This window comes from Eikenella glucosivorans (assembly GCF_016025525.2).
GTDB classification, from domain to species: domain Bacteria; phylum Pseudomonadota; class Gammaproteobacteria; order Burkholderiales; family Neisseriaceae; genus Eikenella; species Eikenella glucosivorans.
In genome coordinates this window covers 294780-351416 of the sequence record NZ_JACSGR010000002.1, presented here as the reverse complement: position 1 = coordinate 351416, position 56637 = coordinate 294780, and the positions used below count along the sequence as shown (strand labels likewise).

Annotated in this window: 53 protein-coding genes (1 of these 53 cut by a window edge); 34 read left to right on the top strand and 19 right to left on the bottom strand. The window is 60.0% G+C overall.

Annotated features, from left to right (window positions below):
- Both H9Q10_RS03725 and pncB read right to left on the bottom strand, forming a co-directional pair.
- Window positions 1-109, bottom strand: partial view of a hypothetical protein gene (locus tag H9Q10_RS03725; protein WP_197902681.1) — the start only. It extends 443 nt beyond the left edge of the window; only the first 109 of its 552 coding nucleotides appear in the window; the start codon lies at window positions 107-109; its stop codon lies off the left edge, out of view.
- An 87-nt stretch (window positions 110-196) separates the two neighbouring features.
- Complete coding sequence (pncB, locus tag H9Q10_RS03720; protein ID WP_197902680.1) at window positions 197-1405, bottom strand: nicotinate phosphoribosyltransferase; 1209 nt, start codon at window positions 1403-1405, stop codon at window positions 197-199.
- A 278-nt stretch (window positions 1406-1683) separates the two neighbouring features.
- Here pncB and H9Q10_RS03715 point away from each other — a divergent pair, with 278 nt between their 5' ends.
- From H9Q10_RS03715 to H9Q10_RS03690, 6 genes are all read left to right on the top strand, one after another.
- Entirely contained in the window at window positions 1684-2694 is a 1011-nt protein-coding gene (locus tag H9Q10_RS03715; RefSeq protein ID WP_197902679.1) for a L,D-transpeptidase, read from the top strand.
- A gap of 262 nt (window positions 2695-2956) precedes the next feature.
- Entirely contained in the window at window positions 2957-4408 is a 1452-nt protein-coding gene (gene der, locus H9Q10_RS03710; RefSeq protein ID WP_197902678.1) for a ribosome biogenesis GTPase Der, read from the top strand.
- A 138-nt stretch (window positions 4409-4546) separates the two neighbouring features.
- Window positions 4547-5656: a tRNA 2-thiouridine(34) synthase MnmA gene (mnmA, locus tag H9Q10_RS03705; RefSeq protein ID WP_197902677.1), complete on the top strand. Its 1110-nt coding sequence runs from the start codon at window positions 4547-4549 to the stop codon at window positions 5654-5656.
- Between the two features lie 112 nt (window positions 5657-5768).
- Window positions 5769-7433, top strand: coding sequence for an AMP-binding protein (locus tag H9Q10_RS03700; RefSeq protein ID WP_197902676.1), 1665 nt, complete (start codon window positions 5769-5771; stop codon window positions 7431-7433).
- A 288-nt stretch (window positions 7434-7721) separates the two neighbouring features.
- A complete protein-coding gene (gene hutW / locus H9Q10_RS03695) occupies window positions 7722-9554 on the top strand; it encodes a heme anaerobic degradation radical SAM methyltransferase ChuW/HutW (protein WP_197902675.1) in 1833 nt (610 codons plus the stop codon).
- A gap of 266 nt (window positions 9555-9820) precedes the next feature.
- Window positions 9821-10453: an NAD(P)-dependent oxidoreductase gene (locus H9Q10_RS03690; protein WP_197902674.1), complete on the top strand. Its 633-nt coding sequence runs from the start codon at window positions 9821-9823 to the stop codon at window positions 10451-10453.
- A gap of 218 nt (window positions 10454-10671) precedes the next feature.
- On the opposite strand, the gene H9Q10_RS03685 is transcribed toward H9Q10_RS03690, so the two are convergent.
- A complete protein-coding gene (locus H9Q10_RS03685; protein WP_197902673.1) occupies window positions 10672-11631 on the bottom strand; it encodes a beta-ketoacyl-ACP synthase III in 960 nt (319 codons plus the stop codon).
- 234 nt (window positions 11632-11865) lie between these two features.
- Between H9Q10_RS03685 and cysK the strand changes: the two genes are divergently transcribed.
- The 5 genes from cysK to efp all read left to right on the top strand — a co-directional run bounded on the left by cysK (window position 11866) and on the right by efp (window position 16278).
- Complete coding sequence (cysK, locus tag H9Q10_RS03680; RefSeq protein WP_197902672.1) at window positions 11866-12801, top strand: cysteine synthase A; 936 nt, start codon at window positions 11866-11868, stop codon at window positions 12799-12801.
- 159 nt (window positions 12802-12960) lie between these two features.
- Window positions 12961-13425: a prokaryotic membrane lipolipid attachment site family protein gene (locus H9Q10_RS03675; protein WP_197902671.1), complete on the top strand. Its 465-nt coding sequence runs from the start codon at window positions 12961-12963 to the stop codon at window positions 13423-13425.
- A 696-nt stretch (window positions 13426-14121) separates the two neighbouring features.
- Window positions 14122-14679 (top strand): ribosome recycling factor, encoded by a 558-nt coding sequence (frr, locus tag H9Q10_RS03670; RefSeq protein WP_197902670.1) that lies wholly within the window; start codon window positions 14122-14124, stop codon window positions 14677-14679.
- Between the two features lie 211 nt (window positions 14680-14890).
- Window positions 14891-15415, top strand: coding sequence for a CNP1-like family protein (locus H9Q10_RS03665; RefSeq protein WP_197902669.1), 525 nt, complete (start codon window positions 14891-14893; stop codon window positions 15413-15415).
- A 302-nt stretch (window positions 15416-15717) separates the two neighbouring features.
- Window positions 15718-16278, top strand: coding sequence for an elongation factor P (efp, locus tag H9Q10_RS03660; RefSeq protein WP_197902668.1), 561 nt, complete (start codon window positions 15718-15720; stop codon window positions 16276-16278).
- Window positions 16279-16552: 274 nt separating this feature from the next.
- On the opposite strand, the gene H9Q10_RS03655 is transcribed toward efp, so the two are convergent.
- Window positions 16553-17242: an SIMPL domain-containing protein gene (locus H9Q10_RS03655; RefSeq protein WP_197902667.1), complete on the bottom strand. Its 690-nt coding sequence runs from the start codon at window positions 17240-17242 to the stop codon at window positions 16553-16555.
- Between the two features lie 169 nt (window positions 17243-17411).
- Between H9Q10_RS03655 and panB the strand changes: the two genes are divergently transcribed.
- Window positions 17412-18206: a 3-methyl-2-oxobutanoate hydroxymethyltransferase gene (gene panB, locus H9Q10_RS03650; protein WP_197902666.1), complete on the top strand. Its 795-nt coding sequence runs from the start codon at window positions 17412-17414 to the stop codon at window positions 18204-18206.
- A gap of 147 nt (window positions 18207-18353) precedes the next feature.
- Entirely contained in the window at window positions 18354-19142 is a 789-nt protein-coding gene (locus tag H9Q10_RS03645; protein WP_197902665.1) for a DeoR/GlpR family DNA-binding transcription regulator, read from the top strand.
- A 31-nt stretch (window positions 19143-19173) separates the two neighbouring features.
- On the opposite strand, the gene H9Q10_RS03640 is transcribed toward H9Q10_RS03645, so the two are convergent.
- Window positions 19174-19320, bottom strand: coding sequence for a hypothetical protein (locus H9Q10_RS03640; protein WP_197902664.1), 147 nt, complete (start codon window positions 19318-19320; stop codon window positions 19174-19176).
- 3 nt (window positions 19321-19323) lie between these two features.
- On the opposite strand from H9Q10_RS03640, the gene H9Q10_RS03635 reads away from it, so the two are divergent.
- The 5 genes from H9Q10_RS03635 to H9Q10_RS03615 all read left to right on the top strand — a co-directional run bounded on the left by H9Q10_RS03635 (window position 19324) and on the right by H9Q10_RS03615 (window position 22519).
- Window positions 19324-19740: a hypothetical protein gene (locus H9Q10_RS03635; RefSeq protein WP_420841831.1), complete on the top strand. Its 417-nt coding sequence runs from the start codon at window positions 19324-19326 to the stop codon at window positions 19738-19740.
- 4 nt (window positions 19741-19744) lie between these two features.
- Window positions 19745-19999, top strand: coding sequence for a hypothetical protein (locus H9Q10_RS03630; RefSeq protein WP_197902663.1), 255 nt, complete (start codon window positions 19745-19747; stop codon window positions 19997-19999).
- A gap of 150 nt (window positions 20000-20149) precedes the next feature.
- A complete protein-coding gene (locus tag H9Q10_RS03625) occupies window positions 20150-20629 on the top strand; it encodes an RICIN domain-containing protein (RefSeq protein WP_197902662.1) in 480 nt (159 codons plus the stop codon).
- Between the two features lie 356 nt (window positions 20630-20985).
- On the top strand, window positions 20986-21771 hold the full coding sequence (rsmA, locus tag H9Q10_RS03620; RefSeq protein WP_197902661.1) for a 16S rRNA (adenine(1518)-N(6)/adenine(1519)-N(6))-dimethyltransferase RsmA: 786 nt from the start codon (window positions 20986-20988) through the stop codon (window positions 21769-21771).
- Between the two features lie 19 nt (window positions 21772-21790).
- On the top strand, window positions 21791-22519 hold the full coding sequence (locus H9Q10_RS03615; RefSeq protein ID WP_197902660.1) for an amino acid ABC transporter ATP-binding protein: 729 nt from the start codon (window positions 21791-21793) through the stop codon (window positions 22517-22519).
- 106 nt (window positions 22520-22625) lie between these two features.
- Here H9Q10_RS03615 and H9Q10_RS03610 read toward each other — a convergent pair whose 3' ends face one another.
- From H9Q10_RS03610 to H9Q10_RS03580, 7 genes are all read right to left on the bottom strand, one after another.
- Window positions 22626-22901, bottom strand: coding sequence for a hypothetical protein (locus H9Q10_RS03610; RefSeq protein WP_197902659.1), 276 nt, complete (start codon window positions 22899-22901; stop codon window positions 22626-22628).
- Window positions 22902-22991: 90 nt separating this feature from the next.
- Window positions 22992-24377 carry an FAD-binding oxidoreductase gene (locus H9Q10_RS03605; protein WP_197902658.1) on the bottom strand — a complete coding sequence of 462 codons (1386 nt, stop codon included), beginning with the start codon at window positions 24375-24377 and terminating at the stop codon, window positions 22992-22994.
- Window positions 24378-24530: 153 nt separating this feature from the next.
- Window positions 24531-25943 (bottom strand): threonine synthase, encoded by a 1413-nt coding sequence (thrC, locus tag H9Q10_RS03600; RefSeq protein ID WP_197902657.1) that lies wholly within the window; start codon window positions 25941-25943, stop codon window positions 24531-24533.
- A 139-nt stretch (window positions 25944-26082) separates the two neighbouring features.
- Window positions 26083-26832 carry a Nif3-like dinuclear metal center hexameric protein gene (locus H9Q10_RS03595; protein ID WP_197902656.1) on the bottom strand — a complete coding sequence of 250 codons (750 nt, stop codon included), beginning with the start codon at window positions 26830-26832 and terminating at the stop codon, window positions 26083-26085.
- Between the two features lie 110 nt (window positions 26833-26942).
- Window positions 26943-28124, bottom strand: coding sequence for an SGNH/GDSL hydrolase family protein (locus H9Q10_RS03590; RefSeq protein ID WP_197902655.1), 1182 nt, complete (start codon window positions 28122-28124; stop codon window positions 26943-26945).
- Between the two features lie 97 nt (window positions 28125-28221).
- A complete protein-coding gene (locus H9Q10_RS03585) occupies window positions 28222-29262 on the bottom strand; it encodes an SGNH/GDSL hydrolase family protein (RefSeq protein ID WP_238480127.1) in 1041 nt (346 codons plus the stop codon).
- Between the two features lie 416 nt (window positions 29263-29678).
- On the bottom strand, window positions 29679-31115 hold the full coding sequence (locus tag H9Q10_RS03580) for an MBOAT family O-acyltransferase (protein ID WP_197902653.1): 1437 nt from the start codon (window positions 31113-31115) through the stop codon (window positions 29679-29681).
- A 335-nt stretch (window positions 31116-31450) separates the two neighbouring features.
- Between H9Q10_RS03580 and brnQ the strand changes: the two genes are divergently transcribed.
- The 4 genes from brnQ (at window position 31451) to mutL (ending at window position 37434) form a co-directional block, all read left to right on the top strand.
- Window positions 31451-32779, top strand: coding sequence for a branched-chain amino acid transport system II carrier protein (brnQ, locus tag H9Q10_RS03575; protein WP_197902652.1), 1329 nt, complete (start codon window positions 31451-31453; stop codon window positions 32777-32779).
- A 567-nt stretch (window positions 32780-33346) separates the two neighbouring features.
- Window positions 33347-34441: a chorismate synthase gene (gene aroC, locus H9Q10_RS03570; RefSeq protein ID WP_197902651.1), complete on the top strand. Its 1095-nt coding sequence runs from the start codon at window positions 33347-33349 to the stop codon at window positions 34439-34441.
- Window positions 34442-34452: 11 nt separating this feature from the next.
- Window positions 34453-35193, top strand: coding sequence for a hypothetical protein (locus H9Q10_RS03565; protein ID WP_197902650.1), 741 nt, complete (start codon window positions 34453-34455; stop codon window positions 35191-35193).
- A gap of 252 nt (window positions 35194-35445) precedes the next feature.
- Window positions 35446-37434 (top strand): DNA mismatch repair endonuclease MutL, encoded by a 1989-nt coding sequence (gene mutL / locus H9Q10_RS03560; protein ID WP_197902649.1) that lies wholly within the window; start codon window positions 35446-35448, stop codon window positions 37432-37434.
- A 224-nt stretch (window positions 37435-37658) separates the two neighbouring features.
- Here mutL and H9Q10_RS03555 read toward each other — a convergent pair whose 3' ends face one another.
- The 3 genes from H9Q10_RS03555 to clpS form a co-directional block, all read right to left on the bottom strand.
- Window positions 37659-38303, bottom strand: a complete 645-nt coding sequence (locus tag H9Q10_RS03555; RefSeq protein ID WP_197902648.1) for a hypothetical protein — start codon at window positions 38301-38303, stop codon at window positions 37659-37661.
- 102 nt (window positions 38304-38405) lie between these two features.
- The gene (gene clpA, locus H9Q10_RS03550; protein WP_197902647.1) at window positions 38406-40706 is read right to left on the bottom strand and encodes an ATP-dependent Clp protease ATP-binding subunit ClpA; all 2301 of its coding nucleotides are present in this window, start codon (window positions 40704-40706) and stop codon (window positions 38406-38408) included.
- A 2-nt stretch (window positions 40707-40708) separates the two neighbouring features.
- Entirely contained in the window at window positions 40709-41014 is a 306-nt protein-coding gene (clpS, locus tag H9Q10_RS03545) for an ATP-dependent Clp protease adapter ClpS (RefSeq protein ID WP_197902646.1), read from the bottom strand.
- Between the two features lie 361 nt (window positions 41015-41375).
- On the opposite strand from clpS, the gene H9Q10_RS03540 reads away from it, so the two are divergent.
- From H9Q10_RS03540 to rfaE1, 6 genes are all read left to right on the top strand, one after another.
- Window positions 41376-41579: a cold-shock protein gene (locus H9Q10_RS03540; RefSeq protein ID WP_197902645.1), complete on the top strand. Its 204-nt coding sequence runs from the start codon at window positions 41376-41378 to the stop codon at window positions 41577-41579.
- A gap of 289 nt (window positions 41580-41868) precedes the next feature.
- On the top strand, window positions 41869-43338 hold the full coding sequence (locus H9Q10_RS03535; RefSeq protein WP_197902644.1) for a DegQ family serine endoprotease: 1470 nt from the start codon (window positions 41869-41871) through the stop codon (window positions 43336-43338).
- 96 nt (window positions 43339-43434) lie between these two features.
- The gene (locus tag H9Q10_RS03530; RefSeq protein ID WP_197902643.1) at window positions 43435-45375 is read left to right on the top strand and encodes an ATP-binding cassette domain-containing protein; all 1941 of its coding nucleotides are present in this window, start codon (window positions 43435-43437) and stop codon (window positions 45373-45375) included.
- A gap of 1 nt (window position 45376) precedes the next feature.
- On the top strand, window positions 45377-45889 hold the full coding sequence (locus H9Q10_RS03525) for a hypothetical protein (protein ID WP_197902642.1): 513 nt from the start codon (window positions 45377-45379) through the stop codon (window positions 45887-45889).
- Between the two features lie 94 nt (window positions 45890-45983).
- Window positions 45984-47060, top strand: a complete 1077-nt coding sequence (gene prfA, locus H9Q10_RS03520) for a peptide chain release factor 1 (protein ID WP_197902641.1) — start codon at window positions 45984-45986, stop codon at window positions 47058-47060.
- Between the two features lie 146 nt (window positions 47061-47206).
- Complete coding sequence (gene rfaE1, locus H9Q10_RS03515; RefSeq protein WP_197902640.1) at window positions 47207-48178, top strand: D-glycero-beta-D-manno-heptose-7-phosphate kinase; 972 nt, start codon at window positions 47207-47209, stop codon at window positions 48176-48178.
- A gap of 202 nt (window positions 48179-48380) precedes the next feature.
- On the opposite strand, the gene H9Q10_RS03510 is transcribed toward rfaE1, so the two are convergent.
- The 4 genes from H9Q10_RS03510 to H9Q10_RS03495 all read right to left on the bottom strand — a co-directional run bounded on the left by H9Q10_RS03510 (window position 48381) and on the right by H9Q10_RS03495 (window position 51534).
- The gene (locus H9Q10_RS03510) at window positions 48381-49157 is read right to left on the bottom strand and encodes a ferredoxin--NADP reductase (protein ID WP_197902639.1); all 777 of its coding nucleotides are present in this window, start codon (window positions 49155-49157) and stop codon (window positions 48381-48383) included.
- Between the two features lie 8 nt (window positions 49158-49165).
- Window positions 49166-49960, bottom strand: coding sequence for a J domain-containing protein (locus H9Q10_RS03505; RefSeq protein ID WP_197902638.1), 795 nt, complete (start codon window positions 49958-49960; stop codon window positions 49166-49168).
- A gap of 210 nt (window positions 49961-50170) precedes the next feature.
- Window positions 50171-50617 (bottom strand): DUF4124 domain-containing protein, encoded by a 447-nt coding sequence (locus tag H9Q10_RS03500; protein WP_197902637.1) that lies wholly within the window; start codon window positions 50615-50617, stop codon window positions 50171-50173.
- 107 nt (window positions 50618-50724) lie between these two features.
- Window positions 50725-51534 carry an outer membrane protein assembly factor BamD gene (locus H9Q10_RS03495; RefSeq protein ID WP_197902636.1) on the bottom strand — a complete coding sequence of 270 codons (810 nt, stop codon included), beginning with the start codon at window positions 51532-51534 and terminating at the stop codon, window positions 50725-50727.
- Here H9Q10_RS03495 and rluD point away from each other — a divergent pair.
- The 6 genes from rluD to menA all read left to right on the top strand — a co-directional run bounded on the left by rluD (window position 51533) and on the right by menA (window position 56529).
- On the top strand, window positions 51533-52651 hold the full coding sequence (gene rluD, locus H9Q10_RS03490; RefSeq protein ID WP_197902635.1) for a 23S rRNA pseudouridine(1911/1915/1917) synthase RluD: 1119 nt from the start codon (window positions 51533-51535) through the stop codon (window positions 52649-52651). The genes H9Q10_RS03495 and rluD overlap by 2 nt on opposite strands.
- Window positions 52652-52759: 108 nt before the next feature.
- Window positions 52760-53314 (top strand): hypothetical protein, encoded by a 555-nt coding sequence (locus tag H9Q10_RS03485; RefSeq protein ID WP_197902634.1) that lies wholly within the window; start codon window positions 52760-52762, stop codon window positions 53312-53314.
- 232 nt (window positions 53315-53546) lie between these two features.
- Window positions 53547-54533 carry a thiamine-phosphate kinase gene (gene thiL / locus H9Q10_RS03480; RefSeq protein WP_197902633.1) on the top strand — a complete coding sequence of 329 codons (987 nt, stop codon included), beginning with the start codon at window positions 53547-53549 and terminating at the stop codon, window positions 54531-54533.
- Entirely contained in the window at window positions 54526-55029 is a 504-nt protein-coding gene (locus tag H9Q10_RS03475; RefSeq protein ID WP_197902632.1) for a phosphatidylglycerophosphatase A family protein, read from the top strand. Before thiL ends, H9Q10_RS03475 begins: the two co-directional genes overlap by 8 nt.
- A gap of 9 nt (window positions 55030-55038) precedes the next feature.
- Window positions 55039-55518: a DUF4279 domain-containing protein gene (locus H9Q10_RS03470; protein ID WP_197902631.1), complete on the top strand. Its 480-nt coding sequence runs from the start codon at window positions 55039-55041 to the stop codon at window positions 55516-55518.
- Between the two features lie 96 nt (window positions 55519-55614).
- Entirely contained in the window at window positions 55615-56529 is a 915-nt protein-coding gene (gene menA / locus H9Q10_RS03465; RefSeq protein ID WP_197902630.1) for a 1,4-dihydroxy-2-naphthoate octaprenyltransferase, read from the top strand.
- Window positions 56530-56637 lie beyond the last annotated feature (108 nt).

Here is a 56637-nt window from a genome sequence, read left to right as displayed (position 1 = left end):
CTATCTCTGCCAATTCGGCTACGTTGTAGCCGGATATGCGGTCATGCCGATAAGGGATGGCGGTGTCGGGTTCGCGGCAGGTTTCCAGCAAGCGAATGAAGTCGGTCATATTGATAATGCTCGGCGCGGTTAGGCGGTATCTTTTTTCAGGTAGCCTCTTCGCGCCGAAAGGCTACCTGAAAAATCATCCCGCGCACTATTCGGTGTCGGCAATCTCGAACACTTGGCGCAGGTAGGCGAGGAAGGTGTCGTTGCTGCTCATGGTTTTGCCGGGGCTGTCGGAGAGTTTGGCCACGGATTGGCCATTGCACTCCACCAGTTTGAGCACGATGTTGAGCGGGGTGTGGCCCATGTCGTTGGTGAGGTTGGTGCCGATGCCGAAGCTGGTTTTGAAGCGGTCTTTGAAATATTGGTGCAGTGCCCAGGCTTTTTCCAGATCGAGGCCGTCGGAAAAGGTGAGCATTTTGGTGCGGCTGTCGATTTTAAGCTTCTGGTAGTGGGCGTAGGCTTTTTCGCCCCAGAGGTAGGGATCGCCGCTGTCGTGGCGCAGGCCGTCGAAGAGTTTGGCGAAATAGAGGTCGAAATCGCGCAGGAAGGCGTCCATGCCGACCACGTCGGTGAGCGCGATGCCGAGGTCGCCGCGGTATTCGCGCACCCAGCTTTCGAGGGCGGCTTTTTGGAAGTCGCGCAGGCGCACGTCAAGCGCTTGGAAGGCCTGCATGAATTCGTGCGCCACGGTGCCGATGGGGATAAGGCCGAGTTTTTTGGCGATGAATACGTTGCTGGTGCCGCGCAGGCAGCTTGGGGCGGCTTGGTTCAATGTGCGCACTACGTGTTCCTGCCAGGCGAGGTTGTAGCGGCGGCGGGTACCGAAGTCGGACACGAGGAAGGGCGGGTCTTCGGGATCTTCGGCCTTGGCATAGTGGCGCAGTAAATCGGCTTTGGCTTGCAGGCGGCGCTCGCCTTCGGCCAGCACTTCGGGGGTTTCCAGGCGTCGGAAGTAGAGCTCGTTTACAATCGAGAGCACGAATATTTCGAAGAACATGGCTTGGATGATCGGCCCTTCCACGCGGATGCAGAGCCGGTTTTCGGCATCTGTGGACACTTTAATGAAGCGGCGTTTGAGCTGGAACAGCTCGAGATAATCGACAAAATCGCTTTTGATGAAGCGCAGGCTGCGCAGGTAGGCCAGCTCGCTTGGCGTGAAGCGCAGGGTGCACAGGTCGTCTAATTCTTCTTCCAGCTCGCTGCGGATCTCCACCAGCGGATAAACCAAATCTTCCAGGTTGCGGCAGCGGAATTCGTATACGCCGTGCGCCTGCGGGAATTGGTGCAGCACCACTTGCAGCATGGTGAACTTGTAGAGGTCGGTGTCCAGCAGGGAGTGGATGATGCGCTGTTTCATGGCTGCTCCGTGAGTGTGGATGTGTGGAGGGGTTTGATGGTTTAAATTCGGGCTTTGCTTTAGTTTCGTTGAAGCTTTGCTTCAGTTTCGCAGAAATTCAGCTTGGGTTTTCAGGTAGCCTTTCGGCTTATTCTGCTTTGGCGGCCGTCAATGGTGTGGCATTAAAGCACATTTTGCCGTTTTCAGGTAGCCTGCCGCATCGGGTGCGGCCGTTTTCGGGTATTATGCTGCCAACGCGGTTTCCGCACCAATAAACCCCATTTTCCAAACAGATACCCATGAAAAAACTCGCCCTGCTCGGCCTCGTTGCCGTTTCCGGCCTCGCCGCCGCCAACACGCCCCTGCCCGATTTTTCACCCGTTGCCCAAGGGCAGCACGTGGTCATCAACATTCCGCAGATGCGGCTGTTCCTGTATGAAAACGGCCGGCTGAAAAACGCCTATCCCGTGGCAGTGGGCAAAAACCGCACCCGCACCCCGCTGGGCAACTATCAAATCGGTTCCAAAGCCTACAACCCCACCTGGACCATTCCCGCCAGCATCCGCCGCGAGCGCGCCGCGAGCGGCCTGCCCGACATCGCCAGCATCCCGCCCGGCCCCAGCAACCCGCTCGGCCCGGTATTCGTGCGCCTCGGTCCGCCGCGCCTCGGCCTCGGCATCCACGGCACCAACGCCCCCGCCAGCGTGCCCGGCATCCGCAGCCACGGCTGCGTGCGCATGCACAGCAACAACGCCCTGCAATTCGCCCGCAGCGTGCACACCGGTGCCAATGCCGCTGTGATCTACCAGCTGGCCAGCCTCAACGCCGATGCCAACAACAACCTTTGGCTCGCCGCCTACTCCGACCCCTACCAGCAGCGCAACCTGAACACCGCCGCCCTGCGCCAAAGCATCACCGCTTGGGCGCAGGCCAAAGGCCTTACTGCCAACGAATCACGCATCAACGCCGCCCTGCGCAGCCGCAACGGCCGCCCCGTGTGCATCACCTGCCGCCCCGGCCAAACCAAAGTGCAAGGCCAGCTGCAATCCTTGGCCTGGCAAGACGGCTCGGGCGAATTGAGTCGCCCGCAGGCCGTGGAAATCCAGGCGCCGCAGCAGCCGGACGAAATCCTGCCCGAAGGCAGCGCCGTGGAAGCCCTCACTGACGGCGCCGGCAGCACCGAAACCCCGATTCCGGCCAGCAATCCCGCACCGCGCCGCCGCAGCACCGCCGCCGAACCGCGCGAACGCCCGCTGCCCGCCACACCCGTGCAGCCGCAGGATATACCGTTATCGGATACCTTGCTGTAAACCGAGAAACCTGCCGCTATGCTGATAACGGCAGGTTTGATTTTTCAGGTAGCCTCCAAGTGCACACAGGCTACCTGAAAACCCCTCCCCCAAGCCAAACCGTTCACAACACGCTATAATCTCGCCTGCACTTTTCAGGTAGCCTCATCCCGCCAACCCAGGCTACCTGAAAACCCAGTAAACAATACCCCCGTGCCCCACGCACCTGCTCGCCGCCTGCCGTTTCCCGCGCAGGCCGCCTGACACAGAAAGACCAAAACCCATGAAACCCACCATCGCCCTGGTCGGCCGCCCCAATGTGGGCAAATCCACCCTGTTCAACCGCCTCACGCGCACCAAAGACGCGCTGGTGCACGACCTGCCCGGCCTCACCCGCGACCGCCACTACGGCCACGGCAAAGTCGGCAGCAAGCCTTATCTCGTGGTGGATACCGGCGGTTTCGAGCCGGTGGTGGACAGCGGCATCCTGCACGAAATGGCCAAGCAGACCCTGCAAGCCGTGGACGAAGCCGACGCGGTGATTTTCCTGGTGGACGCGCGCACCGGCCTCACCCCGCAAGACAAAATCATCGCCGACCGCCTGCGCCAAAGCCCGCGCCCCGTGTATCTGGCCGTAAACAAAGGCGAAGGCGGCCGCCGCGACGTGCTGGCCGCCGAATTTTATGAGCTCGCGCTGGGCGAACCGCACGTGATTTCCGGCGCGCACGGCGACGGCGTGTATTATCTGATTGAAGACGTGCTGGAAAACTTTCCCGAAGCGGAAGAAGAAACCGAGCAGGCCAAACACCCCGTGTTTGCCGTCATCGGCCGGCCGAACGTAGGCAAATCCACGCTGGTGAACGCCATTCTCGGCGAAGAGCGCGTGATTGCCTTCGACATGGCCGGCACCACGCGCGACAGCATCCACATCGACTTTGAGCGCGAAGGCAAGCCCTTCACCATCATCGACACCGCCGGTGTACGCCGCCGTGGTAAAGTGGATGAAGCAGTGGAGAAATTTTCCGTGATTAAAGCCATGCAGGCGATTGAAGCCTCCAACGTGGCCGTGCTGGTGTTGGACGCGCAGCAGGACATCGCCGACCAAGACGCCACCATCGCCGGTTTCGCATTGGAAGCTGGCCGTGCGCTGGTAGTGGCCGTGAACAAATGGGACGGCATTTCTGAAGAGCGCCGCAACAGCATCAAAAAAGACATCGAGCGCAAGCTGCACTTCCTCGATTTTGCCAAATTCCACTTCATTTCCGCGCTGAAGGAGCGCGGTATCGACGGCCTGTTTGCCAGCATCCAAGCCGCCTACGATGCAGCGTTTATCAAAATGCCCACGCCCAAAATCACCCGCGTGCTGCAAAGCGCGATAGAACGCCAAGCCCCGCCGCGCGCCGGGCTGGTGCGCCCCAAAATGCGCTACGCCCACCAAGGCGGCATGAACCCGCCCGTGATCGTGATTCACGGCAATTCGCTGCAACATGTGGCCGACAGCTACACCCGCTACCTCACGCAAACCTTCCGCAAAGCCTTCAACCTGCAAGGCACCCCGCTGCGCATCCAATATAATATTGCCGACAATCCCTACGAAGACACCGCGGAAAAAACCAAAAACAAACCCCTGCGCCGCACCACCCTGAGCAACCGTATCGCCAAACGCGATGAGAAAGCCCGCAGCAAAGCCAAAACCAAAAAACGCCAAGTGAGCATAAAGAAACGGCACAGCTAGTTTTGCATAAAGGCTACCTGAAAACTTAGGCCAGGCATTCATGTCCGGCCCACCCGACATAACACCATTAAATTAAAGGCTACCTGAAAACAGCCCCATACTCCTTTTCAGGTAGCCTCCAAGCAAACACCAAACACCATGCCCACCACCCCGCAAAACATCATCGTCGGCCTCTCCGGCGGCGTCGATTCCTCCGTTACCGCCCACCTGCTCAAGCAGCAGGGTCACCACGTGCGCGGCGTTTTCATGCAAAACTGGGAAGACGACGACAACGACGAATATTGCAGCATCAAGCAAGATTCTTTCGACGCCATCGCCGTGGCCGACATCATCGGCATCGATATCGACATCGTCAATTTCGCCGCCCAATACAAAGACAAAGTCTTCGCCTACTTCCTGCAGGAATACCAAGCCGGCCGCACCCCCAACCCCGACGTACTCTGCAACGCCGAAATCAAGTTCAAATGCTTTTTGGACTACGCCATCGAGCAAGGCGCCGAAGCCATCGCCACCGGCCACTACGCCCGCAAAGAAGTGCGCAACGGCAAGCACTACCTGCTCAAAGGCTTGGACGCCAACAAAGACCAAAGCTACTTCCTCTACCGCCTCCAGCCCTACCAGCTCGAGCGCTCCCTCTTCCCGCTCGGTCACTTGGAAAAACCCGAAGTGCGCCGCATCGCCGCCGAAGCCGGCCTGCCCACCGCCGCCAAAAAAGACAGCACCGGCATCTGCTTCATCGGCGAACGCCCCTTCCGCGAATTCCTGCAAAAATACCTGCCCACGGCCGAAGGCGATATGGTTACGCCCGAAGGCAAAGTCGTGGGCAAACACGTTGGCCTGATGTTCTACACCCTCGGCCAGCGCAAAGGCTTAGGCATCGGCGGCGCCGGCGAGCCGTGGTTTGTGGCCGGCAAAGATTTGGCCGCCAACCGCCTCATCGTGGTGCAAGGCCACCAACACCCGCTATTGTTTTCAGGTAGCCTCAGCATGAGCCAGCTCAGCTGGACGCTGCCTGAAAACCCCGGCGAAACACACGGCAGCCGCCCGCCCGAAGGCCGCTACACCTGCAAAACCCGCTACCGCATGGCCGACGCCCCCTGCGAGCTGCGCCATCTGGGCGACGATAGTGCCGAGCTGATATTCGACAGCCCGCAATGGGCGGTTACCCCCGGCCAGTCCGCCGTGCTGTATGATGGCGACGTTTGCCTGGGCGGCGGCATCATCGACCATGCCGTGATTGCCGGATAAACCGCGCTGCCGGGCAAACCCTCCACACAGAACACAAACCGGCTACCTGAAAACCCAAGCGGCCTTTCCGCCACACCAATATTTTTCAGGTAGCCCCTACCAGGAGACCAAATTGGAAAAAATCTGGCTGCAAAGCTATCAAGAGGGCGTGCGCCCCGAAATCGACGTGCGCCGCTACGGCTCAATCTGCGACGTATTCCGCGAAACCGTTGCCCAATATGGCAACCGACCCGGCTTCACCAACTTCGGCACGGTGCAGACCTATGCCGAAACCGCCCACCTGGCCGAACAGTTCGCCTCCTATCTGCAAAACGTGCTCAAGCTGGAAAAAGGCAGCCGCGTGGCCGTGATGATGCCCAACCTCTTGCAATACCCCGTGGCCGTGTTCGGCATTTTGCAGGCCGGCTGCATCGTGGTAAACGTGAACCCGCTCTATACCCCGCGCGAGTTGCAACACCAGCTCAAAGACAGCGGCGCCACCACCATCCTGGTGCTGGAAAACTTCGCCCACACCCTAAGCCAAGTAGTGGCCGGCACCCAGGTGCAACACATCATCCTTGCCTCGGTGGGCGACCTGCTCGGCTTTTTCAAAGGCACCCTGGTGAACCTGATTGTGCGCCATGTGAAAAAAATGGTGCCGCCCTACCGGCTGCTCGGCGCCGTCCGCTTCAACCGCGCGCTCAGGCAAGGCGCGGCGCACCCCTTCCGCCACGTGCACATCACGCTGGAAGACACCGCCTTCCTGCAATACACCGGCGGCACCACCGGCCTCTCCAAAGGCGCCATGCTCTCACACGGCAATATCTGCGCCAATATGCTACAGGCCGAGGAATGGATTCAATCCAACCTCTCCACCGAAGGGGAATTGGTGGTGACCGCGCTGCCGATGTACCATGTGTTCGCGCTCACGGTAAACCTGATGATCTTCACCCGCATCGGCGCGCAAAACCTGCTCATCACCAACCCGCGCGACATCAAGTCCTTCGTAAAGGAGCTGAAGAAATACCGCGTCAGCGTGCTGCCCGCAGTGAACACCCTGTTCAACGCCCTGCTCAACAACCCCGATTTCCGCAGCGTGGATTTCTCCAGCTGGAAGCTGTGCCTCGGCGGCGGCATGGCCGTGCAGGAAAACGTGGCACAGCAGTGGAAAGCGCTCACCGGCCAGCCCATCGTGGAGGTATACGGCCTCACCGAAGCCAGCCCCGGCGTGTGCGCCAACCCGCTCAACATCAGCGAATACAACGGCACCATCGGCCTGCCCGTGTCCAACACCGACATCGAAATCCGCGACAACGACGGCCACGAAGTGCCGCTGGGCGAAATCGGCGAACTGTGCATTAAAGGCCCGCAAATCATGCAGGGCTACTGGCAGCACCCCGAGGAAACCGCCGCCACGCTGGACGAGCGCGGCTTCCTCGCCACCGGCGACATGGTGAAGATGGATGAAAAAGGCTTCATCAAACTGGTGGACCGCAAAAAAGACATGATTGTGGTGTCCGGCTTCAATGTGTATCCGAACGAAGTGGAAGAAGTGGTTACCCGGCATGCCATGGTGCTGGAAGCCGCCTGCATCGGGGTGCCCAGCAGCAAAACCGGCGAAGCGCTGAAGCTGTTTGTGGTAAAAAAAGACCCAGCCCTCACCCGCGAAGAGCTCATCAGCTTCTGCCGCCTCCAGCTCACCGCCTACAAAGTGCCGAAAGACATCGAATTCCGCGATGAGCTGCCCAAATCCAACGTGGGCAAAATCCTGCGCCGCGAACTGCGCGAACAAGCGTAGTCGCCGGGCAGGCAAACGGGCAGATTGGCCTTCACGGCCGGTCTGCCCGTTGTAGTTCGTGAACAATAGTAAAGCAAGTTTACAAGCGTGGCACCCCAAGCTCCGTCGCCCATCTTCTGATACCCGTCAAAACATTCAGGCTACTTGAAAACACAATCCTTCTTTATAACAAATGCTTCAGGCTACCTGAAAATCCTCTACCCCACCCGAACTATTTCAGCCACGCTATCCCTGTAGTAGAATCCATTCTCGTTTACCAACAAGCTGCCCAACCCGGCATCCCACACCATGCCCGCCACCGCCGAAACCACCTCCATCCAAACCATCCGCTGGCCCGCCCGAGAAGCCGCGCCGCAGGCCTTTCCCGAAAGGCAGGCGCTGATGCCGATTTGGGGCGGCATCCCCGTGCCCATGCCGCAATGGCAGAAACTCTGGCAAAGCCAAATCGCCCGTTCGCTCGACGAAGACGGTCTGGCCTATATCCACATCCCCTTCTGCGCCAACCACTGTGTGTTCTGCGGCTTCTACCGCAACGCTTGGAAAGAAGAACACGGCGGTGTTTACGTGGACAAAGTGATTGAAGAACTCGAAGCCGAAGCCGCACAGCGCACCGGCGGCGGCAAAATCCAAGCCGTGTATTTCGGCGGCGGCACGCCCACCGCGCTGTCCACGCCCGACCTCGTGCGCCTTGTCCGCGCCTGCTACCAATACCTGCCGCTGGCCGACGACTGCGAATTCACCCTCGAAGGCCGCATCAGCCATTTCGGGCTGGATAAAGCCCGCGCCGCCATCGAAGCCGGCGTAAACCGCATCTCCATCGGCATCCAAACCTTCAACACCGCCATCCGCCGCCGCCTCGGGCGCAAACACAGCGGCGAAGAAGCCTATGGCTACCTGAAAGAACTGTGCGGCCTAGACGCCGTCATCGTGGCCGACCTGATTTTCGGCCTGCCCGGCCAAACCGACGACATCTGGGCGCGCGACATCGAGCTCGCTGCCGGCCTGCCCCTTTCCGGCCTCGACACCTATGCCTTCAACTGCTACCCCTTCCTGCCCATCAACCGCATGATTGAAAAAGGCGCGTTCCCGCCGCCTCCCGGCTTCGACGTGCAATCCCAGCACTACGCCTACGCCGTGCGCGAATTGGACAAACTCGGCTGGCGGCAAGTGAGCAACAACCATTTCGCCTACCCCGGCCGCGGCGAGCGCAACCGCTACAACACCCTGGTCAAATCCAACATGCCCTGCCTCGCCTTCGGTTCCGGTGCCGGCGGCAACTTCGGCGGCTTCAGCTACCAAGTGCAGAGCGATTTGGAAGGCTACCTGAAAAATCCGCCAGGCCGAAAAGCCCTCTCCTTCATGAGCCGCCACGGCAAGCACAAAGCCCTGCTCGGCCAAGTGCAGCACGATATCGAACTCGGCCGCATTAACACCCGCCTGTTTGACGGCAACGCCGAAGCCCAAGCCCTGCTGCACCAATGGCAGGAAGCCGATTTATTGCACATCAACGGAGACGGCCAAGCCATTCTCCACACCAGCGGCCGCTACTGGTCGCCCACCCTCACCCGTAAACTGATGATGACCCTCCCACCCGACGAAAAGGAAACCGCCATGCAAAAACTCTCCGCCGAACAGCAAACCGTATTGCGCAACTCGCTGGCCGACAACCCCGGCCAAATCCTCGAAATGCTCGCCGGCCAGCACCAATGCAGCTTTGAAGACGTCATCAACTGCCTGCCCGAAAACCTTGTGAAGAAAACCGAAGGCAGCCGCTTTGTCGAAATCATGCAGGCACTCGCCGGCTGGAACGAAGCCGTCACCTTCATCGCCCACACTCCCGACGTGATTGCCGAAGTCACCGGCAAAATCCCCAATGGCAAAATCGGCCGCGGCTTCTACAACTTCGAGCACGCCGAAGAAGGCGGCATCCACGGCCACATCTACTACGAAAACTGCGCCGCCATCTACCTCATCGAACGCCCCTTCATGGGCAAATCCACCGTGTCGCTCAACTTTGTAAACCGCAGCGGCGGCGCCATGTTCAAAATCTTCGTTGGCCGCGACGAAAAAGGCGAGCTGAAACAAAACCAAATCGAAGCCATGCGCGCCCTGTTCGCCTGAATCCGCCCGGGCATTAAGGCTACCTGAAAACGATGTTTGGGCACAGCCCAAGCTGAGTTTCTGCGAAGCTAAAGCGCAAGCTTCAACGAAGTTAAACCGATGTTTGGGCGCAGCCCAAGCTGAGTTCCTGCGAAGCTAAAAACTCAAAGCAGCCTGCCCCTCGTCCCAACAAACGCAGGCTGCCTTTCCAAAAGCAGCCCGCACTTTTACCGGAATCCCTAATCCGCGCCAACACCCCCAACCCATTTCCCCATAGGAGCACCGCCATGCTGATGATATTCGGCGCCAACGGCCCCAGCGGCCGCCAGCTCATTCAACGGCTTCCCAACCCACAAGCCGCCATAGCCGCATTAAGGCTACCTGAAAACCAAACCGACCCATTCTTCACCCAGCACAGCATCCAAACCACCGTTGCCGATGCGCTCGACGAAACCGCCGTCGCCCAAGCCGTGCAGCAATTCCAACCCGACACCGTTGTCAGCTTCATTGGCGGCAAAAACGAACAAGGCATCCGCAGCGACGCCACCGGCAACATCCACCTCATCCGCGCCCTCGAGAAACACGCCCCGCAAGCCCGCCTCATCCTCATCACCAGCATGGGCTGCGGCGAACAATTCCCCCTGATGAGCGATATGTTCAAGCAAGCGCTGGGCGAAGCCGTGGCCGCCAAAACCGAAGCCGAAACCGCCCTGCGCCAAAGCAAACTCGCCTGGACCATTCTGCGCCCCTGCGGCCTCGCCGATGGCGACAGCACCGCCTACCAACTGCACGAACAACTCCCCGCCATCCCCCGTCAATACATGACCCGCGCCGCCCTCGCCGAGGCCGTGTGCCAAATCATTGCCGAAGGCGGGCACGATGGCAAAGCGTACTCGGTCACTTCCGGCCAAGCCGCTTAACCCCTCGCGGCAACACAAAGGCTACCTGAAAAACAATTTCGGCTCCGCAGAAACCTGCCCTTGTTTTAAGCGCGCTGAAGCTTGCGCTTTCCGGTCAGCCTGCCTTTCCAGCCTAATCGGCACGTTGTCAATCGCCCACCGCCCATTGTTCAGCCGGTTTCGGCAACAAAAGAGGCTACCTGAAATTTTCAGGTAGCCTCTTTGCCATCCGGCAATCTCTAATATTTCACCAGCACTGCACCCCAGGCAAAGCCGCCGCCGATACCTTCCAACAGCAGGGTGTGGCCGCGCCGGATGCTGCCATTGCGCACGCCGCTGTCGAGCGCCAGCGGGATGGAGGCGGCGCTGGTGTTGCCGTGTTCCTGTACGGTGAGCACCACTTTGTCCATGCTCAGTTTGAGGTGTTTGGCGGTGCTTTCGAGGATGCGGTAGTTGGCCTGGTGCGGCACCAGCCAGTCGATTTGCTCGGGCTTCATGCCGGCTTCGGCAATCACTTCTTCGGCCACTTTGGCCAGGGCTTTCACGGCGAATTTAAACACGCCGGGGCCGTCCATCTGCAAGAAAGGCACGCCGGTTATTTCGCCGTTGGCAATCTGCCCGGGGGTTTGCAACAAGTGGCGGTAGTTGCCGTCGGCCTGCAGCTTGCTGTGCAGGATGCCGGGTTCTTCCGATGCGCCGAGCACCACGGCGCCGGCCCCGTCGCCGAACAATACGCAGGTGCTGCGGTCGGTCCAATCCATGATGCGGCTGAACACGTCGGCGCCGATCACCAGCGCTTTTTTGGCCAGCCCGCTTTTGATGTAGGCGTTGGCGGTGGTGAGTGCATACATAAAACCGGCACACACGGCCTGCACATCGAAGGCAGGGCAGCCGTTGATGCCGAGCTTTTGCTGCACGATGGTGGCGGTGGCGGGAAAGAGCATATCGGGCGTGGAGGTGGCCACGATGATCAGGTCGATTTCGGCAGCTTCCACGCCGGCGGCTTCCAGCGCGCGGCCCGCGGCGGCGGCGGCCAGGTCGCTGCATTTCTCGTTGTCGGCGGCGATATGTCGGTTTTTGATGCCGGTACGGGTGGTGATCCACTCGTCGGAAGTGTCTACAATTTTGGCGAGGTCGTCGTTGCTGAGGGTTTTGGCCGGCAGGTAGCTGCCGGTGCCGAGGATTTTGGCGTAGGTCATGATGTGTTTTTTCGGTTGGGCGACGGATAACAAAGCCGCGTATTTTAAAGGTTTCCGCTGTGTTTGTCTCAGATTTATCCAACTTTAGCGTTTGCCGCCACCGGCAGTTATGGCGCCTCCCGTGCGTATATACCTTTTCAATATAAAGATACAAATACAAATTATTTGTTTGCCGCCCCTTTTGGCCTTATCATGCGCCCATCTTTCATCACACATTGCCCACAGGAGCACCGCATGAACATCGCCAACAGCATCGTCGATTTAATCGGCAACACCCCGCTGGTTAAGCTCAATCGCCTCACCGAAGGCCTGAACGCCCAAGTGGCCGTGAAGCTCGAATACTTCAATCCCGGCAGCAGCGTGAAAGACCGCATCGCCATTGCCATGATCCGCGCCGCCGAAGAATCCGGCCAAATCAAGCCGGGCACCACCATCGTGGAAGCCACCAGCGGCAACACCGGCATCGGCCTGGCCATGGTTTGCGCCGCGCTGGGCTACAAACTCATCATCACCATGCCGGAAACCATGAGCAAAGAGCGCAAAATGCTGCTGCGCGCCTACGGTGCCGAGCTCATCCTCACCCCCGGCGCAGAAGGCATGAGCGGCGCCATTGCCCGCGCCCAAGCACTGGTGGATTCCGATCCGGGCCGCTACTTCATGCCGCGCCAGTTCGACAACCCCGCTAATCCCGAAATCCACCGCCGCACCACTGCCGAAGAAATCTGGCGCGACACCGACGGCCGAATCGACATTTTCGTGTCCGGCGTGGGCACCGGCGGCACGCTTACCGGCGTGGCTGAAGTGCTGAAACAGAAAAAGCCCACTGTGCAGGCTTATGCTGTCGAGCCCGAAGCCTCGCCCGTGTTGAGCGGCGGCGAAAAAGGCCCCCATCCCATCCAAGGCATCGGCGCCGGCTTCGTGCCCAACACCCTGAACACCGGCATCTACGACGGCATCATTCAAGCCCCGAACCAAGCCTCCTTCGATACCGCCCGTGATGCCGCCGCCAAAGAAGGCCTGCTGGTGGGCATTTCTTCCGGTGCCGCCATTTGGGCCGCCCTGCAACTGGCGAAAAAGCCGGAAAACCAAGGCAAATTGATTGTGGCCGTTGTGCCCTCCTATGGTGAGCGTTATCTCTCCACCCCCCTGTTTGAAGATTTGGCCTCTTAAGCCAAACCGCCGAAAAAGCCGCAGCCATGCGGCTTTTTTTGTTTCGCCATATGTTGCACTTCCAGCGTGAATTTTCCCGAAAACTTGCCCCGCCGCCCAATTTTCCCTAATATTGCCGCATTGCAAAGAATCTTTAACCTTCCAGCCAAAAGCATGATTATGAAAAAACATCTCCCCATCCTGCTGCTTGCCGGCCTGCTCGGCGGCTGCAACCTGCTCTCCTCGCCCTCTTCCGCCACGCCCCGCCGCACCGCCGGCGCTCAGCAATACACCCTCGCTGCCAGCCATTGGGGCGACGTGGCCAAAATCCGCAACGAAGCCACCCGCCTGGGCTACGAAGTGAACCGCGGCCGCATGACCAAGACCCAGGCCGCCCAACAGCTCAACCGCTTCCGCCTCAACCTGGTGGGCCGCAACAGCGTGGACGACAGCATGTATGAAATCTACCTACGCTCCGCCGTACAAAGCCAGCAAGGCCGCATCACGCCCGACCAATCCAAAGTCTTCGTGCGCAACGCCCTGCAAGGCTGGCAGCAGCGCTGGCCCAATATGCAAAACCGCCCGGCCAACCCCGCCTTCACCAACTTCCTGATGGAAGTGATGAATATGCAGCCGCTGAAATAAGCAAGCTGCCCGCAACGGCAAAAGGCTACCTGAAAACAGTTTTTCAGGTAGCCTTTCCATATGGAAAACACATATGGTGCAGCCAACCTTGTTCTTTTGGAAAACCGCGCCGCATTTCAAATTACCACAGCAACCTAGGCTTGACTCGGCTTGAGCTTGCACCAATCATGATTCGCTGAAGCCTTCAAATCAGCTCAAAACTTCTACACAAACAGCGTCAGACACCGTAAATAAGTGAAGGCTACCTGAAAATTTCAGGTAGCCCTTCCGTATTCAGGCACCATAACAAACCGCAAAAATGGCTGCTGCTGACAGAATCAGCAGAGTCACCGCATTGCATAGATGATGTCGAAAATTGTACGCAGCTGAAAATCAGCGCGAAAAGAGTGTACCGCGTGCAGGCCTGGTGTGGCATTTGTACCTTGGATATAAACGACAAATATCGGGTTACACCGCTGAGGGAAGTTGTACCGCTGTCTTTCCGCAAAGGCTCATTTCTGTATAACCTGTCGACATTTGTGCCGTTTCCCATGTTGTGGTTTGTGGTGCTGCGCCTAGGATGGGAAAAGCGGTACGCCTGCCAGCCGGAAAACCTTGCCGCAGCGGGCAAAGCAAGGTAGTATCCGCCCGTTATACAAGCTTGCCCTATAGCCAAACAGGCTACCTGAAATTTTTTTCAAGTTCGAAGGACCCTCCATGATCAAAGACATCCAATCCTCAGCCGAAACCAAGATGCAGCGTTCGCTCGAAGTGTTGCGCGAAAACCTGGCCAAAGTGCGCACCGGCCGCGCCCACACCGGCCTGCTCGACCAGGTGGAAGTGGAATACTACGGCAGTATGGTGCCCGTGAGCCAGGTGGCCAACGTTACCCTGCTCGATGCGCGCACCATCAGCGTAAAGCCCTATGAAAGCAATATGGCCGCCGCGCTGGAAAAAGCCATCCGCGATTCCAACCTCGGCCTGAACCCCGCCGCCATGGGCGATCTCATCCGCGTGCCGATGCCGATGCTCACCGAAGAGCGCCGCAAAGACCTGATTAAAGTGGTGCGCGGCGAAGCTGAAGACGGCCGCGTATCCATCCGCAATGTGCGCCGCGATGCCAACGACCACATCAAAAAGCTGCTGAAAGACAAAGAAGTATCCGAAGACGATGCCCGCCGCGGCGAAGAGCAGATTCAGAAGCTCACCGACAAATACATTGCCGAAGTAGATAAGCTGCTGGCACACAAAGAAGAAGATTTGATGGTGGTGTAAACCAAACCGCCCGGCAGCGGCGAAAGGCTACCTGAAACGCAAGCTTTAATGCAGTTCAAACGATGTTTTGGCGCAAAAAAGGCTGAGTTTCTGCGAGGTTACAGCGTTAGTTGCAACGCAGTTAAAGCGATGTTTGAGCGAGGCGCAAGTTGAGGTTCTGCCAAACTGAATCCTCTTGGTTTTGCCGCCTGCCCGATCTCAAGGAGTACTCATGAAAAAAATCCTGGCCGCCGTGCTGCTGGCCGCCTGTGCCGCCGCTTCGGCAGAATATGTGCCCTTTGCCGATCGCTACGGCTATCAGTTTGAAGACGAAAAGCCGTGGGAAGAGGCGGCGGTGGAGCTGCCTGCCTATCCCAGCCTGCAAAGCGGCGAGTGGTTTGATTTGTATATCAATCCCACCTACCGTAATAAGGTTTCGCTGCAACTGCCTGTGCAGATGGCTGCCGACCGCAGCCTGCGCTATGTGCTGGCCGTGGCTGTGCCCGGCGGGCAGGTCAATATGACCTACGAGGGCATGCGCTGCGGCGACAGACACCTGAAAACCTTCGCCTTCGGCGACAACACCAACCGGCGCTGGATTGCCCCGCGCAACACCGGCTGGCGCAAATTCGATAGCTATGTGAACGCCAACGACCCGGTGCGCAGCCGCCTGATGGCCATCTTCTGCAACGACGGCCGCCCGCTCAACGAACAGGAGCTGGATCAGCGCATCCGACGTCTGGGCGGCCTGCATTGAGCGTGTTGTTGTGCGGCAAACTATTTTCTGCAAAGCGGCAGCCTGGCGACTCGGGCTGCCGGTTTTATTTCAGGCGACTCTATTTTAGCTTTGCAAGAACTCAGCTTGGGCTGCACCCAAACATCGGTCCACTGCGTTGAAGCTTACGCTTTAGCTGCGCAGAAACTCAGCTTCCTGCGGAAACATCATTTTAACTTCGTTGAAGCTTACGCTTTCAGGTAGCCTCTGTTTGGACAGCACGGGCGGTTTGCGCTAAAATGCCGCGTTTCCGATTTTTCCGTTTGAATGAAAGAGATTTGATTATGAAAACCGCACAAGAACTGCGCGCTGGCAACGTGTTCATGGTGGGCAGCGAGCCGATGGTGGTACAGAAAACCGAATACATCAAAGGCGGCCGCTCTTCAGCCAAAGTGAGCATGAAGCTGAAAAACCTGCTCACCGGCGCCGCTTCAGAAACCATCGTGAAAGCCGACGACAAATTCGACGTGATCCAGCTCGACCGCAAACAGTGCACCTACAGCTATTTCGCCGACCCGATGTATGTGTTCATGGACGAAGAGTTCAACCAATACGAAATCGAAGGCGAAAACATTGGCGACAACCTGAAATTTATCGTGGACGGCATGGAAGACGTGTGCGAAGTGACCTTCTATGAAGGCAATCCGATTTCTGTGGAGCTGCCCACCATCATCGTGCGCGAAGTGGAATACACCGAGCCCGCAGTGAAGGGCGACACTTCCGGCAAAGTGATGAAACCGGCGCGCCTCGTGGGCGGCACCGAAATCCAAGTGATGGCCTACATCGAAAACGGCGACAAAGTGGAAATCGATACCCGCACCGGCGAATTCCGCAAACGCGCTTAACCGACTGACATACAACCGGAAAGGCTACCTGAAAATTTTAGCTTCGCAGAAACGATGCGGAGCTTGTTTTCAGGTAGCCTTTTCCTTGCTGGCGGTTTGGATTGCGGAACCGGTTGAGGCTACCTGAAAACGATGTTTGGGCGCAGCCCAAGCTGAGTTTCTGCGCAGCTAAAGCGCAAGCTTCAACGAAGCTAAAACGAAGTGTAATGAAGTGAAAACAAGGTTTCGGTGCGGCCAAATGCAGCCGGAATTTTCAGGTAGCCTCTAGGGCGCATCAATATTGAATCGTGCCGTTCACCGTTTGCTGCACCACGCTGTTGCCCGGGCTGTCGAACACGGGCTCGGGCGCACCGGCGCTTTCATAGGCGGCGCGCGCCATCATTGGTGCGGCCACGGCGTAGTCGTTCTGCTGCAACGACACTTCTACCACGCGGTAGCTGCTGCCGCCCATGCTGCGGCTGAGCACGTCGGCGCGTTTGCGGAAGTTTTGCAGCGCTTCAATGGCGAGGTTTTCTTCTATTTGGCGGCGGCTTTCCGGCTTGAGCGAGAAATTGAGCCCGCCGATGGTGGCTTCGCCGCTGCTCTCGGCAATCAGTTTGCCCAGCGCCTGGAAATCGCCGCCAGACACACGCAGCACGGCCACGTCTTCCCATACGCGGGCGCTGTTGCGGCCGCCCGGCTGGCTTTGGTAGGAGTAGCGGCTTTCCAGCTCGACTTCGGCACCGGAAATGCGGCGGGCGCGGCTTTGCAGGATGTTGAAGCGGCGCGTGGTTTCGGCGGTGGCGCGGGCGGGGTCGGCATGGCTGGAGGATACTTTCAGGCGCACGGTCATCCAGTTGTTGGGCACGGTGCGGCTGGCGGTTTCGCTGAATTTGAGCAGCTGGTAGTTCAGCGGCTCGGCGATGGCGGGGGCGAGGCTGAGGCCGGCCAAGAGGGCGGGCAGCAGCAGGGCGGTTTTTTTCATAGACGTTTGTCCTTGAATCGGGTTGGAAACGGCGGGATTATAGGCAGGGGGCGGGTTAAGTTGTTTTAAGCGCAGATGGGCGCCGGCTTTCAGAAGGCCTGCCGGGTTTGCCTGCCGGCGGGTTTTCAGGTAGCCTTTTGCGCCGTTATCGATTAAGAAAGGGAATATCGTGATTACCGTAAACACTTTGCGCGAAATGAAGCGCGCAGGCGAGAAAATCGCCATGCTCACCTGCTACGATGCCAGCTTTGCCGCGTTGATGGATGTGGCGGGCGTGGATATGCTCTTGGTGGGCGATTCGCTGGGTATGGCGGTGCAGGGGCGGGAGTCCACCCTGCCGGTGAGCCTGGCCGATATGTGCTACCACACGGCGGCGGTGGCGCGCGGCAGCAGCAATGCGCTGATTGTGAGCGACCTGCCGTTTGGGGCGTACCAGCAGAGCAGGGAGCAGGCTTTTGCCGCGTCGGCCGAGCTGATGGCGGCGGGGGCGCATATGGTGAAGCTGGAAGGCGGCGCGTGGATGGCGGAAACCACTGAGTTTCTTCAGCTGCGCGGTATTCCGGTGTGCGCGCACATTGGGCTCACGCCGCAGTCGGTGCACGTGTTCGGCGGCTATAAGGTGCAAGGCAAGGGCGACGTGGCGGCACAGGCTCTGCTTAACGATGCGGTGGCGCACGAGCAGGCCGGCGCGGCGGTGGTGCTGATGGAATGCGTGCCCGCCGCTTTGGGCAAGCAGGTTACCGAAACGCTTGCCTGCCCCACCATCGGCATTGGTGCGGGCGTGGATTGCGACGGGCAGGTGCTGGTAATGCACGATATGCTCGGCGTGTTCCCGGGCAAACCGGCCAAGTTCGTGAAAAACTTCATGCAGGGGCAGGGCAGCATTCAGGCGGCAGTGGCGGCCTATGTGCGCGAAGTGAAGGAGAAAACCTATCCTGCACAGGAACATACGTTTTCCGCTTGAGCCTGCGCATAACCAGGCTACCTGAAAACGAAGCGAACAAGCTGCCCGGCTAAAGACAATTTTCAGGTAGCCTTCCTGTTGAAGCAAAAGGCTACCTGAAAAACTTCAGCAAAAAAATCCTATACAAACAAGGAAGATAGAGAAACCATGCCGCACCGTACCCCCCGCCGGCAAAAAATTGCCCGGCTCGTGCGCGACAACGGCTTCATGTCGGTGGAAGAGCTGGCGCGCAGCCTCAACGTTACCCCGCAAACCGTGCGCCGCGACATCAACGTTTTGTGCGAACACAACATCCTGCGCCGTTATCACGGCGGCGCCGCGCTCGGCAGCAGTGTGCAAAACGAAGACTACGGCACGCGCAAAAACAAGTTGCAAAGCGAAAAAGCCCACATCGCCGACCTCATCGCCCAGCACATCCCCGATAACGTTTCCCTGTTTATGAGCATCGGCACCACCATAGAAGCCGTGGCGCTGGCGCTGGTGAAAAACCACAAAAACCTCTGCATCATCACCAACAACATCCACGTGGCCTCCATCGTGTCCGGCCGGCCGGACTACACCGTGATGATCACCTCAGGCGTGGTGCGCCCCGTGGACGGCGGCATCACCGGCGTGGCCACCATCGATTTCATCAACCAATTCAAGGTGGACTACGCCATCCTCGGTGCCTCCGGCATCGAAGCCGACGGCTCGCTGCTCGATTTCGACTATAAAGAAGTGAGCGTGATGCAGGCCATGATGGCCAACGCGCGCCACTGCTACCTGGCTGTGGACCACAGCAAATTCGGCCGCAACGCCCTGGTGCGCATGGGCGATGTGACCGAGTTTCAGGCCCTCTTCACCGACGAGCCGCCCAACGCCGGCCTGTGCAAAAAGCTCGACGATGCGGGCGTGCGCTGGTATCTGGCGGCGAAAGGCGAACCGGGTGCGGAGTAGGCAACCACTTGTCCGAGTGGGATTTTTATTCTCAGGTAGCCTTACCGGCTGGCTGGGTGACGACCTGAAAAATATCGTACCAATAGTCGCTGATGCCCGTTGCCGTGCAGCGAAAGCTGGCAGTGGGCGCGGCTTTGCAGTATATTTTGCGCGATTCGATTTTATTGATGGAGAACATACCATGTCGATGCTGAAAAGGCCGGAAGAGGTGATGGTGGCGGTATTGGCCGCGCTGTTTGTGGTACTGACTTATGCGGCGGCATCGTATTTCGGCGCAGGGGCGCAAACGGCGTTGTTGGTGGCGGCGCTTACATTGATTGTGCTGCTGCCGGCCTTCTTGCTGTGGCAGCGCAACCGGGCGGCGTGGCTGTGGCCTTGTCTGATTGGCCTGTTGGCAGCCTGCTGGTGGCCGTATTTCGATGCGCGTGGGGCGCAGTCGTTGCCAGTGGGGCTGCTGCAACAGGATGCGGCTACGGTGGCGGAGGCGCTGCCTTGGTATGCGGGCTGGACGTTTAAGCTGCTGCTGGCGGCGCTGCCGGTTGCGGCGGGCTATGGCTGGATGCTGTATCGGCGCTATGGGAAGAAGAAACCGTTGTGACAGCATGCGCCATTATTCCAACCTTACCCACATTACGCACATCCACCATAAACAGCGGATGCAGCTGTTTGCCCAACCGGTAGTGCCGCATGTTCAAACGGATCGCTATCTCCCCGCCCAGCTTGGTAAATATCAGCCACAACACCAGAAAATTGCCAGCCGTAGCACCAAGCCAACACCGTTCAGCAAACGTTTCGGATCATTTCCGATTATCCATCTATATTTTAACTTCACAGAAACTCAGCCTTGCCTGCACTAAGACATCGTTATTAGCAAAATTCGTTTTGCCCGTTTTAACTTCGTTGAGGCTCACGTTTTCAGGTAGCCTTTTGCACAAGCTCAGCTTGTTTCCCAGTTAAGCAATCTTTGGTAAATTAGCACCGCATTCCACCATCCATCGGAGCCGCCCATGCGCCGCCTCATCCTGCTCAGCACGCTCGCCCTCACCGCCTGCCCCCTGCCCTACTGCCCCGTGCACCCGATTACCCCCGGCGCCCACAAAGCCCATACCAGAGCCCCGCAGGATGCCACCTTCTCCCACCAAAAACAGTCCGCGCCCAAAAAGCCCGAAGGCAGCCTCCTACGCATGCAAAACCAATGCCTCACCGTGCAAAACAGCCTCCTCGTACGCCAACCCTGCCGCAATACGCCCAACCAATATTTCGAGCGCGACATCCGCAGCGGCACCATTCGCCAAAGCGGCCAATGCCTCACCCAAAGCGGCAGCCGCATCACCCTCGCCCCCTGCCACGGACAAACCAGCCAGCAATGGTATGGCGACGACGACCGCCTGTGCAGCCGCAGCGCCAACGCCCAATGCTGGGATGCCGCCGAACGCATCATCCTCCTGCAAACCCGCAGCAATGCCCCCAGCCAAGAAGTCCGCTAGTCCTGTCATAGAAGTTTTGGCTCCGCAGCCGCCCGCCATACCCGTTTTTAATGCCTTACCGCCAGTTTTCAATTTTCAGGTAGCCTCAAACGGCGCGGCAGAGGCTACCTGAAAGCGCAAGCTTCAACGAAGTGGACCGATGTTTGGGTATCACCCAAGCTGAGTTTCTGCGAAGCTCAAACGTGAGCCTCAACGAAGTTAAAGCGGGCAAACGGCTTTTCGCGAAACCAAGCCCCGCCAAACCCGAACATCCCGCCAAGCGCCGCAGGCTGCTGCCATGCAGAAACATCCCCCAGCCCGCCCGCCGAATCTGATACAATCAGCCCCTTTCCCGCTCACCGCCGCACCGCGCCATCATGACCCAACACACCGCCCGCAAACGCTTCGGGCAAAACTTTCTGCAAGACAGCCGCATCATCGCCGACATCGTGCAGGCCGTGCGGCCCCAGCCGGGCGACACCGTGGTGGAAATCGGCCCCGGCCTCGGCGCCCTCACCGCGCCCCTGGCCGCCAAGCTCGAGCGCCTGCACGTGTGCGAAATCGACCGTGACATCATCGGCTACCTGAAAACCCAGCCCTATGCCGGCAAACTCGTTATCCACGAAGGCGACGTGTTGCAGTTCGACTTCGCCAGCGTGCCCGGGCGCAAAAAAATCGTCGGCAACCTGCCCTACAACATCTCCACCCCCCTCCTGTTCCACCTCAGCCGCTATGCCGGCGAAGTGGCAGACATGCACTTCATGCTGCAAAAAGAGGTGGTGGAGCGCATGGTGGCCGCGCCCGGCAGCAACGATTTCGGCCGCCTCAGCGTGATGCTGCAATACTTTTTCGATATGGAAAAGCTGCTGGACGTGCCGCCGGAAAGCTTCCAGCCTGCGCCCAAAGTGGATTCCGCCGTGGTGCGCCTCATTCCCGTGGCGCACCGCATCGGTCAGGCGCAGGATTTTGCCCAATTTGCCGCCTTGGTGAAACAAGCCTTCCACCAGCGCCGCAAAACCATCCGCAACAACCTCAAAGGCCTGGCAAACGACGAAGACTTACAGGCCGCCGGCATCAGCCCGCAGGAGCGCGCCGAGCACATCTCCCCGGAAAAATACGTGGCCTTGGCCAACCTTTTGGCTGCCAAGCCGCAATCGAAATAACGCATAACAGGAAACCGCCATGATCAAATTCAAAAATGTAAACAAATGGTTTAAAGAGCTGCACGTGCTCAGCGACATCAATCTGGAAGTAAAAAAAGGCGAAGTGGTGGTGGTATGCGGCCCCTCCGGCAGCGGCAAATCCACCCTCATCCGCACCGTAAACCAGCTTGAGCAAATCCAAAGCGGCGAAATCTGGGTGGACGGCGTAAACGTGGCCGACCCCGCCACCGACTTAAACAAAATCCGCGCCGAAGTGGGCTTTGTGTTTCAGCACTTCAACCTCTATCCGCATTTGAGCGTGCTGGAAAACATCGTGCTCTCACCGATGAAGGTAAAAAAACAGAGCCGCGCGCAGGCCGAGGAAAAGGCGCTGCAACTCTTGGAGCGCGTGGGCCTGGCGCATAAAAAAGACGCCATGCCCGGCGAGCTTTCCGGCGGCCAGCAGCAGCGCGTGGCGATTGCGCGCGGGCTGGCGATGGAGCCGCAGGTGATGCTGTTTGACGAGCCCACTTCCGCGCTCGACCCGGAAATGGTGGGCGAGGTGCTCAAGGTGATGAAAGACTTGGCTGAAAGCGGCATGACCATGATGTGCGTTACCCACGAAATGGGCTTCGCGCGCGAGGTATCCGACCGGATTATCTTTGTGGACCAGGGCAAAATCGTGGAAGTGGACACGCCGGAAGTGTTCTTCACCAACCCGAGCAGCGAGCGGGCGAAACAGTTTTTGAATCAAGTGATGAAGGCTTGATTGATTTGAAAAAAGAAAAGGCTACCTGAAAATTTTAGCTGCGCAGAAACTCGCGAAGCTCGTTTTCAGGTAGCTTTTTTATATGTGGCCAAGTAACTGCGCCGCCTCAAGCCCAAGGCTCTTGCAGCACTTGGGCTTCGTAATCCACCGGCTCTTCGGCTTCGGGTACAGCAGCGAAACCTGATTCGGTTTGGCGGTACACGCCCGCGCGGTAGGGGAAGCGGGCAATGATTTCGGCAATGGCGGCATCGAACTCTTCCTTCGTTTCCCATACTTGCCCGCAGTCGTCGCACATAAACAGTGCGCCGTCTTCAGGCGGCAGTTGCGTTACCCAGCCGGTGCAGTGCGGTAGGGGGCAGCGGATTTTGAAATCGGGGGTCATGGCTTGGTTTCCTTGTGTTTGAAATGGCAGGCTGCTTTTTCAGGCAGCCTCACTTAAATGGTCATGCGGATTTTTTGGTGAAATTATTTTTCAGGTAGCCTCAGGCGGGAACAGCTTGCCGGGGTTAAACAAATTGTGCGGGTCGAGCTGGGCTTTGATGGCGCGCATCAGCGCGATTTCCACGGGGCTGCGCACGCTGGGCAGCCAGTGGTTTTTCACTTGGCCGATACCGTGTTCGGCGGCGATGGTGCCCTGGCAAGCGAGCGTGTGCTCATACACGATGCGGTTAACGCCGTCTTCGTATTCGTAGGCCTGGTTGCTGCGGATGTGTGGCAGGAAGGTGTTGAAGTGCAGGCTGCCGTCGCCGAGGTGGCCGAACACGACGATTTCGATGCCCGCATAAGCCTGCCTGAGCGCGGCGGAGGCGCCCTCCACCAGCTCGGCCACGCGCTCGATGGGCACGGCGATATCGTGCTTGATGCTGGCACCGAGCGCTTTTTGCGCGGCGGAAATGTCTTCGCGCAGCCGCCACAGCTCGGCACGCTCGGCCTCGGACTGCGCCAGCACGGCGTTTTCCCGGCCGTGGGCAAACAGGAATTCGGCCAAATCATCGGCCAGGCCGGGCTGCGGCAGGCTGTCGCTCAATTCGAGCAGGATGTGCCACGGGGCGTCGAGCGGCGGGTTGAGGCGGCCATAACCGGCGGAAAGCTCGAGCGCAAACCGGCTCACCAGCTCGAAGCTGCACAGGCGCTCGGCAAATCGGCCTTGGATTTGGGTGAGCAGCTGCACGGCGTCTTGGATACTGTCTAGGCCGATCCAAGCGGTTACGGTGGTTTGCGGGCGGGCAAACAATTTGAGCGTGGCGGCGGTGATGATGCCGAGCGTGCCTTCGCTGCCGATGAAGAGCTGGCGCAGGTCGTAGCCGGTGGTGTTTTTGTGCAGCGGGGAGAGGTGGGAAAGCAGGCTGCCGTCGGGCAGCACCACTTCCAGCCCGAACACCAGATCGCGCGTGGTGCCGTAGCGCACCACGTTCAGCCCGCCGGCGTTGCAGGCGATGTTGCCGCCGATTTGGCAGGAGCCTTCGCTGGCCAGGCTGAGCGGAAACAGCCGCCCTGCCCGCTCTGCGGCTTCCTGCACCTGTTGCAGGATGGCGCCGGCTTCCACGGTGATGGCGTTGTCGGCCAGGCTGAGGCTGCGGATGCGGTTGAGCCGCCCGAGGTTGAGCAGGATGCCGCCGTCGGGCACGGCCGCGCCGCACAGGCCGGTGTTGCCGCCCTGCGGGGTGACGGACACGCGGTGTTCGCCGCACCAGCGCACCAGCCGCTGCACCTGCGCCACGCTCTCGGGCATCACCACGGCTGCGGCTCGGCCGATGTAGCGGCCGCGGCGGTCGGCCAGAAGCGGCGCGGGGTCGGATACGATTTCGCGTTCGCTCAGAAAGGTACGCAGGGAGGGCAGGATATCGGCTGGGTTCATAAGAGGCTACCTGAAAAATATCTGCGAAGTAGAGTGGGTGAAGTTTGGGATGGTTGAAATATTTTCAGGTAGCCTTATGCACACAGGCTACCTGAAAGCGGCAGCTTCAACGCAGTTAAAATGAGCGTAGCGAATTTCTGCGTAGCTAAAAAATCAACCCAAGGTTTGCACCATCAGCTCCCGCACCGCCTGCGCGCTGTTGGGCAGCACGGCCACGCGTTGCGGCAGGCTTTCCAGCCCGGCAAGCGCAGCGGGGCGCGGCACGTCCACAGGATGTCCGGCGGCTTCGTTGATGGTGTCGGCAAACTTGGCCGCCAGCGCGGTTTCCAGGCAAACGATGGTTTCGCCTGCCTCGCGCAGCTCGCGCGCCACTTTCACGCCGTCGGCGGTATGCGGGTCGAGCCATTCGCCGTCGCTTTCATGCACGGCGCGAATGGTGGCGAGGCGGTCGGCGTGGCGGCTGGAGCCAGACACGAAGCCGAATTCTTCGCGGATGCGCGGCAGCTCGGCGGATAAATCGAAACCTCCGCCGGCGGCCACCTGCTGCCACAATGAGGCTACCTGAAAATGGTCGCGCCCCAATAAATCAAACACAAAGCGCTCGAAATTGGAGGCTTTGGAAATGTCCATCGAAGGGCTGGAGGTAACATAGGTGTGCGCGGCGCTGCGCGGGCGGTAGCGGCCGGTGCGGAAAAATTCATCGAGCACGTCGTTTTCGTTGGTGGCCACGATGAGGCGGCGGATGGGCAGGCCCATCATGCGGGCGATATGCCCGGCACAGATGTTGCCGAAATTGCCGCTGGGCACGCAGAAGCTCACTTGTTCGCCGTTGCTGGCGGTAGCGCGGAAATAGCCGGCGAAATAGTACACGATTTGCGCGAGGATGCGCCCCCAGTTGATGGAGTTGACCGTGCCGATGCTGTATTGCTGCTTGAAGGCAGCGTCGTTTTGCAGGGCTTTCACGATGTCTTGGCAGTCGTCAAACATGCCTTCGATGGCGAGGTTGTGGATGTTTTCGTCGGTAAGGCTGTACATTTGGGCGCGCTGGAAGGCGCTCATTTTGCCGTGCGGCGAGAGCATGAACACATGGATGCCGGCCTTGCCGCGCAGGGCGTATTCGGCGGCGGAGCCGGTGTCGCCGCTGGTGGCGCCGATGATGTTCAGCCGTTTGCCTTCGCGTGACAGCACGTATTCGAAGGAGTGGCCGAGAAACTGCATGGCCATGTCTTTGAAGGCCAGCGTGGGGCCGTTGGAGAGGGCTTGGATTTTGATGCCGTCGGCGAGGGTGCGCACGGGGGTGATGCTGCTCGTGCCGAACACGGCTTCGGTGTAGGTGTCGTCCACTAGGCGGCGCAGGTCTGCGGCCGGAATGTCGCCCGCAAACAGGTTCATGATTTCAAACGCCAATTCGGGATAGCTCAGGCCGCGCCAGCGTTGCAGCGTGGCGGCATCGATTTGCGGATAGCGCTCGGGCAGCATCAGGCCGCCGTCGGGCGCGAGGCCCATAAGCAGGACTTCGCTGAAGGATTTGGGGGCGGTTTGGCCGCGCGTGCTGATGTATTTCATGAGTATATCCCGTTGGAGGAGTGAGGAGGTAAGGAAGCTAAAGGCTACCTGAAAACCTAAAGGTTAGCTAAAACGCCAGCTTCAAGGAAGTGGACCAAGTCTTCCGCAAGAAGGCAGATTCCTGCAAAGCTAAAAGCAATCAAGCCGGATTGTCTTCATCGAAAAACCGGCATTCCAGCGCGAATTCCTGCTGCAAGCGCCCGGCCAGCGCCTGGATGCCGTAGCGTTCGGTGGCGTGGTGGCCGGCACTGATGAAGAGCGTGCCGGTTTCATTGGCCAGATGGTATTGCGCTTCGGAAATCTCGCCGGTAACGAAGGCATCGGCGCCGAGGTCGATGGCTTGCTGGAAAAAGCCCTGTGCGCCGCCGCTGCACCAAAACAGCCTGCGCACGGGGCGCTGCAAATTTCCGGCCGCCACGGGCTGCCTGCCGAGGCCGGCAGCCAGCTGCGCCACCAGCGCGGCGCCGTTGGTATCGGGCGGCGGGGCGCCATACATCAGCAGGTTTTGCTCGCCGGTTTGGCCATCGATGCGCCAGCCGAGGCGTTTAGCCAGCTGGGCGTTGTTGCCGGCTTCGGGATGGGCGTCGAGCGGCAGGTGGTAGCCGGCCAGGTTGATGTTGTGGCGGATGAGGGCGGCGATGCGGCGGTGCTTCCAGCCGGTGATGGTGATGGGCTCGCTCTTCCAAAACAGGCCGTGGTGCACCAGGAGCATATCGGCTTCCTGCCGCACGGCATAGTCGATGGCGGCCAGGCTGGCGGTAACGGCGCACACGATTTTGCGCACGTTTTCGCGCCCTTCCACTTGCAGGCCGTTGGGGGCGTAGTCGTGGAATTCGGCGGTGCGGAGGAATTGGTTACACCAGCTGATGATGGCTTGGCGGTTGGGCATATCGCTTTCCTGTGCTCGGAGGGTTGTGTTTTAGCTTCGCAGAAACTCACTCATTCGTTTTCAGGTAGCCTTTTGTGTGTTTGAGGCTACCTGAAAATGGTTTAGTCAGGCTATTTGTTGGCCAGTTTAATGATGTCGTCGGCCAGCTGCGAGGCGGCGGTTTGGTAGCCTTGGGCGGAGAAGTGCACGCCGTCGCGGGCACCCAAGCCGCGCGCCACCCAGCCTTTCATGCTGCACGGCCCGCCCATGGCGGCCTGCCACGACCAATACAGGGTTTGCTCCTGCTGCGCCACGTCACGCTGCATCTGCTGCACGGCATCCAGATAGGGTGGGCGCTGGCCGCATTGGCCGTGCTTGGATTTGAGCGATTCGGGCGCGCCGATAATCAAAATGCCGGCGCCGGGCAGGGCTTCGCGGATGCGGCCGACGGTTTCCGCCCAGATACGCTTAGTTTGCGCCACATCCAAATGGCTGTTGAAGGCTTCGTTGGTGCCGTAGGCCAGAATCACCAAATCGGCCTGCGTGGCCGACAAATCCTGCATCCAGTCAGCACGCCAGTTGCCCCACTGCGACAGCTGCGAGCCGTTGATGCCCATCGCCGACACAATCACGCCGGGGCGGTCGTTTTCGATATTGATGTGGCCGATTTCCCAAATGTCGCCGGGCTGCGAGCGGTAGCTTAAGGGCAGCTGGGCGGTGAAGGAGAAATACTGCCAGGCATTGCTGCCGAGATTAGGCAGCGAAGCCACCTGGCGGCCCTGCCCGTCTTGCACGCTCAGGGCGTTATCGGCAAATACGGGGCGGGCGGTGATGGTGATTTGCTGTGCTTCGGCAACTGGCGAGCGCGGGTTTACGGTGGTATGCCCGCCGCCGGAAGAGCGGTTCAGAATGCCGCCCAGCGGAAACTCGGCGCGGGCGTTGCGGCTGCTCAACACCTGCCAGCCGCTGCTGTTGTGCAGCACTTGTGCATTGCGCTGGCCGGACACGTTGTTGGGATACACCCAGCCGATGCCGCCGTTGCCCCACTGCTGTTGCAGCCGGGTGCGCAATTCGTTGGTGAAATAGTCGCCGGCGGTGTGCGAATCGCCGATTTGCACGATACGGAATTTCACGTTGCCGCCGCGGTTGAGCCGTTGCAGCTTGTCTAGCCACACGGGCTGCCAGCTGCCGTAGTTGGTGAGCTCGGCTTTTTCGGGCGTGCCTTGAGCGGCGGTTTCGGCGCCGCAGGCCTGGCAGGCCAACAAGCAAACGGCCATCAGGGCCAGTTTGCTGCCTTCTTTAAACACAAACATCTGTCTTACTGTCCTTCAATCTTGCTTGGCGACAAATCAGCCAGTTCCCGATAAGGGCTTGCCGTGCCCATGGCGGGAAACTGCCTATCTGCCGGTTTTACTTTCCGCGCGCTGCCATGGTTTCGGAAGCGGCGGCCGGAACGCCCGGCTCGTGTGCAGATGCGGGCCGGTAGTCGATGCGGCTGGTTATCTGCTCGGCCAGGAATTGTTGTCCCTTTATAGTGAAATGAATACCGTCTTTGCTGCGCAGGCGGACGGTTTGCCCGTTTACGCTGATGCTGTCGCGGTATTGCCCGTCTTCGCCACCCATGATTTTGTCGGTGGGCAGCCAGATGGATTGGCCGGCCAGCTCGCTGGCGAACAGGGTGTCGAGATAGCGCATCTGTTCGTTGAGGCGACGGTTTTTCATGGCCGGCACGCCCATCCAAATAAGGCGGACGTTGGCCGCTTTGGCCGCGCTCACGATGCGTTCGATGCGCTGTCTGTATTCCTGCTCCCATTCCGGGCTTTGGAATTTCAGGTAGCCTCGGGTGCCGGGCTGGGGATTGGGGAAATCCCAAGGGTCGTTCGGCCCCAAAAACACCACCAGCAACCTGATTTTTTGGTCTTCCCGCAAGGTTTTTTCTATGGTGGCCGGCCAGTCGAAGAAGCTGGGATAGGACAGGCCGGTGCTTTGGCGGCTAAGGTTCACGGAATCGATGCCGTATTCGCTGCTCAGCCAGCGCTGAACGTGCGGCGCCACACCTTCCATCATGGAATCGCCGGCGAAGAATACTTTGTCTCCGGCGGTAAGTTGCACACGGTCTGGCTGCGCTTGCGCCAAGTTTGTGCTGCCGTGCGCCGGTTCAGAAGTGGCGGCTGGCTGGCTGGCGGCAGGCGCTGCCATATCAGGCGACGGCAGGGTTGCAACTTGGCTTGGCACAGCGTGTTGCTCACGCCAGCTTTCGTTGCGCGCTTCCAGCCAGCCGACAGCGTTTTCGTGCTGCTGCAATGATGCTTGCTGCCAGCGGCTGCCAGCACGCCACCAGCCATAGTCGTTCATTTTTTCCAGCGGGCTGGCGCGGTGGTAGGTTTGCTGCCAATAGGCATTAATGGAATCTTGGCTGAACCACACAGTGAGCAGGCCGGTAAGCAGCATCGCCAGATACAGCCGCCACACCGGCGAAGGGGAGGGTTTGCTCAAGCTGGCCGGTTTGAAAGAAGGCTGGGCTTCTTTGGCAGGCTTGCGTTTTACCGATTGCTTTGCCGCTTGGGGTTTGGGCTGATGTGCGGCCGCCTGTTTGGCTGGAGAGGCTACCTGAAAATGGATGCCGCGGTTTTTTGCGGAACCGGCTCCTTTCGGCTGCTGTTTGGCTTTTGCTTCGGCCGGCTCCGCTTTGGCCGGCGCGGCAGCCGTTTCCTGCTCGGGCACAGGCAAATCCAGCTGCAGTTGCTTATCGGCCTCCGCTTTGCGGCGGGCGGCTTGTTCTTTGTATTTGTGTTTTCGCGCTCTGCGTTTGGCTTGGTTGGGCTTCATGGCTCAATCGCTTTGTTTTAATTATTATTTATTAGTTGTTAAAAGTTGGCATAAATAAACCCGGGAATACCCGAGGGGGCAAACACCATCAGCAGCCACATGGCTGCGCCCATCGGCAGCGGCCACGCCCACATCGGCAGCCGCTCCAGCAGGGAAACCAAGCCGTTAAACAGGCGCGCCAGTACGCCGTAGCACAACAGCGAGAACACCATCGCGCCCAACACCAGCAGCGTTTCCAAATCCGGCATGCCGCTGCCGCCCCTGCCCAGCAGCGATTGGAACATCAGCCCGGCATCACTCAAGCTGGCAGTGCGGAACACCACGAAAGCCAGGCAGACGAAGTTTACGGTAAAAAAGATGCCCGCTGCCTTGCCCAGCCGCGACGAACCGGACAGCCATTCGCGTTTGCCCAATAATTTGTCGCCGATATTCAAGCCTACCAGCACCACACCGTGCAGCGCGCCCCACAGCAGGAAGTTCCAGCCGTGGCCGTGCCAGATACCGGAGAGCAGCATGGCCGCCATCAGGTTGAACTGAGTGCGCAGCCAGCCTTTGCGGCTGCCGCCCAACGGGATGTAGATATAGTCGCGGATCCAGGTGGAAAGCGTGATGTGCCAGCGGTCCCAGAAATCGCGCAGGTTGAATGCGCGCAGCGGCATGGCGAAGTTTTGCGGCAGCCGGAAGCCCAGCAGCATGGCCATGCCCACCACCAAATCGGTGTAGCCGGAAAAATCCAAAAACAGCTGCACGGTGTAGCCGTATACCGCCGTAAGCACCGTGAGCCAATCATACTGCATCGGGTTTTCAAACACCGGATCCACCCAGTTGCCGCCGAGCACGCCGGCCAGCCACCATTTCTTGCTGATGCCCAGCACAATCAGCCCGATGGCCAAAGCCGGACGGATGATGGCGCGCGGTGTTTCGGCACGGATTTGCGCGGCCATGCCCTCATCTGTGCCGTAAATGCTTTTGAGCCTGCCGGCGCGGGCGATCGGCCCGGAAGTGATGGTGGGGAAAAAGCTGAAATACAGCAGCAGCTCGCGCCATTTGAGCCGCACGTTTTCATCGCGGTAAATCGATACCAGATAGGATACGCCTTGGAAGGTGTAATAAGAAATGCCCAACGGCATCAGGATATCCAGCGAAGGATCTTGCAGTCCCTGCTGCAAATACGGCAGGCAGAAATCCGAATACTTGAAAAACGACAGGTTCAACAGCGCCAGCACCACCCCGGCCGCCAGCCAGCGCTGCCGCGCCGCCCGCCCCTTGCTCTGCGACAAGCCGGAAGCAATCAGCGTGATGCCCAGCGAAAACGCCGCCACCGCCAGCGCGAAGCCCCAATGCAGATAGCCCAACCAACCCAGGCCGGTGAGCAGCAGCAGCCAGTTCTGCCAGCGCGGGCGTTTGGCCAACAGCCAGTAAACCGGGAAGAAGCAGAGGAAAAAAACGGCAAATTCGATAGACAGCAACGGCATAAAATCAAGGCGGTAAGGAAAGGGTTAATCCGTGCAGCGAAAGTGTGGGATTATACTGTTTCCCGCCGCTAGGATAAAGCGATTTACACGCCCGCCCGCTCACCTGCAGGCTACCTGAAAACCCGTTTAGCCCATTCCTCAAACGAGCCTTCATTTTTTTCAGGTAGCCTCACCCTGCCTCATCAGGCTACCTGAAAAAGCAAAATTTCAACGCAGCAGACAATACACAACCGGCGCCGTCAACGCGCCCGCCCTGTATCTTTCCCAAGCGATTCGGTATCATACGACCTTTTCTTTGGCCGGTACCACCGGCTGCCAACCACCACCCCCGCAAAATGAACAAAAGCACCTTCGTTATCGGCTTCATGCTGTTTGCCATTTTTTTCGGCGCCGGCAACCTCATCTTCCCGCCCACGCTCGGCCTCAACAGCGGCCCCGCCTTCTGGAGCACTCTTTCCGGCTTCGTGATCACCGGCGTCGGCCTGCCCTTGTTGGGCATCGTGGCGAGCGCCTTCTACCAAAACGGCTACAAAACCGCGCTCAACCGTATCCACCCGTGGTTTTCCGTGCTCTTCCTGATGGCCGTTTACCTCACCATCGGCCCCTTCTTCGCCATCCCGCGCACCGGCGCCACTTCCTACGAAATGGCCATACTACCCTTTATCGGCGCGCCCGGCGCCGCCTCACTCTTGGCCTTCACCGTGGTTTACTACGCGCTCACCCTGTGGCTAAGCCTGAACCCATCCAAAATGGTGGAACGCATCGGTGCCATCCTCACTCCCGCCCTGCTGATTTCCATCCTCGCCCTCATCGGCAAATCCATGTGGTGGCTGTTCGACAACCCGCCCACCCTGGCGGAGGTAAACTTCGGCGGCCAATCCGCCTTTTTGAGCGGCTTCATCGGCGGCTACCAGACTATGGACGTACTCGCCTCCGTGGCCTTTTCTGTGATTGTGATCAACGCCATCAAAGCCAAAATGCCCGTCGGGCAGCGCGACGATAAAATCGTGGTGAAACAAACCTTTGTTGCCGGCATTATCGCCGCCGCCTCGCTGGCCGTCATCTATATCGGCCTGGCCTGGGTGTGCAACCGCCTGCCCGTGCCGCAGCAAACCCTGGCCGACCTGGCTGCCAAAAATCAAGACGTCGGCTCCTTCCTGCTCACCACCGCCGCCTACGAAACCTTCGGCAGCTTCGGCCGCATCCTGTTCGGCACCATCGTTACCCTCGCCTGCCTCACCACCTCCGTGGGCCTGGTCACCGCCGTGGGCGAATTCTTCTACGGCCTGTTCCCGCGCATCAGCTACCGCACCTATGTGGTATCGCTCACCCTGGTAAGCTTTATCTTGGCCAATCAGGGCCTAAGCACCGTCATCAGCAAATCCGTACCCGTGCTGATGGTGCTCTACCCCATCGCCATGACCATCCTTCTGCTGCTCTTAATCGACAACTTCGCCCGCCCCCTGCCCGTGCTGTCGCACCGCCTCGCCGCCGGGCTGGTTACCGTTGTATCCATCCTTTCCGTGGCCGGTGCCGGCTTTACCAAACAGCTGCCGCTGCAAGTCTATTCACTCGAATGGCTGCCCTTCGCCCTGGCCGGCATCCTCATCGGCTGCGCCGGCGGCTTGGCGGGCAAACCGGCTGCCGATAGCGAAAAAGCCTGATGCAACCGCATTAAAGGTGTGGAAGCATAAAAAGGCTACCTGAAAAAAGGCTACCTGAAAAACAATGCTGCATTTTTCAGGTAGCCTTTTGCCGTTTAGATCACTAGTGCCGAAATATTAAACTTCACACCGATTAAAATACAGAACTCCTAGTGCGAATGGCTCGGCTGTGCCACCCCTGCTGGCGCAGCCGAACGGAGCGCGGTTTTTCGGGGAACAAGGGCACGCCCTGTTCGAAGCGGCGCAGCCGCAAGTTCGGGCCCGCCCGAAAAACCGTGCGGAGTGAGGGAAGTTTGGCGAAGCCAAACCTGTGCCCGCAGTCGCCTTTCTTTGCTTCCTTTCTTTGGCGAAGCAAAGAAAGGAAGTGCCCGCGCCGGCATGAGGCGCAAGGGTGAACGAAGTATAAATGGCGAAGGCTACCTGAAATTTGGAAGCTGCCTAAAGACAAGTCATTGTTTTATAAGCAGCAAGCCAAATTTCGCAATAAACCTATTTTTCAGGTAGCCCCTTATCCTCATCCCCTTTGTGCTACACTTGCCCGCATTTTCATACCCAGTAAACACCATCATGCCCGGCAACTCCTTCGGACAACTCTTCCGCATCACCACCTTCGGCGAAAGCCACGGCGCCGGCATCGGCTGCATCATCGACGGCTGCCCGCCCGGCCTCCCGCTTGCCGAGTCCGACATCCAGCCCGACCTAAACCGCCGCCGCCCCGGCACCAGCCGCCACGTTACCCAGCGCCGCGAAGCCGACCAGGTGGAAATCCTCTCCGGCGTATTCGAAGGCCGCACCACCGGCACGCCCATCGCCCTCTTTATCCGCAACACCGACCAGCGCAGCCGCGACTACGGCAGCATCGCCCGGCAATTCCGCCCCGGCCACGCCGACTACACCTATTGGCACAAATACGGCATCCGCGACTACCGCGGCGGCGGCCGCAGCTCCGCCCGCGAAACCGCCGCCCGCGTGGCCGCCGGCGCCGTGGCCAAAAAATGGCTGCGCGAGCAGTTCGGCACCGAAATCGTCTGCTGGGTAACGCAGGTGGGCGAACGCGAAATCGCCTTTGAAGGCGAAGAATTTATCAGCCAAAACCCCTTCTTCGCCGCCAACCAATCGCAAATTGCCGATTTGGAAAACTACATGGATTCCGTGCGCAAATCGCTCGATTCCGTGGGCGCGCGGCTGCACATCGAAGCGCGCAGCGTGCCCGTCGGCTTCGGCGAGCCCGTGTTCGGCCGCCTCGACGCCGACATCGCCCACGCCCTGATGGGCATCAACGCCGTGAAAGCCGTATCCATCGGCGACGGCTTCGACGTGGTGGCGCAACGCGGCAGCCAACATGGCGACGAACTCACGCCAGAAGGCTTCGCCAGCAACCATTCCGGCGGCATCCTCGGCGGCATCTCCACCGGCCAAACCATCCGCGCCGACTTCGCCGTGAAGCCCACCAGCTCCATCGCCACCCCGCGCCGCAGCATCGACATCCACGGCCAGCCCGTGCTGCTCGAAACCCACGGCCGCCACGACCCCTGCGTCGGCCTGCGTGCCGCCCCCATCGCCGAAGCTATGCTCGCCCTCGTGCTCATCGACCACGCCCTGCGCCACCGCGCCCAAAATGCCGACGTGCGCGTGGATACGCCGGATATTGAACGCCACTAAGGCCGACAACTATGCACGCCACGCCCACCCAAACTCCCCGCCCTATCGCACGCTGGCGCATTGCCGCACACGTTTTGTGGGCACTGGCATGGCTGGTCGTGACCGCTCGATTTGCCGTGCAGCAGCACATCGTGCTAAAGATGGCCGCGCTGCTGCCGTTGGTTTACGGCACAGTCTGCTGTTCGACCGCATGGCAGATGTGGCGCCGACGGCAGGCGGTGCTGGCGCGGCTCGCCAACCCGCAAGCGCCCAAGTTTTCTCTGCGGTTTACCACCACACCCATCCTGCACAGCCTATTTTATGCCGCCGCCTGCGCCCTGATTGCCCTGTTTGCCGCCCGCTGGCTGCTACGTGATTTTGCGCTGTCGGGCGGTGCGGCGGCGCTGGAATTTTTGTTTACAGTGGTCATCCCCACCGCAGCCGCGGCCGTAGGTTTTGCCCGCGGCATCATCCGTGCCCGCCGCTGCACCTACCGCGCCGAGAGCGATACCTTTGAAATCAGGCGCCTGCGCGGGCTGTCATGGCACACCGAACGCCGTTGCCGCGCCGCCAACTTTGCCGGCATCCGGCTCACCAGCCGAACCAAGCGTGCCAACGGCAAAGCCAACAACGAAGCCTTGTGGCTGGAAGGCAAAGGCGGGCGGGTGCTGCTGGGCAAGGCAGACGCCATCCGCAGCGGCGGCCCCATGCGCGACCTCGCCGCCGATATTTTCGCCGCCAGCGGCCTGCCGATACTGCCCGATTCGGATTGAAGCAAACTTTTCAGGTAGCCTTCCAAGCAGCCTGTCTGCCCCAAAGGCTACCTGAAAACGTAAGCTTCAACAAAGTTAAAATAAGCGAAACGAGTTTCTGCGCCGCTAAAAACATTTCCTTCCACCACAGCCGTTTACCCGCACGGCAAGCCTAGCCGAACCGTAAACCAACCGCCGTAACCCGGGCACTCCTGCCCGACACCGCACAAAAGGCTACCTGAAATTTCAGGTAGCCCGCACCCCGAGACCATCATGCCCCGCATCCACGCCCTGCCCGACCACCTCGTGAACCAGATCGCCGCCGGCGAAGTGGTGGAACGCCCCGCCGCCGCGCTCAAAGAAATCATCGAAAACAGCCTCGATGCCGGCGCCACCCGCATCCAAGCCGAGCTTGCCGGCGGCGGCATCCGACTTATCCGCGTGGCCGACAACGGCAGCGGCATCCACCCCGACGACCTCCCCCTCGCCCTCTCCCGCCACGCCACCAGCAAAATCGCCTCGCTGCAAGATTTGGAACACGTGCGCAGTATGGGCTTCCGCGGCGAAGGGCTCGCCAGCATTGCCTCCGTGTCGCGCCTCACCCTCACCAGCCGCCAGGAAGGCAGCCCCGCCGCCCGCCAAGTGCGCGCCCGCGACGGCCAAATTGAGTCCGCCGCCCCCGCCGCCCACCCCGTCGGCACCAGCGTGGAAGTGGCCGACCTCTTTTTCAACACCCCCGCCCGCCGCAAATTCCTCAAATCCGAAAACACCGAATACGCCCACTGCGCCGCCGTGTTCGACCGCCTCGCCCTCGCCCACCCGCAAGTGGCGTTCACCCTTTCCCACAACGGCAAAACCACCGCCAACTATCCCGCCCAAAGCCTGAGCGAACGCATCGCCGCCGTGCTCGGCCAAGATTTTCAGGTAGCCTCCCTGCCCGTCGACAGCGGCAGCGGCCTCCTCCGCCTGCACGGCCTCATCGCCAAGCCCACCTTCACCCAAGGCCGCAGCAGCCAGCAGTATTGCTTTGTAAACAACCGCTTCGTGCGCGACAAAGTCATGCTGCACGCCGTGAAGCAGGCCTACCGCGACGTGCTGCACCAGCAAATCACCCCCGCCTTCGCCCTTTTCCTCGAGCTGCCGCCCGAGATGGTCGATGTCAACGTCCACCCCACCAAAACCGAAATCCGCTTCCGCGACAGCCAAGCCGTGCACCAGCTCATCTTCCACACCCTCAACAAAGCCCTCGCCGACACCCGCGCCAGCCAAACCGACAGCGTGGGCAACGCCGGCAGCCTGCTGCAACAGCTGCACAAGCAAAGGCTACCTGAAAACGAACGTAGTGAGTTTCTGCGCAGCAAAAACGAGCGCAACGAGTTTCGCCAAAACGAACGTAGTGAGTTTCCGCACAATCAAAGCGAGCAAAATCCGTTTCCCTCAAACGAACCCGGCAGATTGGCAAGCGCCTCCAACCCGTTTTCAGACAGCCCGCAGCAGCGCCCTGCCGCCTACGCCCCCGCCCCCCGGCAGCAACGCCTCACCCTGCAAGAAAGCCGCGCCGCCTGGCAAACTTATGCCGAACTCTACAAACACAGCGGCAGCGAAGACCCCGAACTCGCCGCCCTCGAACAAAGCCGCCTTGCCCCCCACGCCGAAGCCGATTCCCCGTCCGAAGAATACCCCCTCGGCTTCGCCATCGCCCAACTGCTCGGCATCTACATCCTCGCCCAAGCCGAAAACAGCCTGCTGCTCATCGACATGCACGCCGCCGCCGAGCGCGTGAACTACGAAAAAATGAAAGCCCAGCGCCAAAGCCACGGCAGCCTGCGCAGCCAGCAGCTGCTTATCCCCGTGAGCTTCGAAGCCAGCCACGAAGAAATGGCCGCCCTAGCCGAACACGCCGACCTGCTGCGCCAATACGGCCTCGACTGCTCCACCATCGGCAGCCACAGCATCGCCGTGCGCGCCGTGCCGCAGATGCTCGGCAAAGCCGACATCGCCGAGCTCGCCCGAAGCATGCTGCGCGAAGCCGCCCACACCGGCAGCATCCAAACCGTGGAAGCGCGCGAAAACCGCCTCCTCAGCACCATGGCCTGCCACGGCTCCGTGCGCGCCGGCCGCCGCCTCACCCTGCCCGAAATGAACGCCCTGCTGCGCGACATGGAAAACACCCCCCGCAGCAACCAATGCAACCACGGCCGCCCCACCTGGGTCAAACTCTCCCTCGCCGATTTGGACGCCCTATTCCTGCGCGGCCAGTAGCCAAGCCGCCGCCTGTTGGGCAGGCAAAAAAAAGGCTGCCTGAAAGCATCAGCTTCAGCGAAGCCAAACTTGTAGCCCGCATTGAAGCCTGCTTTTTCAGGTAGCCTTATCCACATGAAGCAATCATGCAATGCCATTATGTTTTTCAGGCAGCCTCAGTCGAATAAAGGCTACCTGAAAAAATAGGCAGGAACAAAACGGAAACCCGGTTTACCCAAACAAAATCAAAACACACGCTGTACCAACGGCCTGAACGACTTGCTTTCCAGTTCACCGAGCCCGTAAATTTTGGCCGCGCCGCCGTGCGGACGGGTTTGAAACTGGAAATCAAGCTTGGCATCGCGCCATTGCAGCCCGGAGGAAATATTGGCAACTAGGCAGTCGCCGCTTTGGCGGCTGCAAAACTCCAGCCAAGCGCGGCTGAGTGAAAAAAATTTTTCATCACTTTCGTGAGCCACCCGGATTTTAGATTGGCTATATTGCACCATGAGAAACCGGAAAATCGGCAGGATTTTTTCGCGATCATCGGCACGATAATGGCTGGTCATATCGCTGCCATAAGCCCTGCTTTTCATGTCTTCAACCGTTACCGGAGCTTCCGTCAAAACATCAGGAGAAAACAGCCATATATCCAAAACCAGCGAATCGTCTTTTGCCAACCCGTTGGCAAATGCAGCCAACTCTCTGTCTTCTCCTGCCAAGGAAGCAGGGGCACTAGCAGCTGCCGTAGAAGCCACGACCAATGGCATAGGCGGACTTACCGACTGCTGCCCGCTTGCAGCCGCAGCTTCTTGCTCTGGCGTGGATGGCGAACACGCAGTCAGCAAACCGGCTGTCAATATTGTGGCAATGCTTAGGTATTGCTTCATATCATCTCCCTATAACCATTTAAGTTGATAACGTTATTATATTTTCAGGTAGCCTCTATCCGGATAGAGGCTACCTGAAAATTTGTATCGCACCAATCCGCCTCAACTGCCGGCGTCCACCACTTTGCCGCGTTTGGTTTTGGCGGCGGAGAAGGAGAGCGTCACCTTGTCGCCTTTGGTGTCATAGCCGATGGTGACTTCGCCGCCTTTGCTCAAGCGGCCGAAGAGCAGCTCGTCGGCCAGCACGCGGCGGATTTTGTCTTGAATCAGCCGCTGCATGGGGCGGGCGCCCATTTGCGGGTCGAAACCCTGCTCGGCCAGATAGCTGCGCAGGCCAGTGGTGAAGTGGGCTTCCACGTTTTTCGCCAGCAGCTGCTGCTCGAGGGCAATCAGGAATTTATCGGTTACCTTGGCGATGATTTCGTTGTCCAGCGGGGCGAAGGAAATCACGGCATCGAGGCGGTTGCGGAATTCGGGGGTGAAGGCTTTTTTCAGCGCTTCGCCCTCGTCGCCGCTCATGCGCTGGCGGGTGAAGCCGAGCACGGGGCGGCTGAGGCTTTCGGCACCGGCATTGGTGGTCATGATCACGATGGTGTTGCGGAAATCGGTTTTGCGGCCGTTGTTGTCGGTGAGCGTGCCATAGTCCATGATTTGCAACAAAATATTGTGCACATCAGGGTGGGCTTTTTCGATTTCGTCTAGGAGCAGTACGCAGAAGGGCTGCTTGTTGACGGCTTCGGTGAGCAGGCCGCTCTGCTCGAAGCCCACATAGCCGGGCGGCGCGCCGATGAGCCGGGCCACGGCGTGCCGCTCCATGTATTCGGACATATCGAAGCGTTGCAGCGGCACGCCCAAAATATAGGCGAGCTGACGGGCCACTTCGGTTTTGCCCACGCCGGTGGGGCCGGAAAACAGGAAGCTGCCGATGGGTTTTTCCGTTTGCCCCAATCCGGAGCGCGACATTTTGATGGCGGCGGCCAGCGCTTCGATGGCTGTGTCTTGGCCGAACACCATGTTTTTCAGGTTGCGCTCGAGGTGGCGCAGCACTTCTTTGTCGTCTTTGGATACGGTCTGCTCGGGAATGCGGGCGATTTTGGCCACCACTTCTTCTATCTGCGCGGCTTCAATCACATCGCGCCGTTTGTCGCCGGGCAGGATGCGCTGGGCGGCGGCGGCTTCGTCAATCAAATCGATGGCTTTATCGGGCAGGAAACGGTCGTTCAGGTAGCGCACGGAAAGCTCGGCGGCGGCGCTGAGGGCGTGCTGGGAGAAGCGGATTTGGTGGAAGGATTCGAGCGCGGGTTGCAGCCCTTTGAGGATTTCCACGGTTTCGGCCACGCTGGGCTCGGCCACGTCGATTTTCTGGAAGCGGCGGCTGAGGGCGTGGTCTTTGGCGAAGATGGTGCGGTATTCGTCGTAGGTGGTGGCACCGATGCAGCGCAGATGGCCTTTGGAAAGGGCGGGCTTGAGCAGGTTGGAGGCATCCATGGTGCTGCCGGTGGTGCTGCCTGCGCCGATGATGGTGTGGATTTCGTCGATAAACAGGATGGAATGTTCGATTTTGGCCAATTCTTTGAGCACGGCTTTGATGCGGGCTTCAAAGTCGCCGCGGTATTTGGTGCCGGCTAGGAGCGAGCCCATGTCCAGCGCGAACACGGTGGCGCCGGCCAGCGCTTCGGGCACGTCGCCTTGCTCCAAACGGTAGGCCAGGCCTTCGGCCAGTGCGGTTTTGCCCACGCCGGCTTCACCCACCAGAAGCGGGTTGTTTTTACGGCGGCGGCACAGGGTTTGCATGAGGCGTTCCATTTCCATACCGCGCCCCACTAGGGCGTCGATGCGGCCTTCGCGCGCTTCAATATTCAGATTCACGGTGTATTTGGCCAGCGCGTGACGGATGGGTTTGTTTTCGCCCTCTTCGTCTGGCTCGGCTTCGCCTTCGGCTTTTTCGGTATCGTCCAAACGCTCGGGCACGATGCCGTGGGCCACGAAATTCAGAATCTCGCTGCGCCCCACCGCCTGCAGGCCGAGGAAATACACGGCATGGCTGTTTTTTTCCGACATCAGCGCCACCAGCACGTCCACCGGCATCACCTGCCGTTTGCCGGCCGACTGCACGTGCACAATCGCCCGCTGGATCACGCGCTGGAAGCCGAGCGTGGGCTGGGTTTCGCCCAAGTCGGGCGAATCTTCGGGCAGGATGGGCGTGTTTTCCTCAATGCTGATGGCCAGCTGCTCGGCCAGTAGCGGGATGTTCACGCCGCATTCTTTCAGCACCGCGCGCACCTCATCGCTCTCCTGCATTAGCGAGAGCAACAGGTGTTCGATGCCGATAAACTCATAACGTTGCGAGCGGGCGTCGGCATAAATCACCTGCAAAATGCTTTCCAGTTCTTTCGACAGCATAATCACACCTCCTCAACCGTGCACAGCAGCGGATGGCCGGCCTGCCGGGCCAGGTTTTGCACTTGCTGATGCTTGGTATCAGCAATATCTTTCTGATAAACGCCGCACAGGCCTTTGCCTTCATGATGCACTTGCAGCATCACCGCTTCGGCGCGGTTTTCAGGTAGCCTGAATACGTCCACCAGCAGCATCACCACAAAATCCATCGGCGTGTAATCGTCGTTTAACAAAAATACGCCGTATTGCTTGGGCGGCGGCAGCGGCTGCTGGTCGATCCGCGGTTTCACCGCCTGTTCGGTATCTGACATAAGATTTTATTATTCAATATAATACGGGCATTTTACACCGATACGCCCGTTTTGCGTTTTCCCGGGCAGCCCGCGGCCGCCAATTAACGGATAATGCCTGCGAATTATATTTAACGGTACTACAGAAAACAAAATAAGGGCAAAAGCTCGTTTTTCTGTCTGTTTTTTGCGATTTTTAACGTTATTATTCAAACATTACTTGACTGTTAACCCAGCCTGCGCGACACTTACCCCCGCAAGTGCGGCAGGCCGGGATCTTCCGGTTCGGCAGCTGAACTAACCGTTTAACCCAACACAGTCGTTTTCCTGCTTTGCCAACCTGCTTTTTTTGATATTTTGTTTTTTAGATAGGACGTTTAGTATGGCAACTGGTACTGTTAAATGGTTTAACGACGCTAAAGGCTTTGGTTTCATCACCCCCGACGAAGGCGGCGAAGATTTGTTCGCCCACTTCTCCGCAATCAACATGAACGGCTTCAAAACCTTGAAAGAAGGCCAGAAAGTTTCTTTCGACGTAACCACCGGCCCCAAAGGCAAGCAAGCCTCCAACATCCAGCCGGCCTAATCGGCTGTTTACCAACAAAGACAGGTGGTTGCCTGTCTTTTTGCATTGGAGCGGCACAACTTCTCACCGCCATGAATTGCCGCCCGCCAAAATATTTTTCAGGTAGCCTCTGCCACGCTACAGGCTACCTGAAAACCTTGCTTCAGCGAAGTTAAAACCAAACAAAACATCACTCCCGCCATACCAAACATCCTTTTCAACAGGCCAAACCCGCCGCCAAACTGGCCTCCAACCCGCGCTTGGGCTACAATTTCGCCACTGTCGTTTTCCCCATTCCTTATTCCCCGTCATGCACAAACCTTCCGCCCGCTTCCTCTTGCCCATCCTTTCCGCATTGTTCCTTTTAGGCGGATGCGGCCAAGGCGACTCCGCCGAATCCGGCGACTCCGCCTTCGTCAAAACCGTCAGCGCCCCGGCAGGCAGCGGCGGGGCCGATATGCTGCTGCCCGATTTCACCAAACTGGTGGAGCAGGCCGGCGGCGCCGTGGTCAACATCCAAGCCAGCCGCGTGGGCGACGGGCAAAACGCCTCCGGCCAAGACGGCCTCGACCAGATGCCGGAAAACGACGCCTTCTCCGAATTTTTCAAACGCCTGCAGCCCAACCAGTCCGACCTCATCGAATCGGACGAAGACGAATACAACTTCGGCTCCGGCTTCCTCATCAGTGCCGACGGCTACATCCTCACCAACACCCACGTGCTCAGCGGCATGAACAACATCAAAGTGGTGCTCAACAACCGCCGCGAATACACCGCCCGCCTGGTCGGATCCGACACGCAAACCGACATCGCCCTCCTGAAAATCGACGCACAAAACCTGCCCACCGTGAAAATCGGCAACCCGAAAGAATTGCGCGTGGGCGAATGGGTGGCCGCCATCGGCGCACCCTTCGGCTTCGACAACAGCGTGACCTCCGGCATCGTTTCCGCCAAAGGCCGTAGCCTGCCCAACGAAAACTACACCCCCTTCATCCAAACCGACGTGGCCATCAACCCCGGCAACTCCGGCGGCCCATTGTTTAACCTGCGCGGGCAGGTGGTGGGCGTGAACTCGCAGATTTATAGCCAATCCGGCGGCTTCATGGGCATTTCTTTCGCCATCCCGATTGATGTGGCCATGAACGTGGCCGACCAGCTGCGCCGCAACGGCAAGGTGGAGCGCGGCCGCATCGGCGTGGTGATTCAGGAAGTGAACTACGATTTGGCCAAATCCTTCGGCCTCGAAACCGCCAACGGCGCGCTGATTTCGCAGGTAACGCCCGACGGCCCCGCCGACAAAGCCGGCCTACAGCCCGGCGACATCGTGCAGAGCGTGAACGGCGAAACCGTGAAAGCCTCCAGCGACCTGCCCGTGCTCGTGGGCATGATGCCCCCCGGCACACGCCTCACTCTCGGCATCTGGCGCAACGGCAAACGCGAAGACGTGTCGGTTACCCTCGGCTCCGGCACCACCAACACTGCCGACAACGCCGCCCGTTCCGGCACCGAGCAAAATGCCGACAACGGCTCCGCCTTTACCTCTGAGCGCACCGGCCTGCAACTGCGCAAACACAGCCAAGGCCTGCTTATATTGCAGGCCACCGGCCCTGCCCAGCGTGCCGGCTTGCGCCGAGGCGATATCATCCTGATGGTCAACCGTACCGCCGTAAACGACGAAGCCGGCTTCAACCGGGCGGTCGGCGGTGCCGACAACGCCGTCGCCCTGCTCATTCAGCGCGGCAGCAGCAAACTGTTTTTGGCCCTCGAGCTCAACCGTTAGCCACGCATCCGCACAAAGGCTACCTGAAACCCGTTCACCCGCGCGCAGAACTTTTCAGGTAGCCTCTTAGCCATCCGCTAACACACCGTCTCAAACATGATAGAAATCAACCGCCTCACCCTCCAACGCGGCAACAAAGTCCTGCTCGAACAAGCCACCGCACGCATCGCCCCCGGCCGCCGCGTCGGCCTCATCGGCAAAAACGGCAGCGGCAAATCCAGCCTCTTCGCTCTCATCAAAGGCGAAATCGGCGCCGACGCCGGCGAAATCCGCCTGCCCCCGCATTGGAAACTCGCCGCCGTTGCCCAAGACACCCCCGCCCTCGACACCAGTGCCTTAGACTACGTCTTGCAAGGCGACGCCGAGCTGCAAACTTTTCAGGTAGCCCTCAAAGCAGCCGAAGAGCAAAACAACGGCCACGCCATCGCCGAATACCACACCAAGCTCGAAGAAATCGGCGCCTACAGCGCCCCCGCCCGCGCCGCCATGCTGCTCAGCGGCCTCGGCTTTTCCCAAGCCGAACACAGCCGCCCCGTCAAAGCCTTTTCCGGCGGCTGGCGCATGCGCCTCAACCTCGCCCAAGCCCTCATGTGCCGCGCCGACCTCCTCCTGCTCGACGAACCCACCAACCACCTTGATTTAGAAACCGTCCTCTGGCTGGAAAACCATCTCGCCGCCCTGCCCTGCACCCAAATCATCATCTCCCACGACCGCGATTTCCTCAACGCCGCCACCAACCACACCATTGAGCTCGCCCAACGCCAACTCCACAGCTACAGCGGCAACTACGACTCCTACCAGCAGCAACGCGCCCAACGCCTCGCCAACCAGCAGGCCGCCTACGTCAAACAGCAAGCCCACATCCAACACCTCCAATCCTTCATCGACCGCTTCAAAGCCAAAGCCACCAAAGCCAAACAAGCCCAAAGCCGCGTCAAAGCCCTCGCCAAACTCGAGCTCGTCGCCCCCGCCCACCTCGACAGCAGCTTCAGTTTCAGCTTCCCCCCGCCCGCTCACCTGCCCAACCCCCTAATCAAGCTCGATCATGTAAACCTCGGCTACAGCGGGCAAACCATCCTGCACCAAATCAGCCTCTCTCTCGAAAGCGGCGCCCGCCTCGGCCTGCTCGGCGTCAACGGCAGCGGCAAATCCACACTCATCAAAGCCCTTTCAGGTAGCCTTGAGCCACAAAGCGGCCAAATCATCCGCGCAGACAAACTTCAAATCGGCTATTTCGCCCAGCACCAGCTCGACACCCTCCGCCCCGACCAAAGCCCACTCTGGCACATCCAGCGCCTCAGCCCCGAAGCCAAAGAGCAAGACATCCGCAATTTCCTTGGCGGCTTCGACTTCGCCGGCGACATGGCCCTCCAGCCCATTGCCCCCTTCTCCGGCGGCGAAAAAGCCCGCCTCGCCCTCGCCCTCATCGTTTGGCAGCAGCCCAACCTGCTCCTGCTCGACGAGCCCACCAACCACCTCGACCTCGACATGCGCCACGCCCTCACCCTCGCCCTGCAAAGCTTCCAAGGCGCACTCATTGTCGTCTCCCACGACCGCAGCCTGCTCGAAGCCACCACCGACAGCTTCCTGCTCATCGACAAAGGCTACCTGAAAACATTCGACGGCGACCTCAACGACTACCGCCGCCTGCGCCTTGCCCAAAGCAATCCCGAAGCCGCCCCGCCCCCTTCCGCCGCCAACCAAAACCGCAAAGACGAAAAACGCCTTGCCGCCCAAATCCGCCAGCAACGCGCCCAACGCGGAAAACCCATCCAGCAGAAAATCGAACGCGCCGAGCAGCTCATAGCCAAGCTGTCTGCCGAACAAGCCGAATGCGAAACATTTCTCGCCGCCGAAGAGGCATATAAGGAACACAATAAAGCCAAATTGCACCAATACTTAGCCAAAACAGCCGAAGTCAAAGTACAATTAGCCCAAACAGAAGAAAGCTGGCTCGCCCTGCAAGAAGAATTGGAAGCCGTATATCGGGCAGTCGAGCAGGAATTCGGCCAGCAACCGCCAGAAAAGGGAAACTAACATGCAGAAATCATCGCTACTTACCATTCTCACCCTCGCCTGCCTCAGCGCCGGCGCCGCCCCCATCTACAACTGCGGCAACGGCAGCTACAGCAGCAAACCCGGCCCCGGCTGCCAGCGCGCCGACCTTCCCGCCATCGGCCGCTACACCAGCGCCCCCCGCCCGCGTCCCGCACCTCAGCCCACCTTAGCCGCCGCGCCTGCCCAAACCCGCGCCACTTCCGGCGGCCAGCAGGCAGCCGTGTACCGCGCCCCTGCCCCCGCCGCACCCGTGGCCGCCACCCCTTCCGGCCGCACCAACAGCGGCCGCCGCCTGATTCTCGAACAAGAACTGGCCAACGAGCGCCGCGCCCTGGCCGACGCGCAAAAAGCCCTCACCGAAAGCCGCACCCTGCCCAAAGGCGACCAGGCCGCCTACGCCGCCCACCAAGCCCGCGTGAGCAGCCTGCAAAGCGACGTGCTCGACCGCCAGCAAAACATCCAAGCCCTGCAGCGCGAACTCAGCCGCATGTAGGCCGCAGCGGCAAGCGCCGCCGTATTTGCTATAATCCTTTTCAGGTAGCCTCTTCATGGTTTGAGGCTACCTGAAAATTGTTTGAAAGCCCCACATGAAACCCTCAGTTTTAAGCAAGCTCCAAACCCTCTCCGAACGGCTCGAAGAAGTCACCGCCCTGCTCAGCACCCCCGAAGCCACCGCCGATATTTCCCGCTTCCGCCAGCTCAACCAAGAGCACGCCGAACTCACCCCCGTGGTCGAAGCCTACCGCCAATACCGCCAGGCCGAAAGCGACCTTGCCGACGCCGAAAGCATGCTTTCCGACCCCGAAATGAAAGACTTCGCCGCCGAAGAAATCGAAGCCGCCAAAGCCAAAATCAGCAGCCTCGACACCGAGCTGCAAAAGCTCCTGCTGCCTAAAGACGAAGACGACGGCAAAAACATCTTCCTCGAAATCCGCGCCGGCACCGGCGGCGACGAAGCCGCCCTCTTCGCCGCCGACCTCCTGCGCATGTACACCCGCTTTGCCGAACGCAACCGCTGGCAGGTGGAAATCGTCTCCGCCAACGAAAGCGACCTCGGCGGCTACAAAGAAGTCATCGCCCGCATCGCCGGCATCGGCGCCTACGGCCGGCTCAAGTTCGAGAGCGGCGGCCACCGCGTGCAGCGCGTGCCCGCCACCGAAAGCCAAGGCCGCATCCACACCTCCGCCTGCACCGTGGCCGTGATGCCCGAAGCCGACGAACTCGAAGAAATCCAGCTCAACCCCGCCGAGCTGCGCATCGACACCTTCCGCGCCTCCGGTGCCGGCGGCCAGCACATCAACAAAACCGACTCCGCCATCCGCATCACCCACCTGCCCACCGGCATGGTGGTCGAATGCCAAGACGGCCGCAGCCAGCACGCCAACAAAGCCCAAGCCATGAAAGTGCTCGCCGCCCGCCTCAACGACAAACAAAAGCGCGAAGCCCAAGCCAAAGAAGCCGCCGAACGCAAATCCCTCATCGGCAGCGGCGACCGCAGCGAGCGCATCCGCACCTATAACTACCCCCAAGGCCGCGTTACCGACCACCGCATCAACCTCACCCTGCACAAACTCGACTTTGTGATGGACGGCGACATGGAAGAAATCACCAACGCCCTGGTGGCCGAACACCAAGCCGAGCTTTTGGCCGCCATGGGCGAATAGTTTTCCGCTTGTTTTCAGGCAGCCTCACCCTAGCCAAAGGCTACCTGAAAACCGGCAGACGATAATTTTCAGGTAGCCTCATATAGGCACACAAACCGCCTCAAACCCTATCCTGCCAAACCACCCCAGCCGCAAAGGATTCCGCCATGCCCTTCTCCCTGCCCGATAACCCACTGAAACTCTTCCCTTCCGCCCGCGTCCTCGTGGTGGGTGACACTATGCTCGACCGCTACTGGTTCGGCGATGTGGAGCGCATTTCCCCCGAAGCGCCCGTGCCCGTGGCCAAAATCGAGCGCATGGACCAGCGCGCCGGCGGCGCAGGCAACGTAGCCCGCAACATCGCCTCGCTCGGCGGCCAAGTCGGCCTGCTCTCCATCGTGGGGCAAGACGAAGCCGCCCGCGAGCTGGAAAACATCATCCAAAGCAACGGCGTGCAAACCTTCCTCCAGCGTGATCCCGATATCGCCACCACCGTTAAGCTGCGCGTCCTCTCCCGCAACCAACAGCTCCTGCGCATCGATTTCGAAGAAAAACCCGGGCAAAACGTGCTCGGGCAGCTCAACCGGCAATTCCGCAGCCTGCTGCCCGACTACGATGCCGTCATCCTTTCCGACTACGGCAAAGGCTGCCTGCACCAAGTGGCCGACATGATCGACTTTGCCCGCGCCCACCGCAAACCCGTGCTCATCGACCCCAAAGGCGACGACTACGAAAAATACGCCGGCGCCCACCTCATCACCCCCAACCGCAGCGAACTGCGCCAAGTGGTCGGCGCCTGGCGCAGCGAGGCCGAGCTCACCGAAAAAGCCGAAGCCCTGCGCCGCCACCTGCAACTGAGCGCCCTGCTGCTCACCCGCAGCGAAGAAGGCATGAGCCTCTATGAGCCCGACCACATCAGCCACCAGCCCACCCGCGCGCAGGAAGTGTTCGACGTATCCGGCGCCGGCGACACCGTGATCGCCACCATGGGCCTCGCCCTGGCCGCCAAGCTCAACCTGCGCCAAGCCATGCACATCGCCAACGCCGCCGCCGGCGTGGTCGTGGCCAAACTCGGCACCGCCGTGTGCAGCCGGCAAGAGCTGGAAACCGCCCTGCAGCAGGATTTGGCCGCAGAATAAACCCCGCCTGCCTGCACAACAAAAGGCTACCTGAACATGCACCGACATTTTTCAGGTAGCCTTTTTGCCGCTACAACTGCCAATCCTTACGCCAAAGATCACCGCCGATAAACCCCTTGCTCCATAAAGCAGGCTACCTGAAAAACGAAACCCGTTTTTCAGGTAGCCTGCTTATTTCTCACAGCCAGTTGTTTATCCAAGCTTAAAACGCATTCTCCATCATAATCTGCCCGGGGATGCGGTTGCGGTGCATGGCGAAACCGAGTTGGAGCAGGGCTTGGAAGGTGTCTTTCACCATGGCTGGGTTGCCACACAGCATGAAGCGGCTGCGCTCGGGGCTGAAGGGCAAACCGAAGGCGCGGCTGAGGCTGCCGTCTTGCAAGAGTTGCGGCAGGCGGCTGTGCAGCATGCCGGGCTGCGGCTCGCGGGTGAGCACGGGCACGAAGCGCAGCTTGTGGAAATCCTCGCCCACCAGCGGGTGTTCGGCCAGGGCGCGGATGCGCTCGTTGAACACGGCTTCTTCGGCATAGGATACGGAATGCGCCAGCGCCAAGTGCTCGAAGCGCTGCCAAATCTGCGGCTGCTGCAAGATGGAAAGGAAGGGGGCGATACCGGAGCCGGTGCACAGCATGATCAGGTCCTGCCCGTCGGGGAAACGCTCGGGCAGCAGAAAGCCGGTGGCGGTTTTGTCGAGCAGGATGCGCTCGCCCTCTTGCAGAGCGGCAAATTTGGCCGACATGGGGCCGTTTTCAATCAAGACCACGAAGTATTCCAGCGTGTCGTCGTATTCGGCAGACACCACGGAATAGGCGCGCCAGATGAAGCCGGAATCCTGCGGGAAGCCGAGGCGGGAAAACTGCCCGGCGGCAAAGCGGTATTCGGTGGGGCGGCTGATAGCGAAACTCATCAGTTTCGGCGTGTGCCGTTTCACCCACAATACGGTTTCTTCGGTGTATTTGGGGGCGGGGGATGCGCTCATGATGTTCCTCAAGGTGTGGGCGGGAGCACGATGCCGGCATCGGGATACACCGGCGAATCGTCTTGCTTTTGAATCGGCCAGGCTTCGGTCTGGGTGTTTTTACCGCTGTCTAAGTCGATGTAAAACAGGCGGTATTGCCCGGCGCCCAGCTCGTATAGGGTGAAAAAGCCTCGGGCGGGCATATAGAAGGTGCGCACGTTTTGCCATGCTTCGCCCTGCTGCATTTGCAGCTCCACCAGGCGGTCGGCGCCGTGATTGGCGATGCTGGCGATGGATTGGCCGTTTTGCGCGGCCACGGGGTAGCCGGCGATGTAGTCGGAAAAATACGGCCAGGCGCTGCCGTTGGGGGCTTTGTCGGGGCGTTGGTAGGCTTTGCCGCTGCCGCTTTCGACCAACTGGGCCACGGCCGAAGGCGGGCTTTTCTGCGCGGCGCCCGGGCTGGCAAGCCACCACCAAGCCTGCAATACCAGCAAGCCCAGCAGCAGGCCGATACCCAGCACCAGCCAGAATTGTTTGTTGTTTTGCCGTTTGCGCCAGGCGATGGCGCGTTGCAGCAGGGGGCTGGCGGCTTTGGCCCGGCGTTGGGCGGCAATCCAGGCGTCGTGCCGTTTGCGCTGCTCGGGGTCGGAAAGCACGGCGTAGGCTTTGTTGACCAGCTGCATGATGCGCAGGGCTTCGGGGTTATCGGGGTTGAAATCGGGGTGATAGCGTTTCGACAGGCGGCGGTAGGCCTCGCGTATCTCCTGATCCGATGCGGTTTCGGACACGCGCAGGTTGCGGTAGTGCGTGGGGACGGCGGGCATGGGGCTACCTGAAAGTGTCAGCTTCAGCGAAGCTAAAACGATGTCTTGGCACAGCCAAGGCTGAGTTTCTGCGCAGCTAAAACGGCGCTTTGACCAAGTTAAAATGAGGCAGGATGTTGGCTGGGTGGCAACCGGCTTTGCTGGTTTTTCAGGTAGCCTTCAAACGCTTCAGGCTACCTGAAAATCAAACCGGAACGAAACGGTTGGCGCTTATTTGTTGAAGCTGTTCACTTCCTGCTGGGCGCGGTTCACTTCTTCTTCCAGCTTGCCCACGCGCTCGAGATAGCGGGCGTAGTTGCGTTCGTTGCCGTAGCGCACTTTGCGGCCTTCTTCCAGGTTTTGCTGGGCTTGGCGCAGGCGTTCGGCTGCGGCGGCGCGCTGGCTTTCGTTGGCGGCGGATTCAGCCGGGGCGGGCGCGGCGGCTGCGGGCTGGGCGGCGGGGCTGCCGGAATAGCTGGTGCTGCTGCCGGCTGACGGCGTGTGCGCCGGATAGGTGGTGACGCGGCCGAGGTTCACAGCGCGGCAATTGGCGCCGGGCGCGGGAGCAGAGGTGTAGGTGTGGCGGCCTTGGCGGTCGGTGCATTCGTAGGTAGCGGCGCTGGCGGCGGCGCAGAGGCCGAGCAGGCCGGCGGCGAACAGGGGGGAGAGTTTGTTCATGGCATATCCTTGTTGAAGTGAGGCATTTCAGCTGATAAAGGCTACCTGAAACGGGCAGCGCGAATTCCGCGCGGCTAAGCTTTTTCAGGTAGCCTCAAAGGGATGGCTTATTTCCAATAGCGCCACCACGGGATGTCGTCGGGCTGCCAGTCTTTCTGCAAATAGGGGCTTTGCGGGAAGTTTTGCGCCAGCACGCGGCGGGTGTCGTCGCTCAGCTTCTGCTGTTCCAGGCGTTTGTAGGCGGTCATCATGATGGCGAGCGATTCTTCCACGTAGCGCGTGTTTTGATAGCGGCTGATGATGCCTTGGGCGCGGTTGGCAGCGGCCAGATAGGCGCCGCGCTGCATATAGTAGCGGGCGATGGCGATTTCGTTGCCGCCCAGTGCGTCCACCAGGCGCTCCATTTTCTCGCGGGCATCGGCGGCATATTTGCTTTCGGGGAAACGGGTCACCAGTTCGTTAAACACCTGGTAGGCTTCGCGGTTGGCTTTCGGGTCACGGTCGGACCAATCCTGCGAGGCCAGCCGGTTGAAGATGGACTTGTCTTGGTTCAACACAATCAAGCCCTTCAGATACAGCGCGTAATCCGTGTTCGGATGGTTGGGATAGAGCTTGAGGAACTGCTCCACATGCGCCAGCGCCTGCGCCTGTTGGTCGTCTTTGTAATACACATAGGCGGTATCCAAGTGCGACTGCACCGCCTGGCGCGTGTTCGGGAAGCGCGCGCGCAGAATTTCATATAAGCGCACCGAACGGCTATAATTGCTGCTGTTCATCTCGTCGTGCGCCTCGGCATACAGCTTTTCCACCGACCAATCCTGCGTAACCTGCGCGTCTTTGCTCACGGCGGTGGTGGAAGTGCTGGAGCAGGCCGACAGCATCAGCGCCAACCCGGTAACCAAAAGAATCTTTTTCATGCAGAACATTTCTTCCTATAGCAATAACGACGCCGATTATAACGATGATTTCGACTTTTCGGCAGAGGCAGAAGCGGAAAATTGTATAAATTTAACCGTGCCCACCGATTTGGCCGGCCAGCGGCTCGATGCCGCCCTGGCCAAACTGCTGCCCGACTATTCCCGCAGCCGCCTCAGCGCCTGGATTAAAGACGGCGCCGTATTGCTGGGCGGCGAGCGCGCCCTGCCCAAAGAGCGGCTCATCGGCGGCGAAAAGCTCGAAGTGCGCATACAGCCCAGCCACGAAACCCAAGCCTTCCAGCCCGAGCCCATGCCGCTGGACATCGTGTTTGAAGACGACAGCGTGATGGTGCTGAACAAGCCCGCCGGCCTCGTCGTCCACCCCGCCGCCGGCAACTGGAGCGGCACCCTGCTCAACGGCCTGCTCGCCCACTGCCCCGCGCTGGCCGCCCTGCCCCGCGCCGGCATTGTGCACCGCCTCGACAAAGACACCAGCGGCCTGATGGTGGTGGCCAAAACCCCCGCCGCACAAAACAGCCTCGTGCAGCAGTTGCAGGCACGCAGCGTGAAGCGCATCTACCGCGCCGTGGCCGATGGCATCGTGCCCTTCGACGGCAAAATCGACACCCTCATCGGCCGCGATCCGCACAACCGCCTTAAAATGGCCGTGGTCGAATTCGGCGGCAAAAGAGCGATAACCCACGTGAAAGTGCTCGAGCGCTACCAAAGCCACAGTTACATCGAATGCGCCCTCGAAACCGGCCGCACCCACCAAATCCGCGTACACCTGCGCGAAGCCAACCACCCCCTCGCCGCCGACCCCGTATACGGCAACCCGCGCCACCCCGCCTCCGAAGCCGTGAAAGAAGCCGTGCGCCAGCTTGCCCGCCAAGCCCTACACGCCTACCGACTCAGCTTCACCCACCCCGCAAGCGGGCAAATCGTGCAGTTTGAAGCCCCCCTGCCCGAAGACATCCACCACCTGCTCTCCATATTGCGCTGGGAATGCGGCATGGACTCCCCCCTCAGCCACAGCCAGCCCCCCGCCGAGCCGGAAGGCGAAGACGATTGGAACGACGACGATTACGACGTGGAAACCATCTACGTGCGCGATTAGAGGCTACCTGAAAAATAAACTTCAACGAAGTGGAGCGATGTCTTAGCGCAGCCCAAGGCCGAATTTCTACGAAGCTAACAACCCCTCGAAACCAAAAGGAACGCCGCCATGCCCGCCAAACTCCTCCGCTTGTTCTGCCTGCTGGCCCTGCTTGCTGCCTGCGGCGAAGGCAAACTCGGCGCCAGCTGGGAAGAAGAAGTGCAGCTGGGCGACGGCACAGTAGTGCTGGTGCGGCGCACCTTGGAAGGCGACATCAACCACAACCCCGAAGGCGCCGACTTCAAACCGAGCAAAGACGAAGTGGTCGTGCTCGATGCCAAAGGGCTGGACAAGCCGCCCGTGTGGAACAGCAGATGGAGTCCCGTGCTGCTGGACAGGGATGCGCAAGGCGTATGGTATGTGGTGGTAACTCCTGATTACTGCTTCGATTGGCCGAGCCCCGGCTTTCCCTACACCCAATACAAAGCCATCAACGGCCAATGGCAGATAGTGCCGTTCGACCTCAGCTTGGGAGATGGTCGCCCCGCCAATTTGGAATGGCACATCAAACGGCAGATGCCGGAACGCTTGTATTTAAGGGATAAACCGTTTGAACCGGAAGGAACAGGATTGATGCCATACCGATTTCAAAAAATTAGGACATCTTATCATTCACCATGTTAACAAAGTCATTGTTGGAGATAGGTTATGATTAACATACAAGAATATGCACACTTAGCCGTCCGACAAACAGGCTACCTGAAAGCGTGAGCTTCAACGAAGTTAAAACGACTTCTTGGCGCAGCACAAACCAAATTTTCACGCAGCAAAACACCGGCTTCCGCCAAGCAAAAACATAAACCAAAGGCTACCTGAAATTTTCAGGTAGCATCCGCCCAACCCCAAACACCCCGCCATGCCCCAACCCACCACAAAACCACTCGGCGAATTCGACTTCATCCGCCGCTACCTCGCCGCCGAGCAGCCCGCCGACCCCCAACTCCTGCTCGGCATCGGCGACGACGCCGCCATCGTCCGCCCCCGCCCCGGCTATGATTTATGCTTTAGCAGCGACATGCTGCTTGCCGGCCGCCACTTTTTCCCCGAAGTCGCCCCCGCCGACCTCGCGCACAAAATCCTCGCCGTAAACATTTCCGACATGGCCGCCATGGGCGCCCGCCCCCGCTGGGTAATGCTCAGCGCCGCACTGCCCGCGCTCGATCCCGCCTGGCTGCAAGCATTTTCAGGTAGCCTCTTCGCCATGCTGCGCCAATACGGCCTCACCCTCATCGGCGGCGACACCACCAAAGGCGATCTCGCCTTCAACGTGGCCATCACCGGCGAGCTGCCCGCCGGCCAAGCCCTGCGCCGCAGCGGCGCGCAAAACGGCGACGACATTTGGGTGTCCGGCCGAATCGGCCTTGCCGCCGCCGCCCTGCACCACATCTGGCAAAAAATCAGGCTACCTGAAAACTTATTCGCCGAATGCGAAGCCGCCCGCCTGCGCCCCACCCCGCGCGTATCCCTCGGCCAAGCCCTGCTGCCCCTCGCCAGCACCGCGCAAGACATTTCCGACGGCCTCGCCCAAGACCTCAGCCACATCCTGCGCGCCTCCGGCACGGGAGCCGAGCTTAATGCCGACCTAGTGCCCACCGCCCCCGGCCTGCGCCAATGCCTGCCCGAGCAAGCTGTATACGAGCTCACCCTCGCCGGCGGCGACGACTACGAGCTCGTGTTCACCGCTCCGCCGCAAGCGCGCCCTGCCGTGCTCGCCGCCGCCGCAAGCAGCCGCACCCCCGTAGCCCGTATCGGCCGCATCAACGGTTCAGGCTACCTGAAAATCCTGCGCGCCAACGGCAACGAGCTGCATCTTTCCCATTTAGGATTCGACCACTTTGGCTAAACAAAAACCCGTCTTCCGCCCCACCCTGCGCTGGCTGCTGCGCCGCCCCGCCTGCTTCCTCGGCTTCGGCTTCGGCAGCGGCCTCGCCCCCGTTGCCCCCGGCACCTTCGGCACCCTGCCCGCCCTGCCCCTCGCCGCCCTGCTCATCGCGCTGGGCATCGACGGCTGGCTGCTCGCCCTCCTCTGCCTGCCCCTGTTTGCCGCCGGCATCTGGATTTGCAACCAAACCGAAGCCGCCCTCGGCGTGCACGATTACGGCGGCATCGTGTGGGACGAAATCGTGGCCATGCTGCTGGTGCTCGCCTTCACGCCCAATAGCTGGGCCTGGTGGCTCGCCGCCTTCGCCGCCTTCCGCTTCTTCGACGCGGTGAAGCCGCCGCCCATCCGCTGGTTCGACCAACGCGTGGACGGCGGCTTCGGCGTGATGCTCGACGACATCATCGCCGCGCTGATGAGCCTGATCGTGATCCGCGCCGCCGTATATTTAATTTATTGAAACAAGACAATGGATGCACCCAACCTCAACGAATGCTATATCTACTTCGCCCTCACCGGCCACGGTTTTAACCCCAACGCCATCAGTGCCGCCCTCAACATTTCCCCCACCCGTGCGGTGTATGAAGGCAGCCGCAGAGGGGGCAGGGTACCGAGCTATTCGAGCTGGGAATACGGCACGCCCCCCTTGCGCCACGGCGATGTATTCCGCCTGGACGAAATCGCCGACGAGCTCATCAATGCCCTGCTGCCCGTGCAGCAGCAAATTGCCGGGTTGATTCAGGCTTACCGGCTCGAAGCCTATCTGATGGTGGTGCTCACCGTGAGCACCGATGAGCGGGACTCCACCCCGGCCATCGGCTTCTCGCCCACAGTTATCGGCTTCTGCCACGCCGTGGGCGCCCGCATCGAATTCGACATATATCGAGGTTTACCGGAAGAGGGAAGCACAGGCCAAAGCGAAAACCAGCCGCAACGTATGCTGCATTGATGCCGCCAAAGTTTTTCGCTTCGCAGAACTCGCTTCGCCTGTTTTTATTTCATTGAAGCTGCACTTTCAGGTAGCCTCCCCTTATTCCCTTTTGTTATGCCCCTGTTTTCCACCCTGCTCACGCTCGCCCGCCCGCGCACCCTGCCGCTGGCCGCCGCCGCCATCATTTGCGGCAACGCCCTGGCCTGGCACGGCAATCCCGCCGCCTGGCGCTTCAGCGTGTTCGCCCTCTCCCTGCTCACCGCGCTCGCCCTGCAAATCGTGTCCAACATTGCCAACGACTACGGCGACGGCCTGCGCGGTACCGACCGCTGCCGCGCCCCCGAAGCCCCACAGCGCCTCACTGCTGAGCGGCGGGTGCACCCCGCCCGAGTGCGGCACATCCTTGCCGGCGCCATCCTCGCCACCCTGCTGCTTGGCAGCACCCTGCTCGCCGTCAGCCTGCACAGCCCGCGCGAATGGTTCGCCTTCCTGCTGCTCGGCGCGCTCGCCACCGCCGCCGCCCTCGGTTACACCCTCGGCCGCTACGCCTACGGCTACCACGGGCTGGGCGAAATCAGCGTATTCCTGTTTTTCGGCCTGCTCGGCGTACAGGGCAGCGCCTACCTGCAACAGAGCGCCTGCCCGGGCGCAGGCTGGCTGCCCGCCGCCGGCTGCGGCCTGCTCGCCGCCGGCGTGCTGCACATCAACAACATCCGCGACATCGAAAGCGACCGCCTCTCCGGCAAACACACCCCCGCCGCCCGCCTGGGCTTCTCCCGCAGCCAAACCCTGCACAGCCTGCTTCTTGCCGCCGCCCTCGCCTGCTACGCCGCCTATCCCGTTTCCTCCCCCGCCGGCCTCGTTTGGCTCGCCGCCCTGCCCCTGGCCGCCGCCCACCTGCGCCGCCTCTACACATCCGCCACCCCTGCCGCCGCCGGGCGCGAACTGGCGCCAATCGTGCGGCTGACGTTTATCGTCAACCTCCTGTTTGGCGCAGGTTTGCTGCTTGACTCCCTCATTCCCGCCTAACCCGCACATAACCAAAAGGCTACCTGAAAACCAAAAGGCTACCTGAAAACCAAAAGGCTACCTGAAAACCAAAAGGCTACCTGAAAACCAAAAGGCTACCTGAAAACT

Coding starts and splice junctions, on each gene's coding strand:
- pncB (WP_197902680.1), bottom strand. CDS start 1,405: ATGAAACAGCGCATCATCCACTCCCTGCTGGACACCGACCTCTACAAG.
- H9Q10_RS03715 (WP_197902679.1), top strand. CDS start 1,684: ATGAAAAAACTCGCCCTGCTCGGCCTCGTTGCCGTTTCCGGCCTCGCC.
- der (WP_197902678.1), top strand. CDS start 2,957: ATGAAACCCACCATCGCCCTGGTCGGCCGCCCCAATGTGGGCAAATCC.
- mnmA (WP_197902677.1), top strand. CDS start 4,547: ATGCCCACCACCCCGCAAAACATCATCGTCGGCCTCTCCGGCGGCGTC.
- hutW (WP_197902675.1), top strand. CDS start 7,722: ATGCCCGCCACCGCCGAAACCACCTCCATCCAAACCATCCGCTGGCCC.
- H9Q10_RS03690 (WP_197902674.1), top strand. CDS start 9,821: ATGCTGATGATATTCGGCGCCAACGGCCCCAGCGGCCGCCAGCTCATT.
- H9Q10_RS03685 (WP_197902673.1), bottom strand. CDS start 11,631: ATGACCTACGCCAAAATCCTCGGCACCGGCAGCTACCTGCCGGCCAAA.
- cysK (WP_197902672.1), top strand. CDS start 11,866: ATGAACATCGCCAACAGCATCGTCGATTTAATCGGCAACACCCCGCTG.
- H9Q10_RS03675 (WP_197902671.1), top strand. CDS start 12,961: ATGAAAAAACATCTCCCCATCCTGCTGCTTGCCGGCCTGCTCGGCGGC.
- frr (WP_197902670.1), top strand. CDS start 14,122: ATGATCAAAGACATCCAATCCTCAGCCGAAACCAAGATGCAGCGTTCG.
- H9Q10_RS03665 (WP_197902669.1), top strand. CDS start 14,891: ATGAAAAAAATCCTGGCCGCCGTGCTGCTGGCCGCCTGTGCCGCCGCT.
- efp (WP_197902668.1), top strand. CDS start 15,718: ATGAAAACCGCACAAGAACTGCGCGCTGGCAACGTGTTCATGGTGGGC.
- H9Q10_RS03655 (WP_197902667.1), bottom strand. CDS start 17,242: ATGAAAAAAACCGCCCTGCTGCTGCCCGCCCTCTTGGCCGGCCTCAGC.
- H9Q10_RS03645 (WP_197902665.1), top strand. CDS start 18,354: ATGCCGCACCGTACCCCCCGCCGGCAAAAAATTGCCCGGCTCGTGCGC.
- H9Q10_RS03640 (WP_197902664.1), bottom strand. CDS start 19,320: ATGTTCTCCATCAATAAAATCGAATCGCGCAAAATATACTGCAAAGCC.
- H9Q10_RS03635 (WP_420841831.1), top strand. CDS start 19,324: ATGTCGATGCTGAAAAGGCCGGAAGAGGTGATGGTGGCGGTATTGGCC.
- H9Q10_RS03630 (WP_197902663.1), top strand. CDS start 19,745: ATGCGCCATTATTCCAACCTTACCCACATTACGCACATCCACCATAAA.
- H9Q10_RS03625 (WP_197902662.1), top strand. CDS start 20,150: ATGCGCCGCCTCATCCTGCTCAGCACGCTCGCCCTCACCGCCTGCCCC.
- rsmA (WP_197902661.1), top strand. CDS start 20,986: ATGACCCAACACACCGCCCGCAAACGCTTCGGGCAAAACTTTCTGCAA.
- H9Q10_RS03615 (WP_197902660.1), top strand. CDS start 21,791: ATGATCAAATTCAAAAATGTAAACAAATGGTTTAAAGAGCTGCACGTG.
- H9Q10_RS03610 (WP_197902659.1), bottom strand. CDS start 22,901: ATGACCCCCGATTTCAAAATCCGCTGCCCCCTACCGCACTGCACCGGC.
- H9Q10_RS03605 (WP_197902658.1), bottom strand. CDS start 24,377: ATGAACCCAGCCGATATCCTGCCCTCCCTGCGTACCTTTCTGAGCGAA.
- thrC (WP_197902657.1), bottom strand. CDS start 25,943: ATGAAATACATCAGCACGCGCGGCCAAACCGCCCCCAAATCCTTCAGC.
- H9Q10_RS03595 (WP_197902656.1), bottom strand. CDS start 26,832: ATGCCCAACCGCCAAGCCATCATCAGCTGGTGTAACCAATTCCTCCGC.
- H9Q10_RS03590 (WP_197902655.1), bottom strand. CDS start 28,124: ATGTTTGTGTTTAAAGAAGGCAGCAAACTGGCCCTGATGGCCGTTTGC.
- H9Q10_RS03585 (WP_238480127.1), bottom strand. CDS start 29,262: ATGCTGCTTACCGGCCTGCTCACTGTGTGGTTCAGCCAAGATTCCATT.
- H9Q10_RS03580 (WP_197902653.1), bottom strand. CDS start 31,115: ATGCCGTTGCTGTCTATCGAATTTGCCGTTTTTTTCCTCTGCTTCTTC.
- brnQ (WP_197902652.1), top strand. CDS start 31,451: ATGAACAAAAGCACCTTCGTTATCGGCTTCATGCTGTTTGCCATTTTT.
- aroC (WP_197902651.1), top strand. CDS start 33,347: ATGCCCGGCAACTCCTTCGGACAACTCTTCCGCATCACCACCTTCGGC.
- H9Q10_RS03565 (WP_197902650.1), top strand. CDS start 34,453: ATGCACGCCACGCCCACCCAAACTCCCCGCCCTATCGCACGCTGGCGC.
- mutL (WP_197902649.1), top strand. CDS start 35,446: ATGCCCCGCATCCACGCCCTGCCCGACCACCTCGTGAACCAGATCGCC.
- H9Q10_RS03555 (WP_197902648.1), bottom strand. CDS start 38,303: ATGAAGCAATACCTAAGCATTGCCACAATATTGACAGCCGGTTTGCTG.
- clpA (WP_197902647.1), bottom strand. CDS start 40,706: ATGCTGTCGAAAGAACTGGAAAGCATTTTGCAGGTGATTTATGCCGAC.
- clpS (WP_197902646.1), bottom strand. CDS start 41,014: ATGTCAGATACCGAACAGGCGGTGAAACCGCGGATCGACCAGCAGCCG.
- H9Q10_RS03540 (WP_197902645.1), top strand. CDS start 41,376: ATGGCAACTGGTACTGTTAAATGGTTTAACGACGCTAAAGGCTTTGGT.
- H9Q10_RS03535 (WP_197902644.1), top strand. CDS start 41,869: ATGCACAAACCTTCCGCCCGCTTCCTCTTGCCCATCCTTTCCGCATTG.
- H9Q10_RS03530 (WP_197902643.1), top strand. CDS start 43,435: ATGATAGAAATCAACCGCCTCACCCTCCAACGCGGCAACAAAGTCCTG.
- H9Q10_RS03525 (WP_197902642.1), top strand. CDS start 45,377: ATGCAGAAATCATCGCTACTTACCATTCTCACCCTCGCCTGCCTCAGC.
- prfA (WP_197902641.1), top strand. CDS start 45,984: ATGAAACCCTCAGTTTTAAGCAAGCTCCAAACCCTCTCCGAACGGCTC.
- rfaE1 (WP_197902640.1), top strand. CDS start 47,207: ATGCCCTTCTCCCTGCCCGATAACCCACTGAAACTCTTCCCTTCCGCC.
- H9Q10_RS03510 (WP_197902639.1), bottom strand. CDS start 49,157: ATGAGCGCATCCCCCGCCCCCAAATACACCGAAGAAACCGTATTGTGG.
- H9Q10_RS03505 (WP_197902638.1), bottom strand. CDS start 49,960: ATGCCCGCCGTCCCCACGCACTACCGCAACCTGCGCGTGTCCGAAACC.
- H9Q10_RS03500 (WP_197902637.1), bottom strand. CDS start 50,617: ATGAACAAACTCTCCCCCCTGTTCGCCGCCGGCCTGCTCGGCCTCTGC.
- rluD (WP_197902635.1), top strand. CDS start 51,533: ATGCAGAACATTTCTTCCTATAGCAATAACGACGCCGATTATAACGAT.
- H9Q10_RS03495 (WP_197902636.1), bottom strand. CDS start 51,534: ATGAAAAAGATTCTTTTGGTTACCGGGTTGGCGCTGATGCTGTCGGCC.
- H9Q10_RS03485 (WP_197902634.1), top strand. CDS start 52,760: ATGCCCGCCAAACTCCTCCGCTTGTTCTGCCTGCTGGCCCTGCTTGCT.
- thiL (WP_197902633.1), top strand. CDS start 53,547: ATGCCCCAACCCACCACAAAACCACTCGGCGAATTCGACTTCATCCGC.
- H9Q10_RS03470 (WP_197902631.1), top strand. CDS start 55,039: ATGGATGCACCCAACCTCAACGAATGCTATATCTACTTCGCCCTCACC.
- menA (WP_197902630.1), top strand. CDS start 55,615: ATGCCCCTGTTTTCCACCCTGCTCACGCTCGCCCGCCCGCGCACCCTG.